We start from the raw sequence: 57671 nt of genomic DNA, 5'->3' as shown, positions 1-57671 counted from the left end.
CTCGACCAATTCACGGCCTATTTGCGGGCCAGGATAGCGGAAAAAGGGAGCCTCTACATCACGAAGGATTCGGGATTTTTTTGTGCCAGAAAAAGCGGGCCGCCGGGAGTCTCGCGCGCCTGAAGCCAGCGGCCTCTCTGCCTGGACGCGTGAAGCAAGGGCCCTTATGCCATTTGGCGGCCCCTATACTGCACGAAAATGGCGCGTTGCCGGTTATTTTCAGGGCAGCTCGGCCCGGTTGCGCGAAGAAAGCCTGCAAAAGTGCAGTTTTTTTGCTCCTTCATGCGCGTTTTCGGACAATTCCTGCAATTGTGCAGGCTTTTCCCCGCGTACAAGGACACAGATTCATTTTGATCGGAAATTCCTGCACAATCGCAGGTATTTCGCCAAACTGGACCATTATCGGAGAAAAAGCCTGCACTTTCGCAGGCTTTCGCCCGGTCCGGCCTGGTCCGGCCTGGTCCGGCCTGGTCCGGCCTGGTCCGGCCTGGTCCGGCCTGGTCCGGCCTGGTCCGGCCCGGTCCGGCCTGGTCCGGCCTGGTCCGGCCTGGTCCGGCCTGGTCCGCCCGGTCTCGGTCCGGTCTGGTCCGGCCTGGTCCGGCCTGGTCCGGCCTGGTCCGCCCGGTCCGGCCTGGTCCGTCCCGGTCCAGGCCCAGTCCCGCATAACCTGCCAAGCCGATTCATGACCGCCCGCTGTGCAGCATCCCGCCAGTTCGTCGGAACCCCCGCGGCTCCGGTCCCCTTCCCACTGCCCTGCGCCGGGAGAGGCACCTGCGGGAACAAACGACAGCGCCTCAAATTAGGAGCCTCCCTTGTGGCGCGACTTTCTTAGCAAGCTGAGAGGATAAGGAGACTAAGTTATGAAACCGAACATCGAAATGGTGAAAGAAGAAGTTTTATCGAACAATTGGTACGTGTTAAAGAAGCTAACCTTCAATTATCAAAAGCGTGACGGCAGCTGGGAAACACAAGCCAGAGAAGCGTACGACCGCGGCAACGGCGCCGTGATTCTGCTGTATAATCGGGACAAGCAAACCGTCATTCTGACCAGGCAATTTCGAATGCCGACTTATATGAACGGAAATGAAACCGGGATGCTTATTGAGGCTTGCGCCGGGCTGTTGGATAATGATTCGCCGGAGGATTGCATTCGACGTGAAGCGGAAGAGGAAACCGGCTACCGGGTGACCAACGTTCACAAGGTGGGAGAGGCGTATATGTCCCCGGGCTCGGTCACGGAAATCCTATATTTCTTCGTGGCGGAATATGCTTCGCATATGCATTCGGGTCAGGGCGGAGGCATAGAGGAAGAACAGGAAGAAATTGAAGTGCTGGAGCTGCCCTTCGGGCAGGCGCTGAATATGGTGGAGAACGGTGAAATCCGTGATGCAAAAACGATTATGCTGCTGCAATACGCCCAACTGCACGGGCTGCTTCAATCCGCGACCAAGCCTGAGCAAATCCTGATAGCGGGGCCTTACCGTTCCAGCACGGGAGATGACCCGGCGCTCATCGAGGCCAATATGCGGCTGATGAATGAAACGGCCCTGCGCGTTTATGAGATGGGGCATATGCCGGTCCTCGGCGAATGGTACGCCCTGCCGCTAATGGCAACGGCCGGATCGCGCCGGATCGGAGATGAAATATTCGACCGTATGTTTCACCCGTCAGCCGTCCGGCTGTTATCCCATTGCGACGCGGTTCTTAGAATAGGAGGGCCGTCCAGGGGAGCCGATGAAATGGTGAGAACCGCTGAGGCCAAGGGCAAAAAAATATACCTCGACCTGAGTGATATTCCAGTTCTAATTTAGGTATATCTGCGAACAACCGCCGTCATGAGCCGCCACCCGCGCCCGCAGCTGTTGCAACCCTGCCGTATTGGCATAAATCAGCTTTTCCAAGGGAATAATAGGAAAAGTCCATTAAGAAATGATGTGCTACACATACGTGCAAATAAATGAAAAAATATCCGGTTATCAGCTCAGCCTGCTTTTTTTTACCTTTATCGTCTCTACGCTCATTTTATCCGTTCCGGGGATTATGGTATCCTTCGCCAAGCAAAATGCCTGGATATCCATTATCCCTGCTTCCATTACCGGGATCGTTAACATCTACGCGCTGACCGCCCTGGCGGTTCGTTATCCCGGTCTGTCGATCATTCAGTACGCATCCGCGATTTGCGGCAAGTGGATAGGGAAACTTCTCGGGTTTTATTTTATGTACTATTTGTTTTTCTTCATTTCCAGTACTGTAAACGAACATGCCGGGTTTCTTAATACCGTTCTCTTGACGTATACACCTCCCCTAGTATTGATGGTCTCTTTGCTCGCGCTGTGCGGCCTTGCCGTGATCTCTGGGATAGAGTCCATTGCGAGGTGCAATGAGGTCATTTTTCTGATCATCCTGACCCTGCTTATCCCTGTCTTTATCTTCTCCTTCCGGGATGCGGATCCTGCCCGTTTGACCCCGGTTCTTGGGGACGGGGTGATTCCGGTTATTAAAGGGGCAATCGTCCCATCCGCTTGGATGAGCCAATTTTTCTTCCTCGGTTTCTTTCTGCCTTACTTGAATGAGAAGCCGCAAACCGTTCGCAAAACATTGATGGCATCGCTAGGCGGAGTCATTGTATTAATTATGGTCATCAACGTCATGACGGTCATGATATTGGGGCCGATCACCTCCCGATTGAAGTTTGCCTTTTTGAATGTGATCAAATACACAACGATCATTGGCCCCTTGGAAAGGCTTGAAGCCATTGCTGTATCCATTTGGATTCTTGGCATTTATGTCAAGGTTTGTATGCTGCTCTTCATGTTTTGTTTAAGTACGAGCCAATTGTTCGGTATTCGCAATTACCGGCAAACTGTCGTTCCGGTCACTTTGTTATCGGCTGTCGGCTCGCTTTGGATTTTCAAAAATGCGGCTGAATTTCAGTCCTGGATTACGTTTACATATCCGATACTGGCTCTCTTTACACAAAGTTTTCTGCCGATCGTACTGCTTGCCATAGATACGATAAAAGCAAAAGTCTCGAAGCTAGGGCGATAATATCGATTTGCCGATAGATTCAAAGACGATTTTGTAAGGAATTACAAAGCTTGGAACATCGATTCCAGCAATGAGAAGGGAGCCTACAATTGCGGAAATGGACATCAATAACGCATATACGACGGCTTCCCGTTTGTCGCCGCAGCTCCATAAACGGCGAATCTGATAAATCGTGAATCCGGCCGTACAAGCCACATATCCGGCCAAAAATAACATTATTTCACAATCTCCTGTTCTTTATGCTGCAGCGAAGGGCCAATTGCTCCAGTGTTTTTTATGGTGAGGTTTACGGATACGGATATATCTGCCGTTTCAAAATATCGATCCCACTGTTTTTCAACGGTGCGCCACTTTTTGGGGTTTTTCCTGTTCAATTGCAGCCCGAACCCTACGATATCTGTCTTGAACTGGGTTTGTATTTTGCGTAAAAACGCATTCATATTTGTTTGAATCCGCTTCTCCAGAGCCTGCTTGACCATATCGATATTTTTCGGCTCGCTAATATCAAGCGAGGTATTGTTTTCAATCACATCCCCCGATCCTTTTAGATCGATATGAAATTTTAAGGTTTCCCCGCTTGAGGCAGCATCGATTTTGATTTGGCTGTCTGTCATGATAAATCCGACATTTCCTGCTCCTTCAGGCAAATCAGCGGAAATTTTATCCGTCTTTTTGTTTTTCTTAAACCAAAGAAATTCGTGCGTCTCGGCATTGTTCAAATATCCGACCAGTTTAGACGATTTAAACACGGCGGTTTCGTTGATGCGGAACAGCTTGTCCTCTCCCGCCTGCCCTGACCTGTAAAAATGATCGGGCTCCAGAACCCCTACGGTCGGACTCATGCCTTCGCTTTCCGAAGCAATCATGTAATCGCGCATAGTGACAGCCGTCCCTTCTCCCCGCAGCAGTTCCATTTCCTTCAAGGCTTCGGCAGGCACCAATTCATACGGATATTTGACTTTGAGCAAATCCTCCGCATTTTTTCCTTTAACGACAAAGATATATACATTCAAACGGTTTCTCGGTTGGCGGGAAAACGCATCGAGAATGTCTCTAAGTCCCTGTCTAGCCAAGGATTCCCCAATCAAAATGACGCTTCGGTGCGCAAAGAACAAGGTGCGGGACATTTTTTGCTGAAGTTTCTGTTCCAGATCGGTTCCATTTTTGCCAACCGCCGAAATCAGAAAAAATCGGTCCGCTTCTTTCGAAACTCCGGCTCCCGATGTCTGGGAAGAGGGTGCGGGAACAGCGATCTGAATCGTTGTCTTGATTTTGCCGTTTTCCGTCAAGTCCATACCAGTTCCCATGACGAGCCCGAGATCATTGATTTCTTTTCGATCCCAGCATCCTGTATTCAGCAGTAAAAGCAGCAGCGCCCCGATCGCTATCCATGGCTTCACTTATTCTCACTTCCTTCCTGCCGCGCAGCTTCGACGGCCTTTTCGTGAGAAGGTGCGGAGATGCCGGTACCTTTGTTGTCGGGAGTCCGCAGCCAAACATCTTTAAAGGCTCTTAACGAAAATGGCGCGATCGGCATAAAGTAAGGAACGCCAAACGATTTCAATTGAACTACATAGAGCAAAATGCCCAAAAAACCGAGTGCTACGCCGTATAGGCCCAACGATCCCGCCAAAAGAATAATTGGAAATCTCAACAATCGGACCCCGTTTGAAAAAGAAAATCGGGGGATAAGAAGAGCGGCGATACCCGTTGTCGATACGACAATAACGATGGGCGCCGAAATAAAGCCCGCTTGCACGGCTGATTGCCCAATGACAAGACCGCCTACGATGCTTACTGTCTGGCCTATAGATTTTGGCAAATGGATGCCTGCCTCACGCAGCGCTTCGAACATAATTTCCATCAATAGAGCCTCAATCATAATGGGAAAAGGTACCGGCTCCCGTGCCGAAGCGATGCTTAGCAGCAAGCTTGTCGGGATCATTTCTTGGTGATAGGACGTTACCGCAACAAAGAGGGAAGGAGCAAAAATGGCGATAAATAGAAAAATAAAACGAATCCATCTTGAGAACGTAGCTATCGGGTAACGGAGGTAGTAATCATCGCTTGCCTGTAAACCGGTCCAGAACGTGATCGGTACGATCATAACGAAAGGCGTATTGTCGACCAGTATGGCAACCCTTTTTTCCAGCAAGCTGCCAGCCACGACATCCGGCCGTTCCGTGATGTGCACATGAGGGAAGATGGGGAATTTATCGCCTATAATAAGTTCCTCGATCGTACCGGATTCCAATACTCCGTCGATGCGAATGGATTTGATTTTATTCCGCACTTGACTTACGACAGAATCATCGGCGAGTCCTTCAATATAAGCAATCAGCACCTTTGTTTCCGTTAGTGCGCCTACGGTGAAAGCCTCCATTTTAAGACGCGGGGTTCGGATGATGTTGCGAAGCAGGCTCACATTGACAGATTGTCTCTCGATAAAGCCTTCTTTTGGCCCCCGAATAACAGGTTCGGATGTGGGCTCTTCAATGGATCTGTGGATGATTTTGTTTGTTGCAAAGCAGACAGCTTTAGCCTGACCGTCGGTAAACACGGCCGCATATCCGCGCAGGACGAGCCGGATAATATCCGGCCACTTCGAAGCCGCGATCTTAATATCTGTCTGAAAAGCATTTCCGTCGCCGAGTTCCGTTAGTGCCGCAATTGGATGATGATGTTCAATAACCAGGGGTTTGAAGATTTGTTCTTTCAATTTTGTGTCGTCAACTAACGATTCGAGATAAACAATGAATTGCTTTCGAGTCTCACCCGGATGTTGAATGTATTGACAAACCAGATCCGAACATTTTTGAAACTCTTTTTTTATGAAATATTCATTTCGGATAATGTCTGCATCTAATTCTTTCTCTTCGATTTCAAGATCGGGTTCAGTGATCATCGGGGACTTGCCGGCCAGCCATTTGCGCAGCCTAATCGTCATCGCTAGAATCCTCCGCCAAACACATTTGCGATTAGAATTTGTTGCTTGTTCAGGATTTATTCGTCAATTTGGAAAAAAAGGCCATGACAATGGATCGCTCGTACCAATGCCGCATCAAGCGCAAAAAGCAATCCTTGGCGGAATGCCGTCGGATTGCTTTTTGGCTGCCGGCTGCGACGCTGGGCCGCTGCCGGCTATTAACGCTTTTTTACCAGGAGAAAGTTGTCAATACGATAACCAGCAGAATGAACAGAACCAGAATCGCTGCTGTGCTAGTACCGACTCCGACTCCGCAGCATGAAGATCCGTAACCGCCGCCGTAACCGCCATAACCGCCGTATCCCAAAAATGCCATATCCAGTCACCCCTTTTCAAAATGGTTTGATCGGTACATTTACGCAAAAAAGAATAAGGGGTGCGATGTCGTTAACCGTGTGTGTCCAGAACGTTATTTACGAATCACCCCTTATTAAATGTACCTTCGCAGTCATTATATGAACGCAGCATTCTGGATGCTTGGATTAATAACTATGCTTTTTTTGCAAATTTCTGTGAAAGAAAAGATAGAAACGGCTGCAGGGGCAAACGCAAAAAAGTGATACGTATCGAAGAAATATGGAATGTGCGAATAGGCGGATGTCTGCTACAATGGTTTGTACAGGCTGTGCAGAGAACAATTGACGAGAAAGGAAGATATACCCGATGACTCAAGCTTGGTCCATACGCATGACCGATTCATTCATACGGCAGTATCCGTTGGTATCCGATATGCCTTTTCAGAGGAGAAGATGCTGGAATTATGAAAACGGTTGCATGCTGACGGCGATCGAACGCGTCTGGCGGCAGACGAAGGATGACCGTTATTTCGACTATATCCGGACGAATATGGATTTATTTATCGGGCCGGACGGCTGTATCGACACGTATCGCCTGGAAGAATACAACGTAGATCAAATCAATCAAGGAAAAGCGCTGTTCGTGCTTGACGAGCAGACCGGCGATGCGCGGTACCGCCATGCGCTGGAGCTGCTGATGACGCAGATGAAAAGCCATCCGCGGACGAGCGGAGGCGGGCTGTGGCACAAAAAAATATACCCGTACCAAATGTGGCTGGACGGCGTGTACATGACCTCTCCGTTCCTTGCGCAGTATGCCAAGACGTTCGGCGCGGCCGAATGGTTTGACGATGTGGCGCACGAGATTTTGTTGATGGAACGGGTGGCGCGCGATTCGAAGAGCGGGCTGCTGTATCACGGCTGGGACGAAAGCGGGGAGCAGCGCTGGGCCGACAAGGAATCCGGCTGCTCGCCGCACTTTTGGAGCCGGGCCATTGGCTGGTACATCATGGCGATTGTCGACGTTCTCGACTTTTTACCGGCCGATCATCCGAAGCGGGGCATCGTGATCGGGATATTTTACCGCTTGATGGAGGCGATTGTCCGGGTGCAGGATGAGGCGTCGGGATTGTGGTATCAAGTGGCGGATCACGGGGGCCGGGAAGGCAACTATTTGGAGGCTTCGGGATCTGCGATGTTCGTCTACGCCTTGGCGAAAGGCGCAAGAAAAGGATATTTAAGCGAATCCGCGTTTGCGGCTGCGGGCAAAGGGTTCCAGGGCTTGCTGGACCGCTGCGTCGAAGAAGATTCGGACGGCAGTCTGCATGTGAATCAAATATGCAGCGTCGCCGGGCTCGGCGGAACACCTTACCGGGACGGCTCGTACGCCTATTATATTAGCGAGCCCGTACGCCGGGACGATCCCAAAGGTTTCGCGCCTTTCGTCATGGCTTGCCTGGAAATGGAGCATCGGAGGGAGTGACGTTGTTTCACATTCTCATTGCAGACGACGAATACATCGAAAGAGAAGGCATCAAGCTGTTGATCAACAAATACAAGCTGCCGCTTGCGGTGACGGAAGCCGAGAACGGCGAAGAGGCGCTGGACATTTTAGCAGCCCGCCCCATCGATATTTTGTTCACGGATATCAAAATGCCGTTCATGGACGGCCTGGAATTATGCCGCAGAGCCAGAGAACGTTTTCCGGAGCTGAAAATAATGATTTTCAGCGCTTACGGCGAGTTCGAATACGCCCAGCGGGCCATTCATTACAACATTTTTTCTTATTTGCTCAAGCCGGTTGACGTTCACGATTTCGTCAGGGAGTTTACCCATGTCATCGATTTGTGCAAAAAAGAGCAGGAGCAGACCAAGGAAACCGTGCTGCTCGAAATGATCGACAGTAAGCGTGCATCCGCCCAGCTCGCCGAGCGGTTGGCGTACGCCGGAATGGATTTCAGCGATAAGCGGACGCAAATGATTCTTGTCGATTTTGACAATAACGTGTTTGACGTCAAGCATGACGACTTCCCGGAGCGGGTCCGGGATCTCATCGCCGCCCCGTTCGAATATGCGAACTTGAACGAGAGCCAAAGCTTGCTCTTCATTTTGCATGAGGAGGGCGAGCTGAACGGGGAAGAGCAGCATCTTCTGGGCGGCAGGCTGAAGCAGCGGATAACGGAATCGTACGGGGAGCGGGTCACGCTCGTCATGGGCAGTCCGGTACAAGAGGCGCCGCAGCTTGCGGAACAATTTGAACGCATGGAGCACTTGCTGGAGTACAAGTTTTTCTTTCAGGAGAGCACGGTTCTGTACATGGATGAAACTCATGGGAAAGAAGAACTGACGGATGCGATTCCGAAGCTGATGGATACGATTTATTGGCATTTGGACGCAAAAGACGATTTCGGCTTTCGCAAAGGGGTCGAGCTTTTTTTCAAAACGGTTGACGGCAGCGGGCAGCATTCGGCCATTTACATTAAATACATGTGCGTCGAATTGGCCAAAAAAATAATGGAGAGGGCAGGGGGAGCGGACAGCAGCGAGTTTCGTGCCTGTGTGGAGGACATATTCGGCTCCAGATCCTTGGCCGAGGCGAGGCAGCGGCTGCTGACCGTGATGGGCATGCTGAACCGCGTGTCTGACGAGCGCGGCCCGGAATTTACCAAAAAAGTCATCAAAGACATATTGAAGCTGATTGAAGAAAATTATATGTTCGACATCAGTCTGAGGTGGATCGCCGACAAGGTGTATTTGACGCAGACGTATGTAAGCTATTTGTTCAGCAAGGAAGTCGGGCAGACGCTGATCAAATATATGACGCTCGTCCGCATGCAAAAGGCCGGGGAGCTGCTCAAAAGCACGAATATGACGATTGCCGATATTAGTGCGCAGGTAGGCTTTATGAACGATTCGTACTTTTGCAAAATTTTCAAAAACCATTACGGCATCAGTCCGGCCAAATTCAGAGAGACGAAGAGCTGATATGAGCACATTTTTGACCTACTTTCAAAATCTCAGGTTCAAGCAGAAGCTGTTCATTTCCTATATGGTCGTGTCCATCATTCCGGTTATCGTGCTCGGCGCGTTTTCCTATTATCAGGCCAGCCGTCTCCTGCTTCAGCAGGCGAAGCAAAGTCTCGACGGTTCGGTCAGCCAGATTGCGGAGACGATCAATTACCGGACAAAGCAGCATGAGTCGATCATTAATTCAATCACGCAAAACATCGTGTTCAAGCAAATTTTTATCGATAATTACGGTGACTTTCCCGTTCTGTACCGTGATTACGTCGACCCCTTTTTCAGCAATATTCTTGATTTCAACAAAGATATTTTGCAGATTTCCGTGTTTACGGACAATCCGAATATTTTGCGCGGGGAATACATTTTGCCGCTTCAGCTGACGAATGATTTGCAGTGGGCGGCCCGTCAGGCCGGCAGCAAACAAACGCAGTGGAATATCGTGAACGGCAAGCTGTTTGCCACCCGCACGTTTGCCGGCGACAATGCGCCGTCCGGAGGGAAAGCTCCGGCCGTTCTGTTTCTCAGCATTGACGCGGACAGCATGTTCAAAGATCTGGACGAGATCAAAGCGGATGCCTACGGCGTGCTCATTGCCGACAAGCAGGGGAAAGCGGTTTTGTCCAAAAGCAATCGCATGAGCCCGGGGGTGGACGAATCTTCCGTTTTGTCGCAAAATTTGCACGATAAAATCGGCTATTTTTCGCTGGACCGGACCGAATATATGTATATTGCCGAGGACATCCCGGAGCCGGGCTGGAAGCTCGTTTATTTTACGCCGAAGAACGGCATATCCGTCGATGCCAAAAGCATCGCGAGCGCTGCGGCGCTTACCGCCGTCATTTGTTTGGCCGTGCTGCTTTTCATTATTTGGATGTTTTCCAATACGTTTGTGAAACGGATTATTCATTTGAACAAGAAGATGCTTATCGTTGAGAACGGGAATTTGAAAATCGACGTGTCCAGCCGTTCGCACGATGAAATCGGGCAGCTGACGAACCGGTTCGGCAAAATGCTGAACAACATCAATACGCTGATCGAAGAAGTGTATCAAAGCAAAATCACGCAAAAAGAAGCTGAATTGAAAGCGCTGCAAACGCAGATCAATCCTCATTTTTTGTACAACACGCTATCGATTATTAATTGGAAGGCGCTGCAAATCGACGCGATGGAAATCAGCCGGATTACGAATACCGTTTCCCGCTTCTACCGTACGGTGCTGAACAAAGGGCGCAGCTTCATTCCCGTGAAAAATGAAATCGACAATGCCAAGGATTATATGCACATTCAGCTGATTATGCATAACAACAATTTCGATTTCGTGTGCGATGTCGACGAGGCGCTGCTGCGGTACGACATGATCAATCTCGTGTTTCAGCCGATTCTCGAAAATGCGCTCGAGCACGGGATCGACAAGCTGAGAAAAGGCAGCGCGAGAGGCCGCATTCTGCTTCGCGGATACGTGGCCGGCGATGATCTGGAGTTCGCCATCGAGGATAACGGGCCGGGCATGAGCCCGGAGCTGGCGGGCGAAGTGCTGACGATGAATACGACCGGCTATGGGCTAAAAAACGTGCACGACCGGATCCAGATCCGCTTCGGCCAGCCGTACGGGCTGCGAATCGAAAGCGAGGCGGGCAGAGGAACTATAGTTTATGTTGCTTTTCCGAAATATATGGCTGCAGAGACGCCTCCGCCCGGAGGCCGCCTTTGAATGCGAAGACCCCCTGCCAGCCGGGACAAAACCCGGACAGCATAGGGGTCTTTTTGCTGCCGCTGCACTGCGAACATCCGTAAAAAAATGATACGTATCGAAAAAATGTTGGATTTTTGCCGGACCGGCCATTTGCTACAATTCAATCTGTAGGGTGCAGAAAGGAGCTGAACGCAATGGATAACGGGACAACGCCCCTCATCAAGCTGATCCGCAGGGATAAGCTGCTTATTTTGATGTTTTTGCCGGTGTTTCTTTATTACTTCATTTTTTGTTATTTGCCGTTGCCGGGCATTCTCATCGCTTTTAAAAATTTTACGCCCGGGCACGGAATATTCGGAGGGGAATGGGTCGGTTTCAAATGGCTGATCCAGTTCGTCAATTCGCGGTATTTTTGGCGGCTTATGCGCAACACCTTTTTGCTCGCTTTTTACCCGCTGATCTTCGGGTTCTCCATTCCGATTTTGTTTGCGATTTGCATTGTGGAAATCAAACAGGGCCTATTCAAACGTTTTGCCCAAACGGTCACTTATTTGCCGCATTTTATTTCTACGGTCGTCGTCGCGGGCATGATCATCAACTTCCTGTCGCCGACGGACGGCATCGTCAATACGATGCTTGTGAAGCTGGGCATGGAAAAAATCAATTTCATGATGGCTCCCGAATGGTTCCGCCCGATCTTTACGGTGTCCGGCATATGGCAAAGCTTCGGCTTCAGCTCGATCATTTACATTGCCGCGATCATGGGGATCGATCAGGAAATGTACGATTCCGGCAAAATCGACGGCGTGAACAAATTTCAGGAAGTGTGGCACCTCACGCTTCCGAGCCTGAAGCCGACGATCGTCATCCTGCTGCTGCTGTCCATCGGCGGCATTATGAGCGTCAATTTCGAGAAAGTGTACCTGCTGTACAACGGGGCTACCTATGAAACGGGGGATGTGATCTCCACCTACGTGTACAGGCAGGGGATCGAGTCGCAAAACTTCGGGTTCGCCACGGCTGTAGGCTTGTTCAATTCGGTCATCAGTTTCATACTCGTTTATTTCGCCAACCAGATGAGCCGTCGTGTGAACGATATGTCGCTTTGGTAGGGTGTTCGCGGAAAGGAGGCCGTTATGGTTAAATCCTGGACGGACCGGAGCTTTTATGCGCTTGTCTACGGTATAGCCATTATCGCCGTTATCGTCACTTTGTACCCTTTTTTTTATGTCGTCAGCATATCGATGAGCTCCGTGGAGGCGATCGACAACAAGCTGGTCACGCTGCTGCCCGTCGATCCCAGCTTTGACGGCTACCGCATGGTGCTCGGTTATTCGGAACTGTGGCGGTCTTATTACAACACGATCTGGTATACGGTCGTAGGGACGCTGTTCAACATCGTCGCGACTTGTCTTGCGGCTTACCCGCTGTCGCGCAGGAAGTTTTTTTTGCGGAGAAAGCTCAATTTTTACATCGCTTTTACGATGTATTTTTCCGGGGGACTCATCCCGCTCTATATGGTCATTACGGAGCTCGGGCTTTACAATACGCGCTGGGCGATGGTGCTTCCCGTCCTCGTCAGCACGTTCAACGTCATGATTTTGCGCTCGGCCTTCGAGGGTATCCCGAATGAAATTTTTGAAAGCGCTAATATGGACGGGGCCAAAGATTTCACTCTGCTGTTCCGCATCGCGATACCGCTTGCCAAGCCGACGCTTGCCGTGCTTACGCTGTATTATGCGGTGGCGCATTGGAACGACTTTTTCAGCGCGCTGTTGTATCTGGGCAAGCAGGAGCTGCAGCCGCTGCAAATTTTTCTCCGCAGGGTGCTCATTATGGCTTCGCCGGAAATTATGCAGAAGATGGGCGGAGAAACGGCGGCCAAGGCGCTGGCGGTTTCGACGCTGCAAGTCCGGTACGTCTCGATTGTCGTCAGCATCGTGCCGATCATTGCGATTTATCCTTTCATTCAAAAATATTTTGTGCGCGGCATCACGTTAGGGGCAGTAAAAGGGTAGCAGTGCATCCTTACCGTATAAAGCGCAAGCGTTAGGTTAGCCATCTTAAGGAGGGTCACGAAAGATGAGAAAAAGACTAAAGAGCGCAGCGAGTTTGACGCTGATCCCGGCGCTTGCCGCCGCTCTCGCCGCGGGCTGCACGGCAGGAGGCGCCGCCGATCAAGCGGCAAGCCCGGGCGGCGGCGCGAAGCAGACGGATGCGGGGACAGGCGCGTCATCCGCAGTGTTCACTTATACCGGGAGCGGGCCTATTGCCGACAAGCCGGGCACGCTGAAAATTTTGGCGACGAACGCCTGGACGAACAACGTCGATCTGAAGCAGGCTCCCATCGTGCAGGAAATCGGCAAGCGGGCCGGCGTAACCGTCGATTGGGAACTGCTCCCGCCGTCCACGTACAACGACGCGATCAAGCCGCGGCTTGCCGCCGGTGCGGATTTGCCCGACATCGTGTACCAGCTCGATCAGGATCAGACGATGAAGAACATCCAGGGCGGTCTGTTCAAGCCGCTGAACGAATACATCGATAAATACGGCGTGAACATCAAGAAGCTGTTCGCGAAGTATCCGGTGCTAAAGGCGAGTCTGACGACGCCTGACGGGAAAATCTACTACATCCCGCAGCTCGCCGTGACCAAAAACTACATGCCGACGTTCATGGTCAACACGAGATGGCTGGATAAAGTCGGCTTGAAAGAGCCGGCAACGCTCGACGAATTCACCGACATGCTGCGCAAATTCAAGACCGGCGATCCGAACGGCAACGGCAAACAGGACGAAATTCCGTTCTCCGTTCAGCCGAACATGCTGGGGAATGCGTTCGGTCCGGCATTCGGCCTTGATTTGGCGAATAATTTTTACGCCGACAACAGCGGCAAGGTGCATTATTCCTATTATGAACCGGCTTATAAGGAATATTTGGCTTACCTGAACGGCCTCTATAAAGAAGGGCTGCTCGAATCCGATTTTGCCAGCACGACCTCCGACCAAATTACTTCGAAAATTTCGCAAAATTTGACGGGGGTGACCTTCAATTTCAGTTGGTATACGTCGATGGTATACAGTAAGCTGTTCAAGGACTATGACCCGAACACCCCGCTTATTAAAGGCATCGCGCCGCTGAAAGGGCCTCACGGCGATCAATTCTATCTGGGCAGAAATCCGATCACGGGCATTTTCGGCATTTCCAAAAATGCCAAGGACCCGGAGCTTGCCTTTAAATTTCTGGACTATGCGAGCAGCGACGAAGCCAAAGAAATTTATGCCTGGGGCCTCAAGGGCCAAACCTACGATATCGTCGACGGGAAAAAACAGTTTACCGAAAAAGGCAAAGACAACGATTTTATCCAGAAGTTCGGCATTAATCCGGTCAATTTGCCCATTGAGCAATCGGTTGAGGCGACAGATGTTTTGGTTGCTCCCTGGCACGCCAAAATCGACAAAGAGATGGAGACATATATCAAAGCTCCGTTCCCGTTCGTTTACGCGCTGCAAGAAGAGGCCAACACCGAGAATACGGTAATGCCCGATGTCACGACGTATGTGAACGAAATGAACATCAAGTTCATTACCGGCAAGGAAAATCTCGATCAATTCGACAAATACATCAAGACGCTGAAGAGCATGGGCGTCGAGGATGTCATCAAGGGCCGTCAGGCTCAATATGATCGATATACGGCTGCTGCTGCGGTCGGGAAAAAGTAAGGTCCCGGATAACAAGACACCACGATTCTCTTTCAATGGCCCTGGCACTGCGGGGAGGATTCGTGGTGTTTTCGTTATAAAAAAATATCAAGGAGGGAATTTCATGCATTTGAAAAGATTGTCGGCAGTTGTTTTAACGATGGTGACGGTTTGTTTTGCTTTGCTGTCGTCGGTGTCGCTCCCGAATCTGGAAATACCGAAGGCGGAGGCGGCTTCGAACACGGGAGGGTATTCGACCGCGACGGGTTCCACGGAAGCCGCCGTTACGGTCAAGACGCTGGCGGAGCTGCAGAATGCGTTTAACAACAAAAAGCATCATATCATCATTTCCGGCAATATTTATGGCGGACCGAAGCTGACGACGCTGACCTTTGCGAGCACGGACTGGAACAATACGACGATCGAGGGCGCCAGCGGCGGCGGAGCCGTGCTGCAAAACATCCAGCTGAAATTCAGCGGCGAGCTGCTGCCCACAGGCACGAACATTGAAAATATCGTGATCAAAAACATTACGTTTTACGGCAACATCGCCGATCTTCAAAACTTGAGCGGATCGGAAATTGTGCCCGGCGGCGTCGGCACCAACTATTTGGGACTTTCGTTCCGCCGCACCACCAATGTGTGGGTCGATCACTGCACGATCTACAATACGAGCGACGACCTGATGGTCATTTCGCAAAAATCCGACAATGTCACAGTGTCTTACTGCCATTTCTATTTCACGGCGAGCTGGATGAACATGAATCCGAATCCGAAGTGGAGCTGGATTTCCGGCAGCTATCAGGATCTGGCGTCGGAGCGCATTGCGATGGTGATAGGCTCGAATGCCAGCGATTCCTATACGAACGGAGGCAACAAGCTGCACGTCACGATGCACCATAACTGGTTCGGGCCGTATATGAAAGGGCGCCCGCTCATGCGCGGATTTGTCCATCTGTACAACAATTACTTCGACAACAGTACGACGCCGAGCGGAACGAATTCGCAGGGCTCTTCGCAAGCGCAGTACAACGCCAACCAGATCGGCAGCGGCAGCGTCATTTATTCGGAGAGCAATTACTTCTACAAAACGAATCAGAGCAATCAGATCGGTCTTGACAGCTCCTCCGATCCCTATAAGTTCTACGAGCGGAATAATACTTATAATGCGACCACCGGCACTTCGGCAGCGGGCGCTTCGTTCCCGGGCTCGCTTCCGTTCCCCTACAGCTACACGCCGGATTCGGCCGGCAGCGTGCCGAACCTCGTTCAAGCGAACGCCGGCCCGCATTGATGAGCAGCCGCAGCAGTCCCGTTACGGGGCCGCTGCGGTTTCCCTTGTTCCGGCGGGGCGAGAGAACGGTTTCATTAAGCGCGGTCATGAGTTAGAATGGAGCTTGGAGTCTGTCCGATGAACCACGTAGAAGGTATATGTATGCAAAATGACAGTAATTCCGCCGGACAGACTCCTTGGAGACGATTAGGCGGGCAGCCTTGCAGCCATTTTGTGCAAACGGTTTCAAATAGGCGGAAGGAGAGACTCGGATGAAGAAAATCATGTATACTGCCCTTTTGTTCACGCTGGTTGCGATTGCAGCCGCCGCCATAGTCCGCTATGCGCAAAGAGGCAGCGGCCAACTTCCTATTGAGCAGGTGCACCCGGCTATGCAGCCGACTACGCTCAAACTTTTGCTGCCGCTTGAAAAGCCCGCCGCCCAGGACGAAGTGATGGAGGCGGTCGAACGGAAATTGGCCAAGGACGGCCTGCCTATCAAGCTGGAATTCACCTTTATCCCGTACGATCAATACTGGAATAAAGAATGGCTCATTGCGGCGAGCGGCGAACCGTACGATTTGGCTTTAACCGCCTATTCCAACATTTCCGATTTTGTTTCAAAAAAAGTGCTGGCTCCTTTGGACGGCGCCCTGGCTCATTATGGGCACGAAATTGTTCAAAATACGCCCGATTACGCTTTTCAAGGCGTTACGATCAACGGCCGCGTTTACGGAATTCCAAGAGTGATGCCGATTTCCGAATTTCAAAGCTTTGTTCAAATCAGGGGCGATTTGCGAAAAAAATACGGCCTGCCCGAAATCAGGACGGCGGCGGATATGGATGCGTATCTGGAGACGATTGCCAAGAGCGAGCCGGGAATTACGCCCTACTTTTACGACACGGGGCGGTTTCTTTTGAGGGAATACGGCGATGTGGCTTTTTTTGCAGGCAGTTACCTCAATGCTCCCGTATATATCGACCCGGCAGATCCGCAGTTGAAGGTAAGAAACACGTATGAATCGGACTTTTTCCGCAGCATTATGGGCAAAATGCACGAATGGCAGCATAAGGGGTACATTCCTTACGGCCCATCCGACACTTCGCAGTACCCGGACCCCGAGGCGGCTTTTAACGGAGGGCATATCGCAACTACGTGGAGCGTCGTATTGAAGCAGACCGAGCGAATCGATGCTTTCAAAGCGGCGAACCCGGACGGCGAGCTGGAAAACGTGTATTTGCACCCGGAAAAGCCGAAATACATGTTCACTGGGGCGGATAACATTCTTTCCGTTTTTTCCACCAGCAGGCACGTGAACGAAGCGGTAGCTTTTGTCAACTGGATTAGGAGCAGCCAGGAAAACTACGACCTGTTCAGCTACGGAATCGAGGGCGTCAATTACCGGTTGAAAGACGGAGCCATCGACTATGACGGGATAGCCCCGGAGCACCGGTACAATCCGATCAGCTGGGCGTGGAACGATATCCGATTCGAGCGTTTCAGCAAATACATTTCGCCGGAATATGCCGGTCAGCTGCGCAACTGGGATAAGGAAGCGGCGGCTTCCCCGACGCTGGGTTTCGTGCCGGATCTGGCGCCGATCAAATCCGAGATCGCCCAGCTGAACGTCATCATAGCGGAGTACTTGCCCCGGCTTTATGACGCGAATGTCGACTGGGACCCCACGATGGAAAAATTTAGAGCGAAGCTCAAAGACGCAGGCATCGAACACGTCATCACCGAGATTCAACGGCAGTTCGACGCCTACAGAGCCGATAAACGCGCGAAAGCGAAGTAGCTCCCGGCGCGCGGAGCGGTGTCGCAAGAGGGAGGGAGCCGTGCAGCTCCCGGCTCGTAGTGCGGCGTCGTAAGAGGGAGGGAGCCGTGCAGCTCCCGGCGCGCGGAGCGGTGCGTCGCAAGAGGAAGGGAGCCGTGCAGCTCCCGGCGCGTATTGCGGCGTCGTAAGAGGGAGGGAGCCGTGCAGCTCCCGGCTCGTAGTGCGGCGTCGTAAGAGGGAGGGAGCCGTGCAGCTCCCGGCGCGCGGAGCGGTGCGTCGCAAGAGGAAGGGAGCCGTGCAGCTCCCGGCGCGCGGAGCGGCGTCGCAAGAGGGAGGGAGCACGCAACTCCCAGGCGCAGCTCCCGGCACATGGTGCGGCGTCGCATGACGGCGGTCGACCACATGCGGGCCGGGCCGTCATTGGTCTTTGCTTTGAAAGGACAAGGCTACGTCCATGAAGCCGTCTTTATTTCCGATGATCGCCACATCGGTTTTCCCGTTTTCATCAAAATCGGCAACAACCATGCGCCCGTCCGCCTTTCCCCAAGGCCCGAACGAGGATAAAAACTTATACTCATTATCGTCCGTCTGGAGGTACACGGCCGTTTTGAGGTGAGCCGGGTCCCACCGCAAAATATCCTCTTTGCCGTCCCCGTTGAAATCGCCGAATCGCAATTGACCGTAATCGGTCGGGATATTCAATTGCGTTTTTTTCGTTTTCCACTCCATGGCCGCCGGGTCAAAATCGATCTGTAATCCTTGTGACGAATCTTTTTTCCCTATAAAAATGGACTGCCCTCCTGTCTTGTTCCCGTTTCTGACCAATAATTCCTTGGTTGAATCGGATTTGAACAGGTACGGTTTGATCGGTTTCACCGTTCCGTTGTGCACGTAAACCCCCAACAGCCGTTTTTGATCCTGAGACAGTCCGGCCAGCACGCAGTCGCCGCCCGGCATCCGCAGCTCGTTCAAAGCCGTCCAGCGTTCGGCCGGAATCGTCCATGTGCGGTTGAGAACGAATTTCCCCCCGTCCGAAGCATAGCTTTCCAGCTTGCCGTTCGGATGAACGACCCACAGCCCTTTTTTCCTGACGCCGTTCGTGCCGTTAAGCGTCAATGCGGCGCCGTTCGCGTAAGCGATCGTCGCCCATGCTTGCGGCGCAGGTTGGACTGCGTTCCGCGCTGTATTAAACTGACCGCTCGTCACCATAACTTGGCCTGATTGCCGATTCCATGCAACGATATCCGCCTGGCCCCTTCCGGCGACATCTCCAATTTGCAAATTCGCCGGTTGGTCGTGCCCGACCTCGACGCGCTGTGCCGGAGTGAAGGGAACATAATCGTGAATGGAATAAAATTGATAATTTAAGGACGATAGTCGGACGAGCAGCTTTTGGAGCGTGCTTTTATTTTCCGCCGGGTATTTGTACTCGGGCAAGCCGTCCCGGATAACGGGCGATCCTTTGCCGTCGACAACCGGAACCAAATATTTGAATTCAAGAAAGGGATGATAAAAAAATGAATTGATCCGGTTCGTTTTACCTAATTGCTTTAAAATGACATTCTCGTTTTTATTGTCGGCAATATAGGTCATCGGTGTCGGGACGTGGACAGACCCCAGGGATGGAGCGCCGTATCCTGTGTTGGCATCGTTTTCGTATTGGGCGGCAGGAGGGTCGGGGTTGAGCTTCATGTCCGGCTGATAAAGCAGGCCGAAATAAGCCCGGAAAACCCGGTCCTGCTCCGGAACCGTATGATAATGGGGAGCCTCCCAAAATTCGGGAGCAAAGCCGGCACGCTGAAAAATGCGGAGACCTTCGTTCACGCGCTCTTCGGCGAATGCCGTTGTCGCCGTTTCCGGCAGCCCGGTTACGTTGAACTCGTTGCCGAGCCCCGAAGCGTGCTGACCGTCGTCCCGGCGCGTTTCGCCCGCCTGATGCGTATATCCGTGCATGCCCAGGGCTGCGCCGTTTCGAACCGCTTGTGACAGGAGCTTGTTGAAGGATTGTATATATGGCAGATCCATCTGATCCAAAGATCGGTCATAACGTGAGCCGTCCTGCGAAAAATTAAGCCACCTGGGGATAACCGCCAAGCTGTAATGAACGTGCTGCTGCTGCAAAAACTCCAAAACAGTCCTCAGCTTGCCCAAACCGTCCGGCGTTGCGTAGTAGCCCCCTGGACCGATATCTTCCAGCCGCATTAAAACAAAACGCGGGTTATATTCCGCTCCCTCGGCTGTAATCAATTGATACACCCCGATGAAAATGCATAGCGAAATCATCCCGGACAGCGCGTATCGAATCCACTGATTTTTGCTTATTAAAAACCTCATAAGGGGCTCCCTTCACGTTGCAAATCCAAGATCAATACTATATTAACAGAAAATTAGTTCTATGAGACTACTTCCCTCCGCAAATCTTGCGAAAAATTTAATAGGGCTGTCCCACCAGCAGCCCCTGACGCCAGACAAGCCGGCTTTATTGCAAAAAAAGCGGTGGAAGGCAAAGTAGAGCGAGCATTGGGGCGGGGGAAAAGCACTCAGCGTCCGGCTGCGTAATCATGTAAGGGGGGCGTGCTAGTGAGTGTCATGTAGGAAGCGTCGAGCGTGGAGTGTCGTGTAGGTGGCATGAGTGGTGGGGACATGCAGGGGGTGTAATGAGCGTCGAGCAGGTGGGCTGGGGAGTGTCATACAGGAAGCATCGAGTAGGGGGTGATTTGTAGGGCGACATGTAGGGGCGTTCAGGGAGTGTCATGCAGAAGCTTCGTGCGTGGAGTATCGCATAGGTAGCATCGAGTAGTGGGTGACATGCAGGGAGTGTCGATCAGGGGGGCGTGTAGGTAGAGCATCGAGTAGGAGGTAACAGGCAAAGAGCGTCGTGTGGGGGGGCGAGTAGGGTGAGCAAGGGGTATCGAGTGCCGAGCTAAAGCACCTATCATCCCTACGGAACACCCGCGGGATGATTATTTTTGCCGCGCATAGACGGTGCGGCCGTTTGTGGAGCGGCTTGGCGCCCACAAAACCTGCAAAAGTGCAGGAATTTTCTAAGGTGGCGGCACTTTTGGAGGAAAAGCCTGCGAAAGTGCAGGAATTTCCGAGCACAAGGGGGTTTAGGCAGAAATTTGGCGAAAAAACCTGCACATTTGCAGGAATTGTTCGAAGCAGGGCCTTTCAAGCGCAAAAACCTGCACTTTTGCAGGCTTTCTGTGCGTAGCCGGTGATTTTTAGCGAGAGGGAGAGTGGAGGGTCGCCATGGTCCGTGTTGGTTGAGCGAGGGGCCGAGCCGGTCGAGTAAGAGGCCGATGGCCCTCACGGGTCGAGCCGGTCGGGCAAGAGGCCGCGCGACCCCTGCGGGATGAGCCGGTCGAGTAAGAGGCCGCCGACCCCCACGTGCAGAGCCGGTCGAGTAAGAGGCCGCCGACCCCCGCGGGCCGAGCCGGTCGGGCAAGAGGCCGCCGACCCCCGCGGGCCGAGCCGGTCGGGCAAGAGGCCGCCGGCCCCCGCGGGCCGAGCCGGTCGGGCAAGAGGCCGCCGGCCCCCGCGGGCCGAGCCGGTCGGGCAAGAGGCCGCCGACCCCCGCGGGCCGAGCCGGTCGGGCAAGAGGCCGCCGACCCCCGCGGGCCGAGCCGGTCGGGCAAGAGGCCGCCGGCCCCCGCGGGCCGAGCCGGTCGGGCAAGAGGCCGCCGGCCCCCGCGGGCCGAGCCGGTCGGGCAAGAGGCCGCCGGCCCCCGCGGGCCGAGCCGGTCGGGCAAGAGGCCGCCGACCCCCGCGGGCCGAGCCGGTCGGGCAAGAGGCCGCCGACCCCCGCGGGCCGAGCCGGTCGGGCAAGAGGCCGCCGGCCCCCGCGGGCCGAGCCGGTCGGGCAAGAGGCCGCCGGCCCCCGCGGGCCGAGCCGGTCGGGCAAGAGGCCGCCGGCCCCCGCGGGCCGAGCCGGTCGGGCAAGAGGCCGCCGACCCCCGCGGGCCGAGCCGGTCGGGCAAGAGGCCGCCGACCCCCGCGGGCCGAGCCGGTCGGGCAAGAGGCCGCCGGCCCCCGCGGGCCGAGCCGGTCGGGCAAGAGGCCGCCGGCCCCCGCGGGCCGAGCCGGTCGGGCAAGAGGCCGCCGGCCCCCATGGGCCGAGCCGGTCGAGCAAGAGGCCGCCTGCCCCCGCGGGTCGAGACGTTCGAGCAAGAGGCCGCGCGACCCCTGCGGCCCGCAGCGCAAGCTCGGGCGCACCACGGACGCTCCCGCAAAAAAAGACGCCGCAGTCCCGCTTGCGCAGTGGTACTGAAGGCGTCTTTTGTCGGCCGGGATTATTGGCCGGCTGCTCCGCTTGCAATTTCGGCGAGGCGTTCCTTGATCCGCTCCGTGCATACGCCGCCGTGGTAGGAGATCGTGGTTTCGATGTCGAAATCGAGCAGTTTCGCTACGGATTGCAGCGCGGTCTCCATGTCCGGCGTAAAGGCCTGGTTGGGCGGCATGAGCACACCGTCAAGCGATGTCAGCGCATCCCCGGTAATAAGCGTTTTGCTGGGTATATGGTACAAAGAGATATGATCCGGCGTATGGCCCGGTGTGAAAATGACTTGAATGCCGCCGCAATAAGGGAGCACGTCGCCGTCCTGTAAAGCGACATCAACTGTTGAAGGCGGCACGATGATTCCTCTCTTGATCAAAGGCTTTTCCCCCGACAAGTAAGGCTTCGCCAGCTCGTGCGCAAGCACTTCCACCCGTCCTTCCGCAGCCGCGATCAAATCGGGCAAGCTGCCGATATGGTCCAAATCGTGGTGGGTGATGATGATTTTCGTCAGTTTTTCGAAAGGGGCGGATTCCTGCGCCAACGTACGGCGAATAAGGTCCAGTTGACCGGGAATGCCCGTGTCCACGAGGATCGTTTCGTTCTCGTCCCACAGCAAAGCCGCATGCACGACAAACGGATTCCCGCCGGCGTCCATCTCCAATTTTACCGCTTTAATTCCCGTATTTCCCGACAACCTCAACACCTCCGGCTTAATTTGAAAGATTCGTGAACGTCAAGACCTGCACTCTCTTTCATTATAAAGACCGGATCGCCGGTTATCAATTTGTCCCGTCTTCAGCGCCGTAAACAAACCGTTCGACTGCCGAAAGCTTGTCCGGGGACAGCGGTCCCGAATTATCGAAATAAAGAATGGAAGAGGCCGGCAGCTTCCACCGGATATCCCGGCGGACGAGAGAGCGGCTGAAATCGCTCCAGTTGTCCAGCTTCCACACGTCGATGACAAGCCCTCTTTCCTGAATGCGCCTGCGGTACGACTCTTCTTCGGGGAGAAAGACGAATACCGCTTTAGCGTCCGTATCGTCAGGCGACATTCCCGCTTGGGCGAGTTCGTTCGCCAGCCACAAGGGATCTTCCGTTTCCTTGGTGAAGGGCCCGACGACGAAAGCGTCCACGCCGAGCTGCACATTTTCCAGTGCGGCGTCCATCGTGATGCGGTAGCCCAAATCGCGGCAGTAGGTTTTGTAGACGGGCGAATCCCGGTCGTTCGGGTCCTGCCCCGACAAGGTCATGACCGTTTCCGCGGCAGGTCTGAGCAAGGTGTCCATATCGAAAAAAGCCGCGCGGCGCTTGGCCGCAAGCGCTTTGGCGAGCGTCGTTTTCCCCGCTCCGGCAGGGCCCAAAAAAAATACGATTTTGCGCATGTGCAGCCTCCATCGAATCCGGCGCCATTTGTGATGAATGGCGTTTTATGTCTAATTATAAACCGGCTTCAGCCACTGTCAAACGAAGCGCGATCACTATCGGTTTTGATTGAAGCTCCGGCCCTCATGTTTTTTTATGGCTTGCGTACCTCGAGGATCTTGCCGAGCAATTGCTCCCTGGAGGGGGAAACTGTCGCGCTATCGTGGTGTTCGTAAAACCCTCGGCCGCTCTTGGCCCCCAGATTTCCGGCTTGAACGAGAGATTGCAAGAGAGCAGGCGGCTCCGATGCTTGAGACAGCACGGGGAATAACTGCTCCGTTACTTTCAGCCAAACATCGAGTCCGCCGTAATCCGTGATCTCGAAGGGACCGTTTATTGCCCAGCGAAGTCCAATCCCCTCTTTCACAGCGGTATCGATTTGATCGACGGTTGCAGCACCTGTCTGCAGCAGGTGAAGCGCTTCCCGGAGAAGTGCGGCTTGCAGCCTGTTGGCAATAAATCCGGGAATATCCGATTTCAGGATTATCGGAACTTTATTGCAGTCTCTTAGAAGGTCATACAATTCGCTCAGGAGACTTTTGCGGGTTTGGGGAAGTCCAACCAATTCCACCAACGGGATGACGGCAGCGGGATTGAAGAAATGCATGATCACCAGGCGATCGGCGAAAGGCACCTTGCCCGCCAAACTTTCCAAACTGAAGGACGATGTATTGGAGGCGACGATCGCGTCCGGGTTGATGACGGAAGCAATCTGTTGATACATTGCGATTTTGAGCTCAAAATGCTCCGGGATGCATTCCACGATGAGATCCGCCCCGCGAACCGCTTCATTCAGGTTGGAGTTAAATTGGATATCGTGCTCTTCCGATGCAAGCCGAATTTTCTCTTGGGCGGCCAGAAGGGCAGAGGGGTAAGGGTCATGCAGGACAATCCGATGCCCGCAGTCTCCGAATACCTGTGCAATGCCGCATCCCATTGTTCCCGCGCCAAGAACGGTAATTTGCCAACGTTTTTTCATCGCTTTCCCTTCTTTTTCGTTAATATGGATGTAAAACACAATTGTAAGCAGTCATGATTCTTGAAGATTATTGTAAACGGTCTCATACTACTAGGTAAAATGCAAATATGGTATATCTATTATTTGATTTTGGAATAAATCGAAAGGGTTTGGTCGTAGAGGGGATGATTGGTCAGACGATTATCGAAAAGTGATTTACAAGATATTTCCTGTATGTTATGTTTGAAATGAAACATTGGTTTTATTCAATAAAACATGATGGGGGCCGTTATGAAGTTACTGACTTTTTTTAAGGACCGGGAACAGCATTTTGGTGTTCATACCGGAAAAGGCGTGCTCGATGTTTCGGGAGCGATCGAGATGGCTTCCCGGGATAACCTCGTCCCTCGGACGATCATGGAGGCGATCGAGGGCGGGGCGGAAACGCTGGACAATCTCCGGCAGTTCGTCGAGCGGATTCTCATTGATGAGGAGCGATCCTCGCTGCTGCTTGACGAAGCCGATTTAACGATGGGACCTTGTGTGACGCATCCGGGCAAAATCATCTGCGTAGGTCTCAATTACCGGAAGCATGCGGAAGAATCGAAAATGGCGATCCCTCAGTACCCGATCCTGTTCAACAAGTTCAACAATTCGCTTACCGGTCACGGGGCTGATGTCGCGCTGCCCAAAGTGTCTGCCAAAGTGGATTACGAAGCGGAGCTCGCGATCGTCATCGGCAAAACAGCGAAATACGTGCCGAAGGAATCCGCGCTCGATCACGTTTTCGGTTACTGCTGCGTCAACGATTTGTCCGCACGCGATCTGCAAATGCGCACAAACCAGTGGCTCCTCGGGAAGTCGTGCGACGGATTCAGCCCGCTCGGGCCGTATCTCGTTACTGCCGATGAAGTCGGCAATCCGAACGACCTGGCGATCCGGAGCATCGTCAACGGTGAACTGCGGCAAAGCTCCAACACCTCCGATATGATCTTCTATTGTGACGAGATCGTCAGTTACATCTCGCAGCACATGACGCTTCTACCTGGCGATATTATCCTCACCGGAACGCCGGAAGGCGTCGTTCTCGGTTATCCGGAAGAGAAGCAGGTGTGGCTGAAAGACGGGGATACGGTGACCGTCGAAATCGAGAAGCTGGGCTCGCTGACGAACAGGATGGTTGCGGAAGCTTGATGAAGAACAGGGAGGAGAAGGATTTTGGATACTTGTCTGGAACTGGTTGCAGCCGGCAGAGCGATGCTCGGGGAAGGGCCTTGTTGGGATGCCGAAAACCGGATTCTGTATTGGGTCGATATTACGGGCAAAAAGCTTTTTACCTATGATCCGCTTACCGGTATCCGTCATGAAACCGAATTTAACCGCTTTATCGGGGCGGTCGTTCCGAGGACTAGCGGCGGGCTGATTTTGGCTATGCAAGATGGATTTCATGCGTTCGATCCGAAAAGCGGTGTCCTGACAAAGCTGTGCGATCCCGAAGCCCACTTGCCGGACAATCGCTTCAATGACGGGAAATGCGATGCCCTCGGACGGTTTTGGGCTGGAACGATGAGTATGAAGGGCGAGAAGGAGTCCGGAACTTTATATTGTCTGGAGACAGATTTGAGCGTTAGAGCGGTCGTCGGCCAAGTCGGCATTTCCAACGGGATCGGCTGGAGCCCGGACAACACAATCATGTATTTTATCGATTCGGGGACGAAGCTGGTTTCGGCATTTGATTTTGATTTGCCTGCAGGAACGGTAAGCAACCGGCGGACGGTTGTGACGATTCCGGAGGGCGACGGACTGCCGGACGGCATGACCGTCGATGCGGACGGAATGATATGGATCGCGCATTGGGGAGGGGGCAAAGTTTCCCGATGGAATCCTTACAACGGCGAGCTTCTGGAAACTGTCCCTGTACCGGCATCGCTCGTCACATCATGCGCGTTCGGCGGCGAGAAGCTGGATGAATTGTTTATCACGACGGCAACAGAAGGGCTGGATGATCAGACCTTGCGCGGGCAACCGCTTGCCGGAGGATTGTTCAGGCTTAGGACACATGTAAAAGGATTGCCGGCCAACCGTTTCGGAGGGTAATCACATAAGCAAGAGGACATGCAGGACATTCCGCTGCGAGAGGGGGATTACATTGTCATTGTTTCTACAGGATCTCGAGACCCCGGCCATCGTGATCGATTTGAACCGGCTGGAGCATAACCTTCGCCGGACGGCCGAAATTGCGGCGAAAGCCGGCGTGAAGCTGAGACCCCATATCAAGACCCATAAAAGCGTCTGGATTGCCAAACGGCAGTTGGAGCTTGGCGCATGCGGCATTACCGTCGCCAAGCTTGGCGAGGCGGAAGTGATGGCGGACGCCGGCATTCACGATATTTTGGTCGCGTATCCGATTATCGGCAGGAGCAAGCTCGCGAGGCTGGCAACGCTTATGGAGAAGGCGAAGGTGATCGTCAGTGCGGACAGTACTGAGGTGGCCGCCGGATTGTCCGGGCTCGGGCAATCGATGGGCGTGCGGATTCCGCTGTATCTCGATGTCAACTCCGGTCTGAACCGCTGCGGACGGGAGCCCGGCGCCGAGTCGGCAGAGCTTGCGCTGCGCATCGGGGAACTGCCCGGCATCGACCTTATCGGGCTGATGACGCATGCAGGACACGTTTACGGCAAACCGACGGCGGAAGACTGCCGGGAGATCGCGCATGCGGAAGCGCAGGCGCTGCGTATGACGCAGGAGCAGCTTCGGCTCCAAGGGGTGGAAGTGAAGGAGATCAGCGTCGGCTCTACTCCGACCAGCAAGTTTGCCGCGGAGCTTCAAGGCATAACGGAAATTCGTCCGGGCGCTTATGTGTTCGGCGACGGGTCGCAGCTGTATCCCGGCACGATTACGGAAGCGGAATGCGCGATGCGCATCTATGCCACCGTCGTCAGCATGCCGCGTCCCGGAACGGTCATCATCGACGCAGGCTCCAAGACGCTGACGACGGATATCAGCCTGCATCGTCCCGGGTATGGCTACATCCCGGAGCATCCGTCCGCCGTCATCGAACGGCTCAGCGAGGAACACGGCATCGTCCGCACATCGGCCGATTGCCCGCTTCGGATCGGCGATGTCGTCTCGATCATCCCGAATCATTGCTGTACGGTCACCAATTTGCACGATCAATTGCTGGGTGTGCGGAACGGGAACTTCGAACGCTCGATATCCGTTGATGCGCGCGGCAAAATCAAATAAGCGAAGGAGTAAACGTCTATGTCTCAATGGATTCATTCCGATCAAGCCCCTGATTTCCCGCTCCCATTCTCGCAAGCGCTGCGGGCCGGAGATTTCGTCTATGTCTCCGGCCAGGTAGGCGTCGACCCGGAAACACGCCAATTGGTCGGCACTTCGATCGAAGCGCAGACCGAGCAGTGCCTGCGCAATATCGGGGCGATCCTGGCTGCGGCGGGCTTGACCCTCGACCATGTTGTGAAAGTGAACGCGTATCTTTCACGGCTGGAGGACTTCCCCGGCTACAACCGGGCGTATGAAAGCGTGATGAAGCGCCCGTTTCCGGCGCGCACCTCGGTGCAATGCGGCATCGGCGACTATTTGGTGGAAATCGACGCCGTCGCGTACGTTCATGCCGTGCGCGGTGGAACGCAAACGAAAGGGTGAAACGCGTGGAGCCTGAAACGTTATCCCGCCGTATCGGCCGGTGGGTTCAAACGCATCGCGAAGAAGCGGTCGAGCTGGCGAGCCGGTTGATCCGCATCGAAAGCGTGAATCATCCGCCCGGCGGAAACGAACAGGCCTTTCAGCAGGCTGTGGCCGATTGGCTGCGCACGGAAGGCGCGGAAGCGGATGTGTACGACATCCGCTCGGTGCCGGGGCTCGAAGCGCATCCCGCCTATATGCCGGGAAGGGATTACGCCGACAGGCCTAACGTCGTCGGACGATTCCGGGGGGAAGGCGGGGGAAGGTCGCTGTTGTTTTCGAGCCATGCGGATACAGTTAGTGAAGGAAGACGACCATGGCGTTTCCCTCCGTTTGGCGGCGTGATCGAGGACGGCAAGCTGTATGGACGCGGCGCATACGACATGAAAGGAGGCTTGGCTGCGTCGCTGATGGCGATTCGCTGCTTGCGCGATTTGGGTGTAAAGCTGAAGGGCGACGTCATCGCCGAAAGCGTCGTTGATGAAGAGTACGGCGGCTCCAACGGTGCGCTGGCTGCCCGTTTGCGCGGACCGGATGCGGACATGGCTGTAATCCCGGAACCGAGCAATTTGAAGCTGTACCCTGCGCACCTGGGAGGCGGTGCTTGGAAAGCAACGTTCACGGGCAAGAACGGCATCGTCTTCAACGGCGAACAGCTTGTAAACGCATTGGATGCCGCGGTCGACTTTGTCCGGTTATTGCGGGAGTTCGGGGATTATCTGCGAAACCGGTACCCTGTGCCCGATTTATGGCGCCGCAGCAAGGAGGCGGAGGTCGTCGCGTTTCAGATCGCGACCGGGGATCCGAATCGCGAAGTGCCGGAAATGTCCGACACCGGAGAGGTGCGGTTCTGGATCGAAGGATATCCGGGGATGACCGGAAGCGGGATCATCGGGGAGCTTTGGGCGTATTACGAATCCCGGCTGGACGCTTTTCCGATTCTTCGCTCGTGCCGGCCCGTCATTTCGCCGATGATCCGTTATCTCGAGGCGAGCGCTATGCCGGATGACGAGCGCTGCCGGACTTTTCTTGAAATCGCCGCATCCGCGGGGGAACGGTCGCACGGAAAAGCTTGCGGCGAACTCATGGGAGCGCCTTTTACCTGCGACGCCTTCATGTTCAATTTGCACAGCAGCACGCCCGCCCTCGTCCTTGGTCCGGCAGGCGGCAATGCGCATGCGCCCGACGAGTATTTGGAAATTGACAGCTACCTGAGCCTCATATGGTGGTATGCGGAGCTGACGGCGGATTGGTGCGGCGTGTGCTCAACGGATGAAGGAGGGGTTCGGTAATGGGAAAACAGGAGCCGGTTCGGATCGCCGTCGCGGGCATTTTGCATGAAACGAATACGTTTGCGCCCGGGCGGACGGAACTTACGCAATTCAAGGGAGAATGGGTCGCAGGGCGCGATGCATTTTACGATCGTTATAAGGGTACCCGTACTTCCATGGGCGGCGTCATCGACGCGGCTCTCAGGCATGGAGCCGAGCTGAAGCCGGGTTTGTATGCGGCGGCTACGCCCAGCGGGATGGTGAGCGGCGCAGCGGCGGATGAACTGATAGAGGCTGTTGCCGCATCGATCGATCCGGAAGCTTCCGGCCTCGTGCTCATCATGCACGGTGCGATGGCGTCCGAGCAGTATGACGATCTTGAAGGAGAATGTCTCCGGAGAATCCGCCAAAAGCGCGGCGCCGAATTTCCGATCGCCATGACGATCGACCTGCACGGCAATGTCAGTCCGGCGATGGTGCGTCTTGCGGATGCGATCGTCGGCTACGATACGTATCCGCACGTCGATATGCACGAGCGGGCGGAAGAAGCGTTCGATCTTCTGATGCGCATCATTCGCAGGGAGATTTCGCCTGTGCGTGCTTATTCGCATACGGGCATGCTGGTAGTTCCTCAGGCGATGATGACCGATGAGGGGAGCATGCAAATGCTCATGGACCGGGCGTTTGACATGGAAACCGATCCCCTGGTACTGAACGTGACGGTTGCCGGCGGATTCCCTTATTGCGATGTGCCGGATGCGGGAATGTCGTTCGTCGTCACGACGAACGGCGATCAGGCGCTCGCCGGCCGGTACGCCGCCGAGCTCGCGCAAATGGCGATCGACATGAAAGACCGGTTCGCGATCGATCAATTGCCGCCCGCCGTCGCGGTTTCCGCGGCGCTGGCCGAGCCGTCGGGCCCCGTCATTCTCGCCGAGGGCTCCGATAATGTCGGCGGCGGTGCGCCTGCCGATGCGACGCATGTGCTGTCTTGCTTGACGAACGTCCCGCAGAAGGCGCTAGTCGTCCTCAGGGACGAGGCGGCAGTGCGCCAGGCGTTCGAGATCGGCGTCGGCGCCGTCTTCGAAGGCCCGGTCGGAGGCAAGAGCGATCGGCTGCATGGCGAGCCGGTCATGGTGAAAGGCAAGGTGCGGCTCTTGTTCGACGGGAAATACCGGCATGTCGGATCGTATATGACCGGTCAGAGGGCGGACATGGGGAATACGGCAGTCGTCGAGTGCGGACATTTGACGCTGGTGCTGACGGAGAAGCGGGCGGCGCCCTGGGATTTGGGCCATGTCCGGAGCGTCGGCTTATGGCCGGATGACTTCCACATCATTGTCGTCAAATCGGCCATTGCCTGGCAAGCCGCGTTCGGACCGTTCGCCAAATGCGTCATTCACGTCGATTCGCCCGGATGCTGCAGCGCGAATTTGCGGCATTTTGAGTATCGCCGGGTACGGAGACCGGCTTATCCGCTCGATACAGAGCCGAACCCTACGTTCGGCTGATTAAAGGAGGGACAACAGATGTCCAAACAATATGAGACGTCCAAACGGCTGTTGGCCGAATCGCAACGTTATTTGGCCGGAGGAGTGGCATCCTCGCTGCGCAGCGCGATGAAGCCGACGCCGCTGTTTGCGGAGTCCGGCAGCGGACCGCGCGTCCGGGATGCGGACGGCAATGAATATATCGATTACCTGCTCGCCTATGGTCCGCTCATTCTCGGTCATGCCCATCCGTCTTTGACGGAGGGCGTGGGCGAAGCGCTGCGCAGCGGTGTCACGTATGGCTTGCAGCATAAAGGCGAGATCGAGCTCGCGAAGCTGTTGACGGAGCTGCTTCCCTGCGCCGACCGGGTCGCGCTCAGCGGCTCCGGAACGGAGGCCGTCATGCTGGCGCTCCGTCTTGCGCGGGCCTACACGGGCAAACGGAAAGTCATCCGGTTTCACGGCCATTACCACGGCTGGTCGGATGCGATTTTCACCTCGTTTCCAAGCTCCGATATGCGGCAATCGGCGGCAGCAGGCGCAGCGGACAGCTACGCGGCTCCCGGAACCGGCGGGCAAAGCGGGCTCAGTCTGCAGGACATCATCCTGCTGCCCTGGAACGATGCGGAGACGCTGGAAGCGGTGCTGCGTCGGGACAAAGACGATATCGCCGCCGTCATCACCGAGCCCGTCATGTGCAACTCCGGATGCATTCATCCGAAGCCCGGCTATATGCAGAGGATGCGCGATTTGACCGACGAGCTCGGCATCGTCATGATTATGGATGAGGTGATAACCGGTTTCAGGCTCGGTCTAGGAGGGGCGCACGGCAAGTTCGGGCTGATGCCGGATCTGGTCACGATCGGCAAAGCGATGGGCGGGGGCATCGCGATCAGCGGCGTTGCCGGAAAGGCGGACATCATGGCGCTGATCGAAAACGGAGCCGTCAGCCATCTGGGCACGCTGAACGGCAACTGCGCGGCGACGGCGGCCGCCTTGGCAACGATTGGGGAACTGGGCAAAAACGGCGGAGCGGTGTACCGGCACATGGAGCAAACGGCCGACAAGCTGGTGCAGGGCATCCGGTCGCGGCTGGCCCGGCGAGGCATTCCCGGGTTGATCAACCAGGCGGGCCCTGTGTTCCACCTGATGTTCACGGATGAAACCGAGGTGGAGGATTTCGCCTCGTTCAACAAGCGGGATGCGGCCCGATACGGCAGGTTCGCCGAGCGGCTGCTTGAGGAAGGCGTGCTCGTCCGGTCAAGCGGATTGTGGTATGTTTCGGCGGCGCATGGCGAACCGGAAGTCGCGTCTACGCTGGAGTCGGTCGATCGGGCGTTGGCAGGATTGTAATCGCCTGGTGTCCGGCAGGTCGGATTTTAGGCGTCATTCCAGCAATTGAAGAGAGGGTTAACGAGATGAGACTAAGCGGTAAAATCGCTTTGATAACGGGAGGCTCCGCGGGAATCGGCAAAGCGGTCGCCGTCCGGTTCGGAGCGGAGGGAGCCCGCATCGCCATAACGGGACGGGACAAGGAGACGTTGGAGCTGGCGGTTGCCGAAATCAAGGAACAAGGCGGGGACGCGATCGCGGTTTGCGGCGACGTGCAAAAGGCGGCCGATGTGGCTGCCATGGTCCGGACGGTTTTGGACGAGTGGGGGACGATTGACGTGCTGGTCAATAATGCGGGAATTTGCAGCACATCCCCTTTCCTGGAAATCAGCGAAGAGGATTGGGACCGGCACATTGCGATCAATTTGAAAGGCACGTTTCTCGTCGGTCAGGCGGTCGCACGGGAGATGGCGAAGCGCGCTGGCGGCGGCTCGATTATCAACATGTCGAGCGTGAACGGTCTTGCGGCGGAAGCGGATCAGGCGCACTACAACGCGACCAAGGGCGGCATCAACATGCTCACCATGTCGATGGCGCTGGAGCTGGCGCCGCTCGGAATACGCGTCAATGCCCTGTGCCCGGGATTGATCGAGACGCGGCTGACCAAACCGCTGATCGATAACCCGGCCGCGATCGGACCGTACCTGCGCTCCATCCCGATGGGGCGCGTCGGCCAGCCGGATGAGATCGCGGATGCGGCGCTGTTCCTCGCCTCCGGCGATTCGCGCTATATGACCGGCCATTGCCTGGTAGTTGATGGAGGGCAATACATTAAGCTATCTTAATAATGAACGGTCTGACTTAAGCGGCAAACGGAGGAACGAGCAATGAACAAGGAAGAGGAAGAGAAACAGGGACGCTATACGATCCAATCGATCGACAAAGCGTTGGATCTGATCGAGCTGCTGGCCGATCGCGGATCGCTCAGCCTGATCGAATTGACCGAACTGCTGGATCAGCCGAAATCGTCGACATACCGGATTGTGCTTACGCTTGAAAACCGGGGATTCATCAGCCGCAGCGACGAGGACGGCAAGTATTGCCTCGGGTATAAGCAGTTGATGCTGACGCGCAACCTGCTGGAGCGGAATACGCTCCGCTCGGCGGCTTTGCAGGAAATGAAGCGGTTGTCCGAACGGTACGGAGATACGGTCAATTTGGGGGTTTTAGTGGAAGGCAGCGTTCTTTATGTGGAAATTATCGAAAGCACGCATGCGCTGCGCATGACGGATTCCATCGGATCCCGGTCGCCGTTTCACGCTACTGCGATCGGGAAGGCGATTGCGGCGCATTTGCCGCAGGACGCCGTTCACGAACTTGCGGTCCGCTACGGGCTGCCTGCCATCACGCCGAATACGATCGTATCGGAGGATCGGCTGTCCGCGGAGCTGGAACAAATCCGCAAGCAGGGCTATGCGCTTGACGATCAGGAAATCGTCGAGGGCGCCAGATGTCTAGCGGCTCCTGTGTTCGATCTGCATGGCAGGCCGCTCGGGGCGATCAGCCTTTCCGGCGCCATGCATCGCTTCGGAGCGGACAAGGTGCCGGATATCGCCGCGCATTTGCGGGAAGCGACTGCAGCCGCTTCCCGGAAGCTCGGATTTGTGCCGGGCACCTAAAGAAGTTCGGATCGATTTTTATCGAAGATAAGCTTATTTCGTGTTCCAAGCGCGGGGCACGGATTAAGCTTATTTGTCGTTCGGGAATGAGAAGCTCGCGATTCCGGCTTCAACGTTCACGAGAGCGGGGATTGAGTTCTGTTCGTTCGCGCTTTAGCCGAGCGGGCATATTCGGAAGGAGACATCCCTGTCGATTTCTTAAAATCCCTGGAAAAATAATGGATGCTGGCGTAGCCGAGCATGGCAGCGATTTCGGTAAAGTTGAACTGTTCTTCCCGAATGAGCGTCTTGGCTTCCTCGATTTTGAGCTGCTTAAAATATTCGAGTGCTCCTGTGCCGGTATGGGCCTGAAAAATTTCCTTCAGACGACTTTTGCCGAGATGCACTTCCTTTCCAAGGTCTTCCAGCGACAATGCGGCTGAAAGGCGGTTTTTCATATAAGCGATGATTTGCCGAACGATACGCTGTTCGGTCTTTTCCTGCTGCATCGAAGAAAGTCTCGGAGGTTCCTTGCTCAGGGCGGTATTCATCTGATGACGGATCAGACGGATCATAAGAATCTCCAAATACGATTTCATCTCCTGTTCGCTGGCGAACGGCGCATCGGAATTTCGCGAGAGAAGGTGAACGGCCGGGTCGTCGAATGGCGGATGAAATGCCAGAAACCCTTTTTGCAAAATCAACGAAAGCAGGTCGCGCTCCTCGTTGCCGAGCGTCATCACCTTGTTCTCCAAGCAAGCCATATGAGGGGATGAGCATTCGAACGAAATGACGATGAGATTCGGCGGCTTATGCTGCTGGCCGACTCGTACGGTGTGAAACTCTCCCGGCTTATGGAAAATGATCATGCCCTGCTTCAATTCGAGCGTGCGCTCGTCGGCGCGTACCTCTACTTCGCCTTTGTCCACATAGAGAAACTCCCAAAAATCATGCTGTTCGCCTGCAAACGAATACCCTTTCGCATATTCAAAATAGTGAAAGGAAATCAGTTGGCGGATGGACAGCGATTCGGATAGCGACAGCCGCTTGAATTCCAAAAGGATCAGCCTTTCTGAAGAATACTCTTCTTCTATTATAACAGAAGTACAAAGATATCGGCTTATTTGATAAATGCGGATCGTTGCTGCGAATTTATAATGAACCTATGAGGAGGAGATAGAAGTGAAAAAAGGGATCAACATTTGGTCGTTTCCCGGGGGCATGGATATTTCGGAATGTATAAAGACAGCGAAGGATGCGGGCTTCGAAGGCATCGAGCTGGCGCTGAATGAAACCGGGCCGCTAAGCCTGGACAGCACGTTGGACGAAGTGCGCGCATACCGCAAGCTTGCCGATGATACCGGCATCGAGCTGACAAGTCTGGCGAGCGGTTTGTACTGGAGCTATTCGCTCACAAGCAATCAGGCGAATGTTCGCGAAAAGGCGCAAGACATCGTGAAAAAGCAGCTGGAATTTGCCTCCGTTCTAAGCGTCGATACGATTCTCGTCGTTCCGGGAGCGGTAGGAGTCGACTTTATTCCGGATTCGGAGGTCGTTCCGTATGAAGCCGCTTACGAATATGCGCTGGAGGCTTTCTCCAAGCTGGCTAAAGAAGCGCAAGCGCGGCAAGTCGCGATCGGCATCGAGAACGTATGGAATAAGTTTTTGCTTTCCCCGCTTGAGATGAAGGGCTTTATTGACAGCATCGATTCGGATTACGTCGGTGCTTATTTGGATGTCGGCAATGTCATTTATTCCGGGTATCCGGAGCATTGGATCCGCATTTTGAACAAAAGGATCAAGAAGGTTCACTTTAAGGATTACCGCCGTACGGCAGGAGGTCTGCACGGATTCGTGGACCTGCTGGCCGGAGACGTGAATTACCCCGAAGTTGTCAAAGCGCTGCAGGACGTCGGCTACGATGATTACGTGATTGCCGAGATGATCCCGCCGTATACGCATCACACAAAGCAAATTGTATACAATACTTCGGCTTCAATGGATGCCATTCTTGGAAGGACGGTGCGGTAATGCTCAAAATCGGAATCGTCGGTTTAGGATTTATGGGAAGAACGCATCTGGAAAATTATATTCGTCTGGAAAAGGAAGGCTTGCCGATTCGCGTCACAGCGCTTTGCGATATCGATGCTGCAAAGTTGGAAGGGCAATTTAGCGGAGGCAATATCGATTCAGGCTCATCGGAAATTGATTTCAACCGTTTTGCCACATACAGAGCGGTTGGTGAAATGCTGGAAAAGGAACAGCTGGATATGGTCGATATCACGCTGCCGACTTTTTTGCATAAGGACGTTTCCGTTCAATGCCTGAACAGCGGCGTACACGTATTATGCGAGAAGCCGATGGCGCTCAGGGCCGATGAATGCGAAGTGATGATCCGGGCAGCCGAGGCGAACGGGAAGCAGCTGATGATCGGACAATGCTTGCGGTTCTGGCCGGCGTACGAATATTTGAAAGAACTCGTGGACAAACGAACATTCGGCCTTGCGGTCAGCGGCTATTTTTATCGCTGCAGCAGCACGCCTACATGGGGCGCATGGCTCACGCAGAGGGAGAAGAGCGGCGGAGCCATGCTCGATATGCACGTTCACGACACCGATATGATCAACTGGCTGTTCGGCAAGCCGCTGGAGGTTTCCGCTCATGCGCGAAACAGGATCCCGGGCAGCGGATACGATATTGTTTCCACCCACTATAAGTATGAAGACGGTAAAGTGATTAACGCTCAGGCGGACTGGACTTTGCAGGGGGATTTCGGCTTTGAAATGGGCTTTCGAGTCAATTTCGAACACGGCAACGTTCTTTTTAACGGGGAAGGATTGAAGGTCAATCCGAATGATGCACCCGGTTTCCGCGCCGAACTTTCTTCGGATCTGGGCTACTATTTTCAACTCCGATATGTTGTCGAAGCCCTGTTGAATGAACGGCCTATGACGAAGGCAACGCCGCAAAGCACGATGGGCAGCATCGAGATTGTGGAAGCCGAAATCGAATCTGCCGACAAGAACGGCGCGTGGATGAAAGTGAAGCAATAAGGGAAGATGAATCTGCACGATTATTCTACATGGAAGGTGTGTCTATATGAAGAACTTTAAGGTTGGAATTATTGGCTGCGGCAATTTGGGGAAAATCCACGCGAAATGCGTGAAGGAACTGGAAGGGATGGAAACCGTAGCTTATTGCGACGTGTTTGAACAAAACGCTCAAGCGATGCTGGAAGAGTTTGGCGGTCATTTGGCGACGAGCGATACCGAGATTTTTTTTAACGACCCTGCAATCGATGTTATTTACATCACTACGCAGCATGATACGCATGCCGAGTACAGTATCCGGGCCTTGGAAGCGGGAAAGCACATTCTGGTCGAGAAGCCTTTGGCCATGAGCGTCGAAGACTGCATCCGAATCGGCGATGCGGTCAAAAAATCAGGCAAGAAGCTGTTTACAGCATTTAAAATGCGCTATTACGAAATGCTATTGAAAGCGAAGGAACTTATTCCTCAACCCGTTATGGTAACGATGCAAATGATGGACGACCGATGGGGGGATCTGATCTGGGCGAATGATCCGATTAAAGGCGGAGGCAATGTTATCAGTCAGGGATGTCACTCCGCTGATATCCTTCGTTTTGCAGCCGGGGGCGATCCCGTCGAAGTATACGCTGCCGGGGGGAATTATTACCAACCTTCGGGTGTTATTGATAACTTGACCGCCGTATTTCGTTTTGATAATGGAGCGGCCGGCAGCCTCGTTCAAGGGGATTGCGGTACGCCGCCCTTAGCAAGCAAGTTTTTCATGCAGTTGTTTGCCGAAAATAAATCCATTACCATTTCCGACCGCTTGACTACATTGACTTATCAAGAAGCAGGTAAGGAACCGCAAATTTTTAAAGGAACCGAATCAGGCTTTCTCGAAGAAAATCGCGCATTCCTAAAAAGTTTGCAAGAGGATACGGCGCCAACGATCGATCATGTGGACGGCTTGTACGCTACTCTCATGATTATTCAAGCGATTGCCTCATTGCAAAGCGGCAGACCGGAGCCGATCGCTTCCCTGGTTCATCAAAACCGGCAAGGCGCTTTAAAATGATAAAGCGAATTGAAGCAGCCCAACATGCTGTCGATCGGGAGCCGCTGCTGCTGCCATTCGGTTTTAAAGGGGAATACTTGACAGAGCTGTGGCAATCCATGGTTTATTTGCGCGATGAATCGGGAGCGTCCGGTATCGGGGTCGGAGTCCAAAGCATCTTATGGTCGGATGCCGATGTGCTTTCGGGTTTTGGGGAGCGAAAAGGAAATGAGATCATGAGCGCGATGACAAATTTTGCGCTAACGAAGGCGCAGACGATCTCATTTGAGACGCCAATCGAACTCATGGAGAAGCTCCTGCCGGATGTATATGAATACGGGAAACAGATCAGCGGACTTCCACTGCTGCGGAAGACGTTTGCGCTTAATGCGCTTGTTGCTTTGGATCAAGCCGCTTGGGCATTGTATGCGCAGGAAAAAGGCAGTCCCCGTTTTATAGATTTAGTCCCGGAGACGTATCATCACACGCTGAGTGCGAAACATACCCGTCTCGCCAGCATACCGCTTATCGGATACGCTCTTTCGGAGAGTGACATCACGAAGCTGCTGCAGGACGGACACTTTCTTTTGAAAATAAAAATCGGAGCCGATCCCGATAAAGACGATGATCCGGATAAAATGCTCGCATGGGATCAGCAGCGTTTGGAGACGATTCACAGGATTGCGGGCGACTACGGTTCCGAATATTCGGACAATGGAAAGATTTTATATTATTTGGATGCAAACGGGAGGTATAAAGAAAAAGATTGCCTGCTTCGCTTGCTTGAGCATGCGGATCGGCTCGGCGCTCTCGATCAAATTGTGCTTTTTGAGGAGCCCTTCATGGAGGGTTATAAAATTGATGTATCCGATATTCCCGTTCGCTTTGCTGCCGATGAAAGCATACATAATGCCCAGGATGCCTTGGAAAGCATCGATTTGGGATATGGTGCATTTGCATTGAAGCCGGTTGCGAAAACGATGAGTATGAGTCTGCAAATTGCAAAGCTGGCCAGTGAGCGGGGAGTACCTTGTTTTTGCGCCGATCTGACCGCAAACCCGCTGCTCGTTGATTGGAACAAAAATTTGGCCGCACATCTGCCGTCCTTACCCGGTCTGAAAATCGGCGCCTTCGAAACGAACGGAAATCAGTATTATACGGGATGGGCCGAGCTGTTAAAGCGGCACTCCTGCAGCGGAGCATCCTGGATTGAGCCGAACCGCGGAATGTTTACGTTGGATGCTGAATTTTACGAGAAAAATGGAGGAGCGCTTACCCGCAGCCTGTATTATGAATCAAGATTCGATAAGCAGCTCTAAACTTATCACATGAATGAAACGGAGACTGAATATGAAATCGTTGCGCATCGGATTGGTTGATCTGGATACCTCTCATCCGGGCAGTTTTGTACCTATCATTCGCTCGTTAGGCCATCAAGTAGTAGGTGTATGTGACAAAGGCTCGATTAATCCTCCTGGCTATGCGGAAAAGTTTGCCCTTGATCACGGGATTGATCGGGTATACGAGTCTTTGGAAGAGATGGCCGGACAAATCGATCTGGCATTTATTCACAGCTGCGATTGGGACGTTCATGTTGAAAGAGCGCTTCCGTTCGTAAAGGAGGGGAAAGCCGTCTTTATCGATAAACCGCTCGCCGGAAATGTTCGCGATCTTCGTCAACTTCAGCAGTGGATAAGGGAGGGGGCGGTCATCACGGGTGGTTCTGCCTTGCGGTACGCGCACGAAGTACGGGAATGGGTAAACAAATCCATACCTCGGGAGCAATTCATCTATGCGCTCGCCGGCTGTGCCAATGACGAATACAATTATGGCATTCATGCTTTTTCCATGCTTCACGGACTCTTGGGTCCGGGGATCAAAAGCGTGCGGCACTTGGGGAATTCCGGTCAAGATCAATACGAATTGTATTGGTCGGATGGGCGTCGGGGGATCGTTAACGTGGGTGCAACGGCCAAATACCATCCTTTTTATGCAACAGTAATTACACAAACCGATGTGGAGTTTATGAAGGTGGATAACAGTCAGCTTTACCGGACGCTGCTCGAGACGGTTTTACCGTACTTTAGCGGAGAAGCGCCGGCTCCTGTAGAAATCGAGACGCTGGTTGAAACCGAGTTAGCAGCTTTGGCCGGCAAACTGTCCAAAGAGCAAGGCGGACGGGCAGTTGAGCTGCAGGATGTTTCGCCGGATTACACCGGATATGATGGTGCGGCGTTCGCAGCATATTATCGGGGACTGAAATTTCCATCCAAATAAGTAAGCGCACAAAAGCCGTCATGGAAATTAGTTTTCCGTGACGGCTTTTCATTCATAGCAGAACTTCTTTTCCGGTTTTGGAAGATTCGTATATGGCGGTAACCACTTTTACCGATTTGCGGGCTTCATGTCCGTTTATCATAGGTTCTCTGTCAAGTAGAATGGAATCAATCAAATCCTCGATCAGGATGGAATGGCCTTCGTGCGAAATTTGTTTAGGATCGGCTCCCGGCGCCATTTCTTTGGAGCCGGCGGGTTTTTCCGCCCCTCCATGCATAAACTCCCAGGTTTGAATGCCTTTATCTCCCCAAATGATCGAGCCATTTTCACCGTGAATTTCAAATCTTGTTGCTTGTGCGGGATAAACGGAAGTCGCTCCTTGAATGACACCGTATGCCCCGCTTTTATACTTGACTACGGCTACTGCGGTGTCCTCCACCTCAATTTCCCGCACCAGTGCCGCCGAATAAGCAAAGACGGAAGTCATATCGCCCATGATCCATTGGATCAAATCGATCCCGTGCACGCCTTGGTTCATCAAAGCGCCTCCGCCGTCTAACGCCCAAGTGCCCCGCCATCCCGCACTTCGATAATATTCGGGACTGCGGTAATATTTCAGATAGGCATCGCCCAGTACCATGCGACCCAGTTTGTTTTCCTGCACCGCTTTGCGGGCGGCAATGGCCTCGGGCATCGTCCTGCGCTGATATGCACAGCCAAGCTTCACTCTATGTTTATCAACCGCATCGATAATCCGGTCAATTTTATCCAAGGTAATATCCAGCGGTTTTTCGCAAAAAACATGTTTTCCCGCTTTTGCCGCCTCTACTGCAGCCCATTCATGGAGTCCGCTTGGCAAGCAAATACAAACCGCATCAAGACCAGGCAATTTGAGCATGTCGCTCAAATTGGAAAATATATGCTTCACGCCGTACCCCGCTGCTAAACCGGAAGCTGTTTCCTTCTTGTTGCCGCATACAGCGAACAACTCTGCTCTTGGGTTTTCCTGTATCGCTTTTGCATGAAAAGCGGAGATCGTCCCGGTTCCGATAATGCCGAATCGAATGATTTCGCTCATATTCATCGCCTTTCCAAGGACAAGATGAACCGCACCTGTTCGTCCGCATCAAGGGTTGCTTTTACGGCAGTTAAAATGTCTTCGCTTGTCAGAATCGAGGGGCTGCCTTCAATACGCTGCAAAAAATCTTCCGTAATGGTTGTCGAAGGCTCTTCGAGCTCCGCTTGAACCGGCGCTTCGGTATGTGTGGCGTGAAACAGCAGCGGACGATCTTGGTTGCCGTTTGCGAACGGATCCCCTGACAGCCGCAATTCGGCGCAACCATTCGTACCGGCCACGAAAATTCGTCCGTCGCCCCAAGTCCAGCTTCGGCCCGGCGTATGCCAATCGGCATATAATTGGGCGGTAATGCCACCTTCCATGATCACTTGCAAAGAGGCGGAATCATAGAATTCCGGATACTCCGGCAAAATATGCTTAGCGACGAAGCCTACGGAATGTCCGATCTCTCTGCCGGTCAGCCAGCGGAGCAAATCAAAATCATGGATGAGAAGATCGATGACAATTCCTCCGCACTGCTCCTTGGAGAAAAACCACTGCGGCCGCCGTTCCTGACGCAATAAGTGCGGTTTACGCATGCCTATGGATACCAGTTGTCCGAGTTCCCCTTGATCGATCAGCTTCTTCAAGGAATAGATCGCAGGGTGGAATCGTTCCGTCAGCAGCATGCCTACTTGAATGTTTCCTCTTTCCATGACGGCCTTCAAGCGTTCAAAGCCCCTTCTGTCCGTCACTGCGGGTTTATCAATCATGATGTGTTTTCTTTGCTGCTCGCATCGCTCAATGATATCGATTTTCTCGTTATTTATGGCAGAACTGCCGATAAGGTCGACATCCTCCGCCAGCAGCCTTTCGTGGTCGCGCAATAGAGGAACTTGATATTTGTGCGAAATCTCAGACGCAAGTCCGATATTGTTAGATTCATATATACCGGCACATTCATGGCCCAATGCAAGCATTTCCTTGATGAAAATCTCGATATGAGCGTGTTCGCAGCCCATAATGCCAAACACTGTCTTCTTCATGCATGGTTCTCCTTTCCAACTAAACGGCCGCTTTTATATACACGGCATATGTCCAACTTGTTCTGAGCCCAGGTACATGTGATCAAATCCCCGGGAGCGCCGATCGACAATCCTTGGTGCGAAGGAAGCTTCATACATGCCGCCGGTCGAACGGAAGCCATTTCCCAGCCTATTGGCAAGGAGCAAATTCCCGATTTCACCAATTGTTCGATGCCTGACCGGAGCATCTTGACGGAACCTGCCAACAAATCGGGGTTATCCGCAAGATGCAGCCTTCCGGTCTCCGTCAACACCACGCGTCCTCCGATGTGCGTTGTGTACTCACCCGGTTCCATTCCGCTTAAATAGACGGCATCGCTTACCAGTATGAGCTGCTCGCTCTTAGCCTTCATAAAAACCTTCAAAACAGAGGGCGGGAGATGGAATCCGTCGGCAATAACGCACGGCGACAGCCGGTCTTCCGCCAATTGATCCCATATATAGTTCGGATGCCTGGGCAGAAGGGGATGCGATCCGTTTCCGAGGTGAGTCGACATGGTTGCTCCTGCTTGAACCGCCCGCTCGATTTGTTCGGAATTTGCGGCTGTATGTCCGATCGACGCGACGACACCGGACCGGACGCACTTTTGGATAAAATCCGGCGCCTCATCATACTCGGGCGACAAGGTCACGATTTGGATGGAGCCGTTTGCCGCCTCCTGCCACTTTTGGAAAGCCTCCCAGTCGGGAGGTTTAACAAATTGTTTATTATGCGCGCCCCTGGGACCGTCAAGCGGAGATATGAAAGGACCTTCCAGATGAATGCCTGCAATGCTTCCGGCTGTCAGAGGATCGGTCATACATGCCTTTGAAATGGCGCGAACACTATCCGCTATGTACTCGTCGCCATGGGTAATCACAGTCGGAAAATAAGTTGTGACGCCTTGTCCCCATAATTTTTCGGTGATGTGACGAACATCTTCATCCTTGATCGGAGGACTATTAAAATCGATTCCGGCAAATCCGTTGATTTGCAGATCGACGAATCCGGGACCGACCCATGGAAGCATAGAAGGGCTTTCTCCAGGTTTTTGCGTTATCGACTCTATGTTTTCAATCAGCCCGTCACTCATCCATATCCGAATCGCTTCGCCGGTTTGAAAGTGCAAGCCTTCCACAACGGAACGATCTTTCATTCGTCAAGCTCCCCGTACGAGTCCGAGTCCACATACAAGGTACAATCAGCGTGCGTTCGCAGCACGGAGGCAGGACACGCAGTAGTGATCGGGCCGGATAAAGTTTTTTCCACGGCTTCCCGCTTTGTCGGCCCCGGGACCATACAGAACAGATGGCTTCCGGACATCAAAGCCGGAATGGTCAACGTTAAAGCATGTGTCGGAACTGAGGCAAAATCAGGAAAACAGCCGTCATTGACCTGCTGCTGCCGGCAGGCTTCATCCAACTCGACCGGTTTGACCCAGGCTTTATCGGAAAAATCGGCTACCGGCGGGTCGTTAAAGGCGATATGCCCGTTTTCCCCAATGCCCAAACATACAATGTCAATGGGAGCTTGAATCAGCAATTGTTCATATCGGACGCACTCTTGTGCAATCGAATTGCTGCTGTCGATCAGATGAAGCTCTCCGGGCTCGACGATATCGAACAAACGTTCTTGTAAAAATTTGCTGAATCGTTGCGGCGAATCGCTGGAAAGACCGATATACTCATCCATATGAAATGCGGTTACCCTGGACCAATCGATATCCTTATCGGCAGTCAAAAATTGCAAAAATTCGTTCTGCGACGGAGCGGCGGCGAATACCATCCGAATCCGCTTCTTCTCAAGCAGCAAATGCTTCATTTTTTCGGCGACGTCTAGTGAGGCCGACATTCCCAGTCTTTCGCGATTTTCGTAAACATGTACTTTCAGCTTATCCGCTTCAAATGTTTGAATTGGGCCAGTTTTGATTTCCAAGGTTTCTCGTCACCTCATCATTTAATTGAAACCGGCGGCTGCCAAGGTTCCTTATCCCCATTCCACCGTCCGGAATGTACCGGTTAGTGCCGACTCATGCGCCTTCAAACACAGAAGCGCGCTTGATAGCCCGCCTTCCAATGGCGTCAGCGACGCGGATGAGCCGCGCATCAGGCCGATAAAGCTTTGCGCAAGCGCGGTATCGCCGCCGAAATGACCTTCTCCGGCTTCGAGCTGATACGTTTCCACACGGTCGGTATGATGCATGAAGACTTGCACCCGTCCGGTCATAAAGTCGAATTCCAGCGTTCCTTTGTAGCCAAGGAACCGCGCGCCGCGGGTGCCGGCTTTGCGCCGCACAAAGAAATTTTGCGAATACGACGCGTGCATTCCGCTCTCATAACGGATTAGCGCGCTTCCGGAATCTTCATTGCCCGTATCTTCGGCGAAGCAGCAATACGGCCAGGCCTCCGCATAGGGCAGTGAGACGGTGCTCTCCGGACACGTCCGGTTCTCTTCGCAATCTGCACATTTCAGGCCGGCCGGTCTCGAGCCTTTGAAAACTTGCTTCGATGTCATCGCGCAGACGCTGACCGGCCTCTGGCCGATGACGTAGGTCAAATAATCGAAATCGTGGGTCGCTTTTTGCAGAAAAAGTCCGCCCGTTTCGCGCTCGTCACGGTACCAGCTGTGAAAATAAACGCCGCCGTACGGTACGTTATTGACGGCTTGAACATGCTCGATCGTACCGATTTTCCCGGAATCGATGATTTCCTTCACCAACTGCACGATGGAAGTGACGCGAAGCGGGAACGAAACGAGGACCGGAGGCCGATCATTCGTCTCATAGCCATGCTTCAGCCGGAGCAAATCGTTCATCGTCGTCGCCACCGGCTTCTCCAAAAAAAGGGGAATGCCGCTGGGGAACACTTTCAGCGCCATTTCCGTATGCAGCGAGCAGCGAGTGCCGATCAGGATGCCGTCCGGGCGGACGGACCGGATCATTTCCTCGGGCGTGTCGAAGAGCGGGATGTCGTTTCCGTTCCGATCCGTTCGCGGGATATCCTTGCGAATCTCTACGATGCCGGCCACCTGGCAGCCGGATTCGGCTTTTTCGATTTCTTTGACCACAGCGCGCATTCGCGAGCCGTATCCGATGACACCTATTCTCATGGTGAGTTTCCTCCAAATTACGGACTAATGTTTATTCATAAGATGCGAGAAACGGTTCCAGCACGGCGAGCGCTTCTCGCTGGAGCGGACCTTCCACGCCGTAGAAAAAGCCGTGTTCCGCTGCGGGAAAGAGTGTCACTTCGGACCGTTTGCCGTACATCTTCAGCTTTTCGCTCATCTCGTAAATGAACGGATGGGGGAAGAACTGTTCCTTGCCCGCGATCAGGAACAGGAAATCCGACGCGTTGTCATCGACCCGGGCGATGGGGGACGCCTGCCGGAACAGGTCGGCTTCCTCCCCATAGGACGCGCCGATCACGTCTTCAATATCTTTTTGGATCCCCTCGTGCATCGGCTCCCACGGCTCCAGCTTGCCTGGTCCATTGATCGATACGCAGGCGGCCGGCTTCCGCCAGTCCTTGGGCTCGGCGGCTCCTGTCCACTCGCTCGGGGAAGTAAGCGCCAGCAGAGAGGCGAGATGCGCGCCTGCCGAGCTTCCGAGTACGGCGAACGTGTCGACGGCCGGCCATTGTTCGCGGACATAGGCGACAAATGCCTCATAGCCGGCGATGACGTCGCGCATTTGCTCGGGAAGCTTGAACTCCGGCGAAAGCCGATAGCCTGCCGATGCGCAAACGTATCCTTTGCGGGTGAAATGCTGCAGATGCAAATGGAAAGCATCCCTTGCGCCGGCGCGCCAACCGCCGCCGTGGATATAGAAGAGGGCCGTGCGGCGGTTAACTGCCGCCGGGCGCGCAATATCGACGGCTCTTCTCAGAACGATGTTGTCATCATAGTAATGCGTGATTACATCCACTTTCGGGTCCCCCTATCCTTTTACTGCGCCGAGCGTCGCGCCCTCCATGATCCACCGTTGAAAGAACACGAACATGATGACGGAAGGGACTAGGGCGATCGTGACCCCGGCAAACATGGTCACCCAATCCGACGAGTACTGCATCATCTGATTGGCGTGGTACATATTGACGCCGATCGTATATTTTTTTTGATCGCTCAAATAGATGAACGGCGTGAGAAAGCTGTTATACAAGCCTAAAAATTTGAAGATCGCCACCGTCACGATACCCGGTACGGCCAGAGGCACCATAATGCGTCCGAATACTTGAAAAAGCGATGCGCCGTCCATAAACGCGCTTTCCTCAAGCTCCTTCGGCAGCGACTTCATGAAGCCGGCCAGCAGCATCAGGAAAAAGACGTTTTCGCCCAAGCTTTCGAGAATGATAAGCCCCGTCAGGCTGTTCGTCAGGTGCAAGTCGCGCATCAGCACATACTGCGGGATCAGCGCGTTAATTCCAGGCAGGAACAACGAAATCATGATCGTTCCCCAAATAAACGTTCTGCCTTTAAATTCGATTCTCGTCAGCGCATAGGCGTTGACAGTTGTCAGCAGCGTGCCGACGATAAGGCTCACGCCGACATAATACAATGTGTTGAGCATCGCTTCGCCGATTCCGAATTTCACCCATGCTTGTTTGTAATTGACCCATTTCATCACTTCCGGCAGCTTCCAGACGTCCATGAAAAATTCCTGGTTCGTTTTAAGCGATTCATAAAAAATCCAAAGCAGTGGAAACAATATGGTCATTGACCAGACGATCAGCAAAATCCACCATAGCAAATCGACGGCCGTGCGTTTTTCGTTCACAATCCCTCATCCTTTCCAAACATGCCCCCGGCAGCTTCCGTCACGACTCAATATTCAACAGTCCGTTCGGGTAAATATTTGTCCATCAGCAGCTTCGCTATCACGAGAATGACAAACAGAAACATGCCGACGGCCGAGGCATACCCGTAGTTGTGGGACTCATCCCCGAACGCAAGATTGAAAATGTAAAGCCCGATCACGTTCGTCGATCCGGCCGGACCGCCGTTTGTCAAAATCAGCTGCTTTTCGAATCCTTTCAGTGACCCCAGAACGAGAAATAATGCGCTGACGCGAACGATCGGCATAATCAGCGGCATCGTAATCCGGAACAGCCTTGTCATATGGCCGGCTCCGTCCAGCAGGGCCGATTCGTAGAGCGACTTCGGGATCGTCGTCATGGCGTTTATGAAGATGATGACGTACAGGCCGACGCCGCCCCATACATATGGCGGAACGATCGCCGCGAGCGCTGTTCGCGTCTCCCCGAGCCAGTAGTAATTTCCGATCGGAACGCCGATCAGCCGCAGCAAACCGTTCAGCAGCCCGAACGATCCGTCGTAAATGAAAGCCCAGAGAAGGGCGATGACGACCGTCGGCAGCACGTTCGGGAAGAAGAAAAGCACTTTGAAGAACGAGGTTCCTTTGAATCCTTTGTTCACCAGCAGATAGGCCAGCAAGAGCGAAATCAGGATGACGGAAACCGGAATGACGGCCATATAAAACAAATTATGAAGCAGAGCGTTCCATACGTTTTTGTCCTGGAACAAGGCGACGTAATTGTCGAGTCCGACAAATTTCGGCTCGGAAATGCCGTTCCAGTTCAGCAGGGAGTAGTAGATCGACAACAGGTTGGGATACAGCGTGAACAGCAAGTACCCGCCGTAGGCCGGCGCAATAGCGAGCAGAAGAAAAATAAGCTTCTGAGAGCCGGCTTTTTGCAGCCGCTTTTTCGCTTTACCGGTATACGCGGACGCGCTAACGGTCGATGTTGTATCGTTCAATGCGGCAGCTCCTTTCAAAACGGTCTGAATTTTCAAAAAAAGGAACAAGGGAGAGGGCTTCGCACTGGCTTCGCGCCCCCCCCTTGCGGTTTTATTTCTTTTGCGCTTCGATCGCTTTTTGCATCAGTTTTTCCGCTTCCTCGAGCACCGGCTTCGGATCTTTTTTACCGGACGTAATCTCGGTCGTGTTATCCAGAATCAGCTTCATGGATTGCTGGTAACTCGGGTCGGACAGGGTGCTGTTACGGGTGCTGCCCGACATCTTCGTTTTGTTGAGCTTCATGAATTCGAGCATCGCCTTCGGGGCTTTCTGCAGCTTGGCCGCGCGCGCAGCGTCATCCGAGAAATCTTTGCGCACAGGGAGCTGGCCGCCTTTTTCGGCGATGAATGCCTGAACGTCCAAATTCCACATCCAGACGTTGAACTCTTTGGCCCATTTTTTGTTCAAATCCGGCTTGGCCGCCCAAATGAAATGGCCGTTTGCGGCTGCGGAGCGAATCCACATCGTACTGTCGGGCTTATCACTCATCGGCACGGACATGAAGCCCCATACGAAATCTTTCGGGATGGAATCCTTCATTTCATTCTCCACATAAACGCCGGTCGAAACCATCGCGGCTTGCCCCTGGATCATTTGCATTTGCGATTGCGTATGGGTCAAAGCCGCCACACCCTCCGGAAAATACCCTTTCTTGCCGAGCTCGAAAATGCGGTTCCAAAGCTCCAAGCTTTCGGGGGCCGTATGCTGCGGCAGCTTGAAGTTGGTGTAGTCGTCCTGGTACTTGCTGCCGTTCAGTTCGGCCAGTTCGAACATTTTAACGGGACCGAACGCATTTTCGATGTAGCCCGGGTATTTGCCCGGATACGTGATCGGAATCATGCCCTTGGCCTTGATATCCCCAAGCAGCTTGACGAATTCGCTCCACGTCTTCGGATTTTGATTCCAACCGTTCTTCTCGAACAGCGTTTTGTTGAAAAACAATCCGGAGCCGCTGCCGGCTGAGGGAAGTGCATACAATTTCCCCGAAAACCGGTAGGCCGCCGATTCGGGTACTCCGTCGAGCGCCATTTCCTTTACCGTTTTCCCGCTCATGTCATACAGCTTATGATTCCACAAATCGTCCTGCGGTTCGAGCTTGCCTGCGGCTACGAGAGGGATGAGCGCGTCGCCGCCGCCGGGAAGGTTGCCGTTGAACATGTCGAACATGTCTGCGTCATTGCCCGCGGATATTTTCGTGTTGACGACTTCGCCGATTTTCGGCGAATAGACGACTTCGAAGCTGACGTTCGGAAATTTTTTCTTGAACGTATCCATAGCGTAATCGATATATTCCCTGCCCATGCCGCCTTCGAAAAAGCCGAATTTCAGCGTAACCTTCTGATCCTTCGGCAGTCCGTTTTCCGGGTAAACGTCACCGCTCTGCGTGCCTGCGGCCGGCGAAGCCGACGATTTGCCGTCGCCGGTATTCCCGGCTTCCTTACTGCTGCACGCCAGCGCGGAGATGGAGAGCATCGCAATCGTAAGACCGACGGAAAGCGTTTTGTAAAGTCTGTTTTTGTTCACGGCAAATCCCCCTGTTTATGTTATGGAGTTTTGTAAGCTAGCGTATAATCGTCAAGATAAATGCCGCCTGTCGTAAAGCCGTCGACGATGGCTACCATTTGTACCGTAACGGCATTATTCGGTATTTGTCCGGTGAATTCGATGTCCGCCCATGTTCCCGAGGTGGCGGCGATCGGCTTCGCAACGGATTTCAGGGTCGCAATGTTTTTGTTGTTCGCATCCAGCATATTGAAGGACAACTGGATCGTCCCGGTCGTCGCGGTTCCCGGCGGCGTGTAATAGTAAACCCGGGAAGTGACGGTGCCGGCCTGATCGACAGCCACATTTTGCACGGGGCCGCCCCGTGCCATATTGCTCAAGAGCAGGCTTGCCGTTCCCGTTCGGGAAACGCCTTGGACGCGCTTGATCGTTCCCGTCGACGCTACCCAAGACTTCCAAGGGGGAGCATCTGTCGTTCCGGACTCGAACGATGCGTTGTCGTTCAACTGCGGCACTCCCGAAACGACTTGCTTCGCCTCGAAGTCGTCGAGATACAATTCGCCGCCTTCCTGAAATCCGTTGACGGTGACTTCGATTTTCACATTCCGGACGGCGTTGCCGTTAACCGCTGCCGGTATATTGTTAAGCAGTCTGATTTCCGACCATTTGCCGAGCGATCCGGAAAACGGCGCCTGCGGGCTTTGCAGCGACGAAAGCACGCTGCCGTCTGCGCCCAGCAGATGGAAGGACAGAAAAATCGTACCGACCGATTGCGTCTCCGGGGTTACATAGTAGCGCAAGCGCGCGGCCATCGGCCCCGGTTGGGCGGGAACGGTCTGGCTCAGCCCTCCGTAATAGAAGTTGTGCACGTATATGCTGGCGTTGCCCGAATACGCGAACCCTTCCTTACGCTCGAACTTGCCGTATTTGACGATCGACGGCGTCCAGTTCGAGGCTGTGTCGGTCCCTTGCTCGAACGATGAATTTGCAACCAGTGAAGGCGCGGTTTCCAAGGAGCTTAGCAGCCGGGCGTAATCGCGCAGGGCGGAGGGCTCCGGAAGATTGGCCAGCGCCGCCACCCGTTGCCGAACCGGTCCTCCCGCAGGTTCCTGCGTTTTCATGTAATCGGCTAACTGCCAGAACGGATTCTCGTTCCAACCGCTCCAGACGAGCTTGTATATGGTCGGATCGATCGGGTGATAAAGCAGCAGGTCGGTCTTGAATTCTTTAACCAATTCAAGACGTTTGTTCGCCAGCCGGATGTTTTCCTCCATCGTTGCTTCGACCCGATCCAGCATTTGCAGCGCTTCCGTTTCGCTCTTCGGCGGCTCGGTTTGTTTCGGATAGCTGAGCGCGGAAGCCTCATAGTATTCGAATGCGCGCAGCAGCATGCGGGCTCTCGCTTTCTGCGGGTCCGTCACCGCTTTGGCCAGCACGGATTCCAGCAGTTGACGGCTTTGGGCAATCATATTATCCGTCACCGCATTCAAATACAGCGGGGAATTGAACCAAAGGAATGTCGTTCCTTTACGGCTTTGAAACCAGGGAGTGCCGAGTACGTCCACTGTCCAAAACTTTTCCCAGATCGCATAATAGGCAGCCAAATCGGAGGCGGCCGCAGGTCCGACGGCTCTCACATACCATTCGCTCAGAAGCGCATCCACATCCTGATACGGGTTCCACTGCAGATGGGCGCTAACCCAGGGCTTCGGTCCTTCGCCCCAATTGGTATACAGCTCCGCGTACTGGGCAACCGTCCCGTGTTCCTTGGCATAGCGGTAATTGTCAGCCATCAGGTGGGGATAATTTCGCGGCACCAAATAAGGCGTTCCGTATATATAATCGTACCAGCCGATGCTGGCCGCCTTGGTATTCCACTGTTCATGCGTTTGCTTGCCCTTCTGGCTGACCGCGCTGTCGGCCCAGGCCATCCGGTCTTTGGTAAGGAACGGGACAACCCGCGGATTGAGCGGGAAGGACGGAGGATCGTTCACTTCCTGATAGGCGAGTACGCCGAACCACTTGTCGGGATATACCGCCAGAACTTGCTCGACAACCTGATTGACCCACCCGTAATAAATATCGGACATATCCGGAATGCCGAGCGAATTGTTCCGGTGCGGGTTAGCGGGGTGGTTCGGTTCCGCTTCGCAGAAACCGCCTCCGTCGTTTACCCCGAGCGAGTACGACGTCTCGTTCGGATTGTTCCGGAAGTACTCGACAATAGTGTACACCGCCGCCTGCACCGTGCCCGGCTCCGTAAAGCAGGGCTGCCAACCGGTCGAAACGCCCTTGGCCGGAATATACCTTTGGCCGTTCCGCAGCGGATAAAACTCGGGATGCGAGCTTCCGTAAGTCTCGGACGGGAACAGGTTGTAAAGATTGTGGTGAAAATTGATGCGGGTTTGCAGCCGGTTGCGTTCCGACCATGTCCGCTCTTCCGGTTTCGCGTAGGACAAGGACAGCGGGCTGAACGTCCGCGAAAGGAAGGCCGGTTCTTCCCGTATATCGGTTCTCGGCACCGCAAGATCGGTCCGCTGCGGCACATCTTCGCCGTCCGGTCCGGGCATGAGCCATCTCACGCCGACATAACGCTCGAGAAAATCATAGACGCCGTTTTTCGTCCCCCCGCTGCTCGGCCCGATAATGGTCAGGCTGTTGCCGTGCGGATGGATGACAAAGCCGTCGCTGCCGAGACCCGCCAATGACGCCGTCACATGCGAATCGCCCCCGGAGGCTGTAGTCCCGACGTATATGCGCAAATATCCGTTCATCGGCCCGCCGCCGGTATGCAGCTCCGCTTCGTTCATTACCGCAAGCGAGGCCCCAGTCGATTTGCCGACATATTCGGCAAGCGTATCGGCCGCCGCTTTTGTCCCCTCGTCCGCATCGGCGGCGATCAGGATGACGGCATGCGCTTGTCCGCCCCTGACAACTTCCAGCGGATGCTGACCCTGCAGCCCTAGCTGATCTAGCTGATCCTGTTGGTCCTGCCCAAAAGCGGAAATCGGCATAAAGGTAAACAGCAGCACGATGACAATGAATAACGAAATTCGTTTTGTTACCCGCATCCCCCATCTTCCCTCCTCTTCATAACTTCATACATACAAACCGGTCTCCAAATGACCAAACCCCCGTGCTGTGTTCCGTATCCTGTGCTTGCGTCCAACACATCCCCCCGAATTGATTTTGGGTCTTTCGGCATTAACGATAGCACCGCCGATGCAAGCCGTATATATAAGTTTTTTTACCGGATAGACGAAAATTAAAATGGCCGGTGCAAGTAAAAAAATGCCCGGGCCGGTATTGTCGGTGCATACCGGCCGCAGGCCTTATCTGATGATTTTTTCAGCTGCGACTTTTTTTAAAATCTCTTAGTCAGACCGGGCCCTTACGGAAATTTCCCGGCGTGCTGCCCGTATATTTCTTGAACGCCCGGATAAACGTAATCCCGTGCAGATAGCCTACCTGTTCCGCAATTTCCTGCACGGTCTTGTCCGGGAATTCCTTGAGCAGGACGATCGCCTTTTCCATCCGGGTCTGCGTGACATAGTCGATAAATTTGACGCCGAATTCTTCTTTGAACAGCCGGCTCAAATAGCTGGGGGATAAGCCGAACTCGCTTTCCAGATGCGCATGGGACAAGTCGGGATCGCTGTAATGATCCAGAATGTACTGTTTGACATCGAAAATGAGCTGATGATTATGCTTGTTGGCGCGCACCAGCCGCATCTGTTCCGCCGTTTGCTCGAGAATGCCATGAAACTCGCGAACCATCGCTTCGGCCGTCTCGCGCTGCCGCAGGGTGTCGTTAAGCCGCTGATGCGGGCCATCGTTCCATACAGCCTGCAGTTCGTCGGGAAGCTCCGCGATTTCTTTATGCAGATGATCGAGAAGATAGTGCAGCAAGCTGTTCAGCTCGCTTTTGGAAAACAGCTTCAGGCGCAGCGTCTCGTCCAATTCGTGATAATGCGTCTTCCACGCCGGGTCTCCCGACCGGAAAGCCTGGCAAAGCGAGCGAATGACCTGCAGCTGCCGGAATGTTTCGCCCTGCGGCTTCGTGGAGAGATCGGAAGACATGATCAGGCGGTTGGTCCCCAGCGACGATTTGTAGGCCAGCGCTTTAGCCGCGCTTTGGTACGATTTGACGGCATGCGCGATGTCCGTCTGTGCGGTTCCGATGCCGATCGTAACGGTAAAAGCTATGTTCGTCTCCACCCATGAGCGCAGCTTCTCGACCGTTGCGATCGCGGCTTGCTCGGTTTGTTCCGGCGACCGGAGCAGGTAAAGTACCCCCATCCGCCGCTCGCCGATCCACTCCGACCAAACGGATAATCCGTCCGCTTCGACAATTTCTTGATAGGCCATCTGGATGACCTGCTTGAGCAAGTATTGGTCGGGGCGGCTGAATTGCTTGCCGAATTCGCTGAATTCGTCAATCTCGACCAGAGCGATGAAGAAAAGGCGGCAATCGAGATCGATCCCGACTTGCTCCGATTCCGTCTTCAAGCCGGCAAATGTACCTTCCAAAAGCTGCAGGAACAGATGCCTTTTCCGGTAACGCATGTTTTTCTTGTTTTGCTCCTCAAGCAGCCCCGATTGAGCGAGCAGTTCTTCGATGGCCGTCTCGATATATTTGAATTCGTCGCCCTTGGGCTCAAGCAGCAGAGCCTGCTGCTTCTGCACGGAATATTGAAAGATCCGGTTCGTTATCGTCCGAATCGGCATATAATTCCGTCTCGTCACATAGACGAGCCAAACGATGCCTGAGGCAATAACCGCAAATCCGAATGCAACCCACAGGTAGAACAGCGAGCTGACCCATTCCGCAATGCTGGCGCCATAGATGCCGCTGCGAATCGTCCATCCCGTATAGTCGGATTGTACATGCGACCATTCCTTGCGGTTTTTGGCGCCTGAAGCGGCTGACGGTTCCTGCAAACCGTCCGAATCCTTGGCGGCGAAGACGGTTCCCTTGGAATCGATCAGTTCCAGATAATTGAGCCTGGAATCGGTCATGCTGCGGATCAAACCGCTTAAATGATTCGTGCTGACATTGACGACGATCAGGCTGCGGCTGGAAAGGTCGGCGAACTTGACGAGACTGACAACCTGGCGCGGTGCGGGGTCATTGAGCAGCTCGCTGAATGCTCTTCCGTCGGTCCAGCGGAAAGGCAGCAAGCTCGATACATTACTGCCGACAAATTGCTTGTCTCCGAAATCGTCCAATTTAACGAACGTGTTCGGTGTAAGAATCATGTTATCTTCGGAGCGGTAAAAGTAGATGGAGTCGATCAGCCGATTGTTCTCCATCATTTGGCGCAATACGGCGGCCGTCTGATAATCCGTATATGTGCGGGTTTGCGAATCAGCCGATTTGAAAAAATCTTTCAGGGGTTCATTGTCAAGAATTTGCTGAACGAGGTACTCGTCAAGACCGCCAAGCGAGCTGTCGATCGATTGCATGACATGATGGGACAGCACTTCGTTTGCTTTTAATGCGGAGTTTTTTGACATTTCGCTGATAGTCAAATAGGCGATTAACAAGAGGGACAAGCTGATGACGAAAAAAACAGGCAAATACGAGAGCAGCATCCGATAAAACAAATTTTTCCGCATAAGCGCCTCCTTCCGGTTTCCTCATCTGCATCATAATGAAATCCGATCCTAAATGGCAAGAGCGAATTTTCCAGGGAAAGCTATTTCAATTCGCGGCAAATCGTATTAACATAATATCAACATAAGTATCAACATAGACATGATACTGTGATTATTCGGCATTGGACGGAGGGGAAATTGTGAAGCGGGCAATGATCGGAGCGATTGCGTCGACAGTAATTTTGGCCGGAGTAACGGCTGCATTTTTGATGAAACATGATTCTTTTGCCGGACGTAGCGACGATTCACGGCAGTCCAATCCGGATGGACGGTTATCTTTGCATATCCTTGTAACCAGACCGGATTCCGCTTCTCTGCCTGTGCCGTCGCTCGATTTCGTCCGGCAGGCGATCGAAACGAAGTTTCGCGTCCAATTAAAAGTGACGGCGATGACAGAAGACGACTACAAGACTCGGCTGGCCGCTTTGCTTGCCGCAAACGACCCGCCCGATATGTGGCTTGGGCTCGGTTCGGACGGAGGCGCGTCCTATGCGTTGGACAACGCCCTTGCGGACATGACGCTGTTCGTATCGCCGACAACGATGCCGAACTATTTCAAATATTGGATGAAGGAAGAAGAGCTGCGCCAGTACCAGTTTCACAACAAGTTCATGCGCGCTCCGGTCCCTTACGACAAACAGGCGTACAGGGCTTACTATATCCGCAAAGACTGGCTGGACCGTCTCGGACTGCCGGTTCCCGATACTTACGATGCCTACGTACGGACGCTTCAAGCGTTCACTTTCGACGATCCGGACGGCAATGGGAAAAACGATACGTACGGCTTCACCGCCTCCGGCGGCGGTGTGAGCTTGTCTACGGATTGGCCGGAATACGTCAAGAACGGGCTGCTGTATCCAGCATACTACGACGGGAAAAGACTCGTCGATATGCAGATGGACGAACGTGTCGGCCATGTCGTGGACGACATCTTGAAAGTGATAAATGCCGGAGTTGTGGAGCCGGACTGGTTTTTGAACAAACGAAACGATACTGTCGATAAAGCGGTTCGCGGCAAGGTCGGCGTCGTGTTGGGGAGTACAACGGACTTTGCCTACGACTCCAACCCGAATAGTCTCCAAACCCGCAGCAAAGCCATCGATCCGCATGCGGACTGGGTCCCGTTCAATCCGTTCGGCCATGAACCGCTGCAGGCTGCCGTCATGCCGGGTTCGCCGTTCGTGTTCTCGAATAATGCCGCCGGCCTGAATCCGGACAAACTGAAGCGGCTTGCCGAGATTCTGGATTGGCTGTGCGGGGAAGAAGGATTTTTGCTCACTCATTATGGACTTGAGGGGAAACATTATACGCGCCAGGGGAATACGATTACACTGATTCCATCCGCGATCGAGAACGATATCGTCAAGAAAGGCAATTTTCTCAACATTTGGGACTTTTTCACGCCGAATGCTCCTCAGGCTTTGGGCCTTACGGTGAACGATCCGCGGATGACGGCAAGGGACGCAGCGATTTCCCGGACGCTCGCCGACATTCCCGTACACGAAGGCATAGGAACAACGTTGACGCCGCCGCTCGGAGTAAGCGCCGAAACGATGCGCGACAAGCAGAACGAACTGCAGGTGAGAATGCTTTTTACGGATAAATCGGGGAAAAATTGGCCGGCCTACCGCAAGGAAATCATGCAAAACTACAACGGCAACGAGATATTCAGTCAGTATGACATCAAAATCCGTGCGGCCCGCGAAGGCAAATAACGTTCTGACGAAGATAACGGTTGACAACGGTCGCCGATATCGGAGTCAGAACGTTTTTTTTCCGCGGTGGACAAAGCTTATTTTAGAAAAAGTCTATATGAGTTAAAAATAATCGCACGTTTTGCGCGGTTATTTTGATTTTTGCTCATGTTTTCAAAAATGTTATATATACTGCGGCGGCATGTCATGGTACGTTAATTGGCGTAATCGATTCAAAAAGGATTGCGATTCGGCCGGCCGATGATCGATCCCCGCTAATCACTACTCGATGCATTGAGGGAGGGATTGGGATGAGTGTTGAAGAAACGGACAACAAAGGGATGAGCAGAAGGAAGATGCTTGCCGCTATAGGGGCGGCAGGACTGGGCGCGCTGGCGGGCAGTGCGCTGCTGGGAGTGCAGCCCGCGTATGCTTCGACGGTCGGTTGGATGAATGTTAAGGATTACGGTGCGGTTGGAAATGGCAGCACGGACGACACTTCAGCCATTCAAACGGCGGTTAATGCGTGCGTGACAGCCGGCGGGGGAGTCGTCTATTTTCCGCCGGGAGACTACAAAATCACGGCAGCCATTCAACTATCCG

The 57671-nt window shown here is 53.7% G+C and carries 47 protein-coding genes (2 of these 47 running past the window's edge); 27 read left to right on the top strand and 20 right to left on the bottom strand.

The genetic code is table 11. The features are described from left to right. The 3 genes from AC0LWT_RS02440 to AC0LWT_RS02430 all read left to right on the top strand — a co-directional run. A protein-coding gene (locus AC0LWT_RS02440; protein ID WP_474679611.1) for a MerR family transcriptional regulator crosses the window boundary here: on the top strand, window positions 1-123 show its 3' portion. The gene continues 1104 nt to the left of window position 1, outside the view; the window shows 123 of its 1227 coding nt (coding positions 1105-1227); its start codon lies beyond the left edge, outside the window; it ends in the stop codon at window positions 121-123. A gap of 737 nt (window positions 124-860) precedes the next feature. Beyond that, on the top strand, window positions 861-1811 hold the full coding sequence (gene nudK, locus AC0LWT_RS02435; RefSeq protein ID WP_474679610.1) for a GDP-mannose pyrophosphatase NudK: 951 nt from the start codon (window positions 861-863) through the stop codon (window positions 1809-1811). Window positions 1812-1929: 118 nt separating this feature from the next. After that, entirely contained in the window at window positions 1930-3048 is a 1119-nt protein-coding gene (locus AC0LWT_RS02430) for a GerAB/ArcD/ProY family transporter (RefSeq protein ID WP_474679609.1), read from the top strand. Here AC0LWT_RS02430 and AC0LWT_RS02425 read toward each other — a convergent pair. The 4 genes from AC0LWT_RS02425 to AC0LWT_RS02410 all read right to left on the bottom strand — a co-directional run bounded on the left by AC0LWT_RS02425 (window position 3037) and on the right by AC0LWT_RS02410 (window position 6350). Further along, complete coding sequence (locus AC0LWT_RS02425) at window positions 3037-3264, bottom strand: hypothetical protein (RefSeq protein WP_474679608.1); 228 nt, start codon at window positions 3262-3264, stop codon at window positions 3037-3039. The genes AC0LWT_RS02430 and AC0LWT_RS02425 overlap by 12 nt on opposite strands. After that, the gene (locus AC0LWT_RS02420) at window positions 3264-4448 is read right to left on the bottom strand and encodes a Ger(x)C family spore germination protein (protein WP_474679607.1); all 1185 of its coding nucleotides are present in this window, start codon (window positions 4446-4448) and stop codon (window positions 3264-3266) included. Before AC0LWT_RS02420 ends, AC0LWT_RS02425 begins: the two co-directional genes overlap by 1 nt. Beyond that, window positions 4445-5995, bottom strand: coding sequence for a spore germination protein (locus AC0LWT_RS02415; RefSeq protein ID WP_474679606.1), 1551 nt, complete (start codon window positions 5993-5995; stop codon window positions 4445-4447). The genes AC0LWT_RS02420 and AC0LWT_RS02415 overlap by 4 nt, the downstream gene beginning before the upstream one ends. Before the next feature lie 208 nt (window positions 5996-6203). Next, the gene (locus AC0LWT_RS02410) at window positions 6204-6350 is read right to left on the bottom strand and encodes a sporulation protein YjcZ (RefSeq protein ID WP_474679605.1); all 147 of its coding nucleotides are present in this window, start codon (window positions 6348-6350) and stop codon (window positions 6204-6206) included. A gap of 347 nt (window positions 6351-6697) precedes the next feature. Between AC0LWT_RS02410 and AC0LWT_RS02405 the strand changes: the two genes are divergently transcribed. The 8 genes from AC0LWT_RS02405 (at window position 6698) to AC0LWT_RS02370 (ending at window position 17818) form a co-directional block, all read left to right on the top strand. Further along, window positions 6698-7813, top strand: a complete 1116-nt coding sequence (locus tag AC0LWT_RS02405; protein WP_474679604.1) for a glycoside hydrolase family 88/105 protein — start codon at window positions 6698-6700, stop codon at window positions 7811-7813. Next, window positions 7810-9315 carry a response regulator gene (locus AC0LWT_RS02400; RefSeq protein WP_474679603.1) on the top strand — a complete coding sequence of 502 codons (1506 nt, stop codon included), beginning with the start codon at window positions 7810-7812 and terminating at the stop codon, window positions 9313-9315. Before AC0LWT_RS02405 ends, AC0LWT_RS02400 begins: the two co-directional genes overlap by 4 nt. Before the next feature lies 1 nt (window position 9316). Continuing rightward, window positions 9317-11065, top strand: coding sequence for a cache domain-containing sensor histidine kinase (locus tag AC0LWT_RS02395; RefSeq protein ID WP_474679602.1), 1749 nt, complete (start codon window positions 9317-9319; stop codon window positions 11063-11065). A gap of 176 nt (window positions 11066-11241) precedes the next feature. After that, window positions 11242-12159 carry an ABC transporter permease gene (locus AC0LWT_RS02390; RefSeq protein ID WP_474679601.1) on the top strand — a complete coding sequence of 306 codons (918 nt, stop codon included), beginning with the start codon at window positions 11242-11244 and terminating at the stop codon, window positions 12157-12159. A gap of 24 nt (window positions 12160-12183) precedes the next feature. Further along, window positions 12184-13065 carry a carbohydrate ABC transporter permease gene (locus AC0LWT_RS02385; RefSeq protein ID WP_474679600.1) on the top strand — a complete coding sequence of 294 codons (882 nt, stop codon included), beginning with the start codon at window positions 12184-12186 and terminating at the stop codon, window positions 13063-13065. Window positions 13066-13129: 64 nt separating this feature from the next. Continuing rightward, on the top strand, window positions 13130-14767 hold the full coding sequence (locus AC0LWT_RS02380) for an extracellular solute-binding protein (RefSeq protein WP_474679599.1): 1638 nt from the start codon (window positions 13130-13132) through the stop codon (window positions 14765-14767). 103 nt (window positions 14768-14870) lie between these two features. Continuing rightward, a complete protein-coding gene (locus AC0LWT_RS02375) occupies window positions 14871-16040 on the top strand; it encodes a pectate lyase family protein (RefSeq protein ID WP_474679598.1) in 1170 nt (389 codons plus the stop codon). 251 nt (window positions 16041-16291) lie between these two features. Then, window positions 16292-17818 carry an ABC transporter substrate-binding protein gene (locus AC0LWT_RS02370; RefSeq protein ID WP_474679597.1) on the top strand — a complete coding sequence of 509 codons (1527 nt, stop codon included), beginning with the start codon at window positions 16292-16294 and terminating at the stop codon, window positions 17816-17818. 396 nt (window positions 17819-18214) lie between these two features. Here AC0LWT_RS02370 and AC0LWT_RS02365 read toward each other — a convergent pair whose 3' ends face one another. The 4 genes from AC0LWT_RS02365 to AC0LWT_RS02350 all read right to left on the bottom strand — a co-directional run bounded on the left by AC0LWT_RS02365 (window position 18215) and on the right by AC0LWT_RS02350 (window position 24477). Then, the gene (locus tag AC0LWT_RS02365; RefSeq protein WP_474679596.1) at window positions 18215-20131 is read right to left on the bottom strand and encodes a DUF2334 domain-containing protein; all 1917 of its coding nucleotides are present in this window, start codon (window positions 20129-20131) and stop codon (window positions 18215-18217) included. A gap of 1958 nt (window positions 20132-22089) precedes the next feature. Beyond that, window positions 22090-22770, bottom strand: a complete 681-nt coding sequence (locus AC0LWT_RS02360; protein ID WP_474679595.1) for an MBL fold metallo-hydrolase — start codon at window positions 22768-22770, stop codon at window positions 22090-22092. 85 nt (window positions 22771-22855) lie between these two features. Beyond that, window positions 22856-23458: a shikimate kinase gene (locus AC0LWT_RS02355; RefSeq protein ID WP_474679594.1), complete on the bottom strand. Its 603-nt coding sequence runs from the start codon at window positions 23456-23458 to the stop codon at window positions 22856-22858. Window positions 23459-23592: 134 nt separating this feature from the next. Further along, the gene (locus AC0LWT_RS02350; RefSeq protein WP_474679593.1) at window positions 23593-24477 is read right to left on the bottom strand and encodes a 3-hydroxyacyl-CoA dehydrogenase family protein; all 885 of its coding nucleotides are present in this window, start codon (window positions 24475-24477) and stop codon (window positions 23593-23595) included. A gap of 270 nt (window positions 24478-24747) precedes the next feature. Between AC0LWT_RS02350 and AC0LWT_RS02345 the strand changes: the two genes are divergently transcribed. The 9 genes from AC0LWT_RS02345 (at window position 24748) to AC0LWT_RS02305 (ending at window position 33937) form a co-directional block, all read left to right on the top strand. Then, window positions 24748-25650, top strand: coding sequence for a fumarylacetoacetate hydrolase family protein (locus tag AC0LWT_RS02345; RefSeq protein WP_474679592.1), 903 nt, complete (start codon window positions 24748-24750; stop codon window positions 25648-25650). Window positions 25651-25674: 24 nt separating this feature from the next. After that, a complete protein-coding gene (locus tag AC0LWT_RS02340) occupies window positions 25675-26553 on the top strand; it encodes an SMP-30/gluconolactonase/LRE family protein (protein WP_474679591.1) in 879 nt (292 codons plus the stop codon). Window positions 26554-26605: 52 nt separating this feature from the next. Further along, a complete protein-coding gene (locus AC0LWT_RS02335; protein WP_474679590.1) occupies window positions 26606-27703 on the top strand; it encodes an alanine racemase in 1098 nt (365 codons plus the stop codon). An 18-nt stretch (window positions 27704-27721) separates the two neighbouring features. Then, a complete protein-coding gene (locus AC0LWT_RS02330; protein ID WP_474679589.1) occupies window positions 27722-28126 on the top strand; it encodes a RidA family protein in 405 nt (134 codons plus the stop codon). A 5-nt stretch (window positions 28127-28131) separates the two neighbouring features. After that, window positions 28132-29457, top strand: a complete 1326-nt coding sequence (locus AC0LWT_RS02325; protein ID WP_474679588.1) for a M20 family metallopeptidase — start codon at window positions 28132-28134, stop codon at window positions 29455-29457. Continuing rightward, window positions 29457-30947, top strand: a complete 1491-nt coding sequence (locus AC0LWT_RS02320; RefSeq protein ID WP_474679587.1) for a M81 family metallopeptidase — start codon at window positions 29457-29459, stop codon at window positions 30945-30947. The genes AC0LWT_RS02325 and AC0LWT_RS02320 overlap by 1 nt, the downstream gene beginning before the upstream one ends. A gap of 18 nt (window positions 30948-30965) precedes the next feature. After that, complete coding sequence (locus AC0LWT_RS02315; protein WP_474679586.1) at window positions 30966-32279, top strand: aspartate aminotransferase family protein; 1314 nt, start codon at window positions 30966-30968, stop codon at window positions 32277-32279. A 65-nt stretch (window positions 32280-32344) separates the two neighbouring features. Further along, window positions 32345-33103, top strand: coding sequence for an SDR family NAD(P)-dependent oxidoreductase (locus AC0LWT_RS02310; RefSeq protein WP_474679585.1), 759 nt, complete (start codon window positions 32345-32347; stop codon window positions 33101-33103). A gap of 42 nt (window positions 33104-33145) precedes the next feature. Then, window positions 33146-33937: an IclR family transcriptional regulator gene (locus AC0LWT_RS02305; RefSeq protein WP_474679584.1), complete on the top strand. Its 792-nt coding sequence runs from the start codon at window positions 33146-33148 to the stop codon at window positions 33935-33937. Between the two features lie 116 nt (window positions 33938-34053). Here AC0LWT_RS02305 and AC0LWT_RS02300 read toward each other — a convergent pair whose 3' ends face one another. Beyond that, window positions 34054-34974 carry an AraC family transcriptional regulator gene (locus AC0LWT_RS02300; RefSeq protein ID WP_474679583.1) on the bottom strand — a complete coding sequence of 307 codons (921 nt, stop codon included), beginning with the start codon at window positions 34972-34974 and terminating at the stop codon, window positions 34054-34056. Between the two features lie 124 nt (window positions 34975-35098). Here AC0LWT_RS02300 and AC0LWT_RS02295 point away from each other — a divergent pair, with 124 nt between their 5' ends. Genes AC0LWT_RS02295 through AC0LWT_RS02275 form a run of 5 tightly spaced genes read left to right on the top strand, consistent with a single transcriptional unit; the run spans window position 35099 to window position 40276 of the window. Continuing rightward, window positions 35099-35947: a sugar phosphate isomerase/epimerase family protein gene (locus tag AC0LWT_RS02295; RefSeq protein WP_474679582.1), complete on the top strand. Its 849-nt coding sequence runs from the start codon at window positions 35099-35101 to the stop codon at window positions 35945-35947. Further along, complete coding sequence (locus AC0LWT_RS02290; protein ID WP_474679581.1) at window positions 35947-36969, top strand: Gfo/Idh/MocA family protein; 1023 nt, start codon at window positions 35947-35949, stop codon at window positions 36967-36969. Before AC0LWT_RS02295 ends, AC0LWT_RS02290 begins: the two co-directional genes overlap by 1 nt. 46 nt (window positions 36970-37015) lie before the next feature. Further along, window positions 37016-38020 carry a Gfo/Idh/MocA family protein gene (locus AC0LWT_RS02285; protein WP_474679580.1) on the top strand — a complete coding sequence of 335 codons (1005 nt, stop codon included), beginning with the start codon at window positions 37016-37018 and terminating at the stop codon, window positions 38018-38020. After that, window positions 38017-39318, top strand: a complete 1302-nt coding sequence (locus tag AC0LWT_RS02280; RefSeq protein ID WP_474679579.1) for an enolase C-terminal domain-like protein — start codon at window positions 38017-38019, stop codon at window positions 39316-39318. Before AC0LWT_RS02285 ends, AC0LWT_RS02280 begins: the two co-directional genes overlap by 4 nt. Window positions 39319-39349: 31 nt before the next feature. After that, window positions 39350-40276: a Gfo/Idh/MocA family protein gene (locus AC0LWT_RS02275; RefSeq protein WP_474679578.1), complete on the top strand. Its 927-nt coding sequence runs from the start codon at window positions 39350-39352 to the stop codon at window positions 40274-40276. Between the two features lie 52 nt (window positions 40277-40328). On the opposite strand, the gene AC0LWT_RS02270 is transcribed toward AC0LWT_RS02275, so the two are convergent. The 11 genes from AC0LWT_RS02270 to AC0LWT_RS02220 form a co-directional block, all read right to left on the bottom strand. Beyond that, complete coding sequence (locus tag AC0LWT_RS02270; protein WP_474679577.1) at window positions 40329-41354, bottom strand: Gfo/Idh/MocA family protein; 1026 nt, start codon at window positions 41352-41354, stop codon at window positions 40329-40331. A gap of 2 nt (window positions 41355-41356) precedes the next feature. Continuing rightward, window positions 41357-42379: a Gfo/Idh/MocA family protein gene (locus AC0LWT_RS02265; RefSeq protein WP_474679576.1), complete on the bottom strand. Its 1023-nt coding sequence runs from the start codon at window positions 42377-42379 to the stop codon at window positions 41357-41359. Further along, a complete protein-coding gene (locus AC0LWT_RS02260; protein WP_474679575.1) occupies window positions 42376-43554 on the bottom strand; it encodes an N-acetylglucosamine-6-phosphate deacetylase in 1179 nt (392 codons plus the stop codon). The genes AC0LWT_RS02265 and AC0LWT_RS02260 overlap by 4 nt, the downstream gene beginning before the upstream one ends. Beyond that, complete coding sequence (locus AC0LWT_RS02255) at window positions 43551-44327, bottom strand: glucosamine-6-phosphate deaminase (protein WP_474679850.1); 777 nt, start codon at window positions 44325-44327, stop codon at window positions 43551-43553. The genes AC0LWT_RS02260 and AC0LWT_RS02255 overlap by 4 nt, the downstream gene beginning before the upstream one ends. A 57-nt stretch (window positions 44328-44384) precedes the next feature. Beyond that, on the bottom strand, window positions 44385-45506 hold the full coding sequence (locus AC0LWT_RS02250) for a Gfo/Idh/MocA family protein (protein ID WP_474679574.1): 1122 nt from the start codon (window positions 45504-45506) through the stop codon (window positions 44385-44387). 31 nt (window positions 45507-45537) lie between these two features. After that, entirely contained in the window at window positions 45538-46323 is a 786-nt protein-coding gene (locus tag AC0LWT_RS02245; protein ID WP_474679573.1) for an alpha/beta hydrolase, read from the bottom strand. Between the two features lie 12 nt (window positions 46324-46335). After that, window positions 46336-47172: a carbohydrate ABC transporter permease gene (locus AC0LWT_RS02240; RefSeq protein ID WP_474679572.1), complete on the bottom strand. Its 837-nt coding sequence runs from the start codon at window positions 47170-47172 to the stop codon at window positions 46336-46338. A gap of 47 nt (window positions 47173-47219) precedes the next feature. Further along, window positions 47220-48173 (bottom strand): carbohydrate ABC transporter permease, encoded by a 954-nt coding sequence (locus AC0LWT_RS02235; protein ID WP_474679571.1) that lies wholly within the window; start codon window positions 48171-48173, stop codon window positions 47220-47222. Between the two features lie 91 nt (window positions 48174-48264). Beyond that, a complete protein-coding gene (locus tag AC0LWT_RS02230) occupies window positions 48265-49737 on the bottom strand; it encodes a type 2 periplasmic-binding domain-containing protein (RefSeq protein WP_474679570.1) in 1473 nt (490 codons plus the stop codon). A gap of 20 nt (window positions 49738-49757) precedes the next feature. Continuing rightward, window positions 49758-52787 (bottom strand): DUF4838 domain-containing protein, encoded by a 3030-nt coding sequence (locus AC0LWT_RS02225; protein WP_474679569.1) that lies wholly within the window; start codon window positions 52785-52787, stop codon window positions 49758-49760. A 307-nt stretch (window positions 52788-53094) separates the two neighbouring features. Beyond that, complete coding sequence (locus AC0LWT_RS02220) at window positions 53095-55335, bottom strand: helix-turn-helix domain-containing protein (protein ID WP_474679568.1); 2241 nt, start codon at window positions 55333-55335, stop codon at window positions 53095-53097. Window positions 55336-55514: 179 nt separating this feature from the next. On the opposite strand from AC0LWT_RS02220, the gene AC0LWT_RS02215 reads away from it, so the two are divergent. Both AC0LWT_RS02215 and AC0LWT_RS02210 read left to right on the top strand, forming a co-directional pair. Further along, window positions 55515-57089 (top strand): extracellular solute-binding protein, encoded by a 1575-nt coding sequence (locus AC0LWT_RS02215; RefSeq protein ID WP_474679567.1) that lies wholly within the window; start codon window positions 55515-55517, stop codon window positions 57087-57089. 290 nt (window positions 57090-57379) lie between these two features. Beyond that, a protein-coding gene (locus tag AC0LWT_RS02210) for a right-handed parallel beta-helix repeat-containing protein (protein WP_474679566.1) crosses the window boundary here: on the top strand, window positions 57380-57671 show its start. The gene runs 1094 nt beyond the window's last position; the window shows 292 of its 1386 coding nt (coding positions 1-292); it begins with the start codon at window positions 57380-57382; its stop codon lies beyond the right edge, outside the window.

It is taken from the genome of Paenibacillus sp. sgz302164 (genome assembly GCF_056120505.1).
Note: the sequence above shows the minus strand (reverse complement) of the source record. Positions and strands in the feature narration are given on the sequence as shown.

Bases quoted from the DNA above. Each gene is read 5' to 3' on its own strand.
- AC0LWT_RS02385 (WP_474679600.1), top strand. From the start codon at position 12,184: ATGGTTAAATCCTGGACGGACCGGAGCTTTTATGCGCTTGTCTACGGT.
- AC0LWT_RS02355 (WP_474679594.1), bottom strand. From the start codon at position 23,458: ATGCGCAAAATCGTATTTTTTTTGGGCCCTGCCGGAGCGGGGAAAACG.
- AC0LWT_RS02270 (WP_474679577.1), bottom strand. From the start codon at position 41,354: ATGAGCGAAATCATTCGATTCGGCATTATCGGAACCGGGACGATCTCC.
- AC0LWT_RS02350 (WP_474679593.1), bottom strand. From the start codon at position 24,477: ATGAAAAAACGTTGGCAAATTACCGTTCTTGGCGCGGGAACAATGGGA.
- AC0LWT_RS02390 (WP_474679601.1), top strand. From the start codon at position 11,242: ATGGATAACGGGACAACGCCCCTCATCAAGCTGATCCGCAGGGATAAG.
- AC0LWT_RS02375 (WP_474679598.1), top strand. From the start codon at position 14,871: ATGCATTTGAAAAGATTGTCGGCAGTTGTTTTAACGATGGTGACGGTT.
- AC0LWT_RS02260 (WP_474679575.1), bottom strand. From the start codon at position 43,554: ATGAAAGATCGTTCCGTTGTGGAAGGCTTGCACTTTCAAACCGGCGAA.
- AC0LWT_RS02310 (WP_474679585.1), top strand. From the start codon at position 32,345: ATGAGACTAAGCGGTAAAATCGCTTTGATAACGGGAGGCTCCGCGGGA.
- AC0LWT_RS02345 (WP_474679592.1), top strand. From the start codon at position 24,748: ATGAAGTTACTGACTTTTTTTAAGGACCGGGAACAGCATTTTGGTGTT.
- AC0LWT_RS02405 (WP_474679604.1), top strand. From the start codon at position 6,698: ATGACTCAAGCTTGGTCCATACGCATGACCGATTCATTCATACGGCAG.
- AC0LWT_RS02265 (WP_474679576.1), bottom strand. From the start codon at position 42,379: ATGAAGAAGACAGTGTTTGGCATTATGGGCTGCGAACACGCTCATATC.
- AC0LWT_RS02330 (WP_474679589.1), top strand. From the start codon at position 27,722: ATGTCTCAATGGATTCATTCCGATCAAGCCCCTGATTTCCCGCTCCCA.
- AC0LWT_RS02290 (WP_474679581.1), top strand. From the start codon at position 35,947: ATGCTCAAAATCGGAATCGTCGGTTTAGGATTTATGGGAAGAACGCAT.
- AC0LWT_RS02410 (WP_474679605.1), bottom strand. From the start codon at position 6,350: ATGGCATTTTTGGGATACGGCGGTTATGGCGGTTACGGCGGCGGTTAC.
- AC0LWT_RS02380 (WP_474679599.1), top strand. From the start codon at position 13,130: ATGAGAAAAAGACTAAAGAGCGCAGCGAGTTTGACGCTGATCCCGGCG.
- AC0LWT_RS02365 (WP_474679596.1), bottom strand. From the start codon at position 20,131: ATGAGGTTTTTAATAAGCAAAAATCAGTGGATTCGATACGCGCTGTCC.
- AC0LWT_RS02370 (WP_474679597.1), top strand. From the start codon at position 16,292: ATGAAGAAAATCATGTATACTGCCCTTTTGTTCACGCTGGTTGCGATT.
- AC0LWT_RS02305 (WP_474679584.1), top strand. From the start codon at position 33,146: ATGAACAAGGAAGAGGAAGAGAAACAGGGACGCTATACGATCCAATCG.
- AC0LWT_RS02425 (WP_474679608.1), bottom strand. From the start codon at position 3,264: ATGTTATTTTTGGCCGGATATGTGGCTTGTACGGCCGGATTCACGATT.
- nudK (WP_474679610.1), top strand. From the start codon at position 861: ATGAAACCGAACATCGAAATGGTGAAAGAAGAAGTTTTATCGAACAAT.
- AC0LWT_RS02320 (WP_474679587.1), top strand. From the start codon at position 29,457: ATGGGAAAACAGGAGCCGGTTCGGATCGCCGTCGCGGGCATTTTGCAT.
- AC0LWT_RS02285 (WP_474679580.1), top strand. From the start codon at position 37,016: ATGAAGAACTTTAAGGTTGGAATTATTGGCTGCGGCAATTTGGGGAAA.
- AC0LWT_RS02275 (WP_474679578.1), top strand. From the start codon at position 39,350: ATGAAATCGTTGCGCATCGGATTGGTTGATCTGGATACCTCTCATCCG.
- AC0LWT_RS02225 (WP_474679569.1), bottom strand. From the start codon at position 52,787: ATGCGGGTAACAAAACGAATTTCGTTATTCATTGTCATCGTGCTGCTG.
- AC0LWT_RS02315 (WP_474679586.1), top strand. From the start codon at position 30,966: ATGTCCAAACAATATGAGACGTCCAAACGGCTGTTGGCCGAATCGCAA.
- AC0LWT_RS02430 (WP_474679609.1), top strand. From the start codon at position 1,930: ATGATGTGCTACACATACGTGCAAATAAATGAAAAAATATCCGGTTAT.
- AC0LWT_RS02220 (WP_474679568.1), bottom strand. From the start codon at position 55,335: ATGCGGAAAAATTTGTTTTATCGGATGCTGCTCTCGTATTTGCCTGTT.
- AC0LWT_RS02415 (WP_474679606.1), bottom strand. From the start codon at position 5,995: ATGACGATTAGGCTGCGCAAATGGCTGGCCGGCAAGTCCCCGATGATC.
- AC0LWT_RS02280 (WP_474679579.1), top strand. From the start codon at position 38,017: ATGATAAAGCGAATTGAAGCAGCCCAACATGCTGTCGATCGGGAGCCG.
- AC0LWT_RS02395 (WP_474679602.1), top strand. From the start codon at position 9,317: ATGAGCACATTTTTGACCTACTTTCAAAATCTCAGGTTCAAGCAGAAG.
- AC0LWT_RS02250 (WP_474679574.1), bottom strand. From the start codon at position 45,506: ATGAGAATAGGTGTCATCGGATACGGCTCGCGAATGCGCGCTGTGGTC.